The organism is Vibrio sp. B181a, assembly GCF_030248375.1.
Lineage (GTDB): Bacteria > Pseudomonadota > Gammaproteobacteria > Enterobacterales > Vibrionaceae > Vibrio > Vibrio campbellii.
This window is the reverse complement of record NZ_JAHGAD010000093.1, coordinates 1-57,671: the sequence shown is the minus strand read 5'-3', so window position 1 is coordinate 57,671 and position 57,671 is coordinate 1. Positions and strand designations below refer to the sequence as shown.

The following is a 57,671-nucleotide window of genomic DNA, read 5'->3' as shown; positions in this document are numbered from 1 at the left end:
TGATTGCGTGTTTACGCTTTTATACCGGTATACATTTATATAGAGGCGTTATTGGTATATGCATGCAGTGGCTATTTTACGGTCTAATCTAAGGTTACGTTCTGATCGTGAAAGAAAAAATATTTTGTGATGTGAGACAAAATTTATTGAATTCGACTAGCGAGAGGAATCTTTGCCTGCTTAGTATATGCCGCTCAAGACCTTTTTCAGAACCCTGCCTCGTCAAAGTGCAAAGGCGATGAATTGTCAACCAATCGGATCTGAATTTCAAAAAAGCAGTTGATCTTCTTTTCATCTCGCACAATAGTAAAAAAAGAAGCAATGAAATAGAACATTATGCGGGTAGCTTCCTTAGGGGGCAGTTACCCGCATTATTATGAAGGACGTTAGAGTCAGTTATGGGTAAATCGCTCGTTATAGTGGAGTCACCAGCCAAGGCTAAGACGATAAATAAATATCTTGGTAAAGACTTTATTGTTAAGTCTAGTGTTGGTCACGTGCGTGATCTGCCTACGGCCGGTCAAAGCACTGGTGAGAAAAAAGCCGCTGCCATTTCTACAAAAGGAATGAGCCCGGAAGAGAAAGCGCGTGTCAAAAAAGAAAAAGACCGCAAAGCGCTAATCAAAAAAATGGGGATTAACCCATATCATGACTGGGATGCGAATTACCAAATCCTTCCAGGCAAAGAAAAAGTCGTAAGCGAACTGCAAAAATTAGCCAAAGACGCTGATTACGTTTACCTCGCAACCGATTTGGACCGCGAGGGGGAAGCAATCGCATGGCACCTTCGTGAGATCATCGGTGGCGATGAAGAGCGATACAAGCGCGTAGTGTTTAACGAGATCACTAAGAATGCTATCCAACAAGCTTTCCAGACACCTGGCGAGCTAAACATGGACGGTGTTAACGCACAGCAAGCACGTCGATTCATGGACCGAGTAGTAGGTTTCATGGTTTCTCCATTGCTATGGAAGAAAGTTGCGCGTGGTCTTTCAGCAGGTCGCGTACAATCAGTAGCGGTGAAGCTATTGGTTGAGCGTGAGCGTGAAATCAACGCTTTCATTCCAGAAGAGTTCTGGGATATCAACGCGAATACGTACACCAAAGACAAGACCGCATTCAAACTGCTTGTTGCACAAAAAGATGGCGTTGCGTTTAAGCCAGTCAACGAGGCAGAGACCAAAGCAGCGCTTTCGGTACTGGAAAAAGCGAGCTACGAAGTTTGTAAGCGTGAAGACCGCCCAACAAAGAGTAAGCCGTCTGCTCCTTACATCACTTCAACACTGCAACAAGCGGCAAGTACTCGTCTTGGCTACGGCGTTAAGAAGACAATGATGCTCGCTCAACGTTTGTATGAAGCGGGTTACATCACCTATATGCGTACCGACTCAACTAACTTGAGTGCGGAAGCTGTAGATGCGGTTCGTGGATTCATCGGCTCTGAGTATGGTGACAAGTACCTTCCTGCTAAACCGCTAACATACGGTAGCAAAGAGGGCGCACAAGAAGCGCACGAAGCGATTCGTCCTTCCGATGTTTCTGTGAAATCAGAAGATCTACAAGGTGTTGATGCGGACGCACACAAACTTTACTCATTGATCTGGAATCAGTTCGTTGCTTGTCAAATGACGCCAGCAGAATACGATTCAACAACAATCAGTGTGAAAGCGGCAGAATACACGCTAAAAGCGAAAGGCCGTATCCTTAAGTTTGACGGTTGGACTCGCGTACAACGCCCAATGGGTAAAAACGAAGATACGATTCTTCCAGCTGTTCAGCTAGGCGAAAAGCTAGACTTAGAGTCATTAGAGCCTAAACAGCACTTTACTAAGCCACCTGCACGTTTTACAGAAGCGGCATTGGTTAAAGAGCTTGAGAAGCGCGGCATTGGTCGTCCTTCAACTTACGCTTCAATCATCTCTACGATCCAAGATCGCGGTTACGTGAAAGTTGAACAGCGTCGTTTCTATGCAGAGAAGATGGGCGAGATCGTTACGGACCGCCTAGATGACAGCTTTAACGACCTAATGAACTACGACTTCACGGCTCGTATGGAACAGAAGCTTGACCAAATCGCCGAAGGTGATGTGATGTGGAAAGATGTCCTAGACAACTTCTTCACTGATTTTACTGGCGATCTTGAGAAAGCGGAACAGGACGAAAACGAAGGTGGCATGAAGCTGAATCACATTGTGATGACAGATATTGAGTGTCCAACCTGTAGCCGTCCAATGGGTATTCGTACTGCATCTACGGGTGTGTTCCTTGGCTGTTCTGGTTACGCATTGCCACCTAAAGAGCGTTGTAAGACAACGATTAACTTAGGTGACGAAGATGGCATTATCAATGTTCTAGAAGAAGATGTGGAAACTGCAGCACTGCGTGCGAAGAAGCGTTGTCCTATCTGTGAAACAGCGATGGATGCATACCTGATCGACGATAAGCGTAAGATGCACGTTTGTGGTAACAACCCGAACTGTGAAGGCTACATCGTTGAACACGGCGAGTTCAAAGTGAAAGGCTACGATGGCCCAGTTGTTGAGTGTGACAAGTGTGGTTCTGACATGGTGCTTAAAAACGGTCGCTTCGGTAAATACATGGACTGTACGAGTGAGACGTGTAAGAACACTCGTAAGATTCTGAAGAATGGCGAAGTTGCGCCACCGAAGGAAGACCCAGTCCATTTCCCTGAACTGCCATGTGAAAACTCGGACGCTTACTTTGTTCTGCGTGATGGTGCTTCTGGCCTATTTATGGCAGCAAGCAACTTCCCTAAATCACGTGAAACTCGTGCTCCGTTGGTGTCTGAACTTGCTCGCTTCGAAGAACGTCTTCCAGAGAAGTTTAAGTACCTAACGACAGCGCCAGCAGCGGATCCAGATGGTCGCCCTGCAGTGGTTCGCTTTAGCCGTAAGAGCAAAGAAAACTACGTGCGTACTGAAGACAATGGCAAACCAAGTGGTTGGACTGCTTTGTTTGTTGACGGTAAGTGGGAAATCACAGATAAGCGCAAAAAAGCAAAAGCTTAAACATCAAGTTTAAATGGATAAGGCAGCGAATTCGCTGCCTTATTTTTTATCTGCTACTTTATAAATCATTCATTTCACCAATGCTTTTCCCTTCAAGTTTTCTCCATTTTGTTTTCATCGAACGGTCATAGTTTCATCGTATCCTGTCGCAAAACTGCACTTGTGTAGTTAATCGGTTTGTAAATTGTTTTCACAATGTAATCGTTTGCGCTCTGATGTGTGATCAAGATACCGTATTGAGTAAGCAACATCTGTATATGACACGGAATGGCATATTTTAAATTGTAATTTAGTTCCAGTCCGATAACTTATTACACAAATAATGCAACTGTATGCTGTTATTTAGCGCCAAAAATAAAGAATAACTAAGGTGCTGGCGTACGAGGATGTGCAATAGCTTTTTTAGTTCGTGCTGTGAGGGTTCAAAGAAACTTGTCAGTGCGAATGTATTAACGTATTCGCTTGACTCCCCGAGTTCTGCTCATATCAAGCGAGTACCAGTTCCAAGCTATAACTATATATGGAGAACAACGAATGGCTGGTGTTTTGGGAATGATTCTTGCTGGCGGTGAAGGCTCTCGCTTGAGACCTTTAACGGAATCCCGCAGTAAACCTTCGGTCCCTTTTGGCGGGAGCTACCGACTTATTGATTTCGCTCTGAATAACTTTGTGAATGCGGATCTCATGCGCATTTACGTTCTTACTCAATTCAAATCTCAATCTCTATTCCACCACTTGAAAAAGGGTTGGAACATCAACGGCATTACCGACCGTTTTATCGACCCAATTCCTGCGCAAATGCGCACGGGTAAGCGTTGGTATGAAGGTACAGCGGATGCTATTTACCAAAACCTACGTTTTATGGAATTGGCGGAACCGGATCAAGTTTGTATCTTTGGTTCAGACCATATTTATAAAATGGACATCAAGCAGATGTTGGCTTTCCACCAAGAGAAAGAGGCATCACTAACGGTTTCAGCACTTAGAATGCCGTTATCTGAAGCTTCTCAATTTGGTGTTATTGAAGTCGATAACGAAGGCCGAATGATCGGCTTTGAAGAGAAACCAGCAAACCCGAAATCTATTCCTGGCGACCCAGATCATGCGTTGGTTTCGATGGGGAACTACGTATTTGAAGCTCAGACGCTATTTGCTGAGCTGATTGAAGATGCGGACAATGAAGCTTCTTCTCATGACTTCGGTAAAGACATCATTCCAAAGATGTTCCCACGTGGTGATGTGTTTGTTTACGACTTCAGTACTAACCGCATTACTGGCGAGAAAGAAGAAGTTTACTGGCGCGATGTAGGTACGATTGACGCGTACTGGCAAGCTCATATGGACCTGCTTGAGAAAGACGCAGCGTTCTCTCTATACAACCGCAAATGGCCACTGCACACTTACTACCCACCATTGCCACCTGCGACATTTACGGACTCTGACAATGGTCGAGTTCAGATCATCGACAGCTTAGTATGTAACGGCAGCTACGTGCGTGGCTCTCGTATCGAAAAATCGGTACTTGGCTTCCGCAGCAACATCGCTTCTGCGTGTGACATTAGCCAATGTATTTTGCTTGGTGACGTGAAAGTTGGAGAAGGTTGTGTACTTCGTCGCGTGATTGTAGATAAAGATGCGGATATTGCACCGGGTACGCAAATTGGTGTAAATCTACAAGAAGATAAGAAACACTACCATGTGTCAGATGATGGCATTGTTGTAATTCCAAAAGGAGCACGTGTTGGCTACTAACAATTTGTCTGTTCTGTTTGTAGCGTCTGAAGTCGAAGGACTGATCAAGAGTGGTGGCTTGGCTGATGTAGCCAAGGCACTGCCGGAAGCCCTTCAAAATCTTCAGCAAGATGTACGAATTTCTATACCAGCCTATACCGGCATTGAGCAGTTATCAGAGGCGGAAACCGTTCTTGAGACAGAGCTAACGAGTTGGCCTCATACCGCTTACCGTGTCCTAAAGCTAACGCTCGGCGACAATCCAGTTTACTTGATTGATTGCCCTCCGTATTTCAATCGTCCTTCCATGTATGCGGAAAATAACCAGGCTTATACCGACAACGGCGAGCGCTTTGCTTTTTTCAGCGCTGCTTGCCTTGATATGTTACCTAAGCTTGGTTTTCAACCAGATATTGTACATGCCAATGATTGGCATACTGGGTTAGTCCCATTCTTGCTAAAACATCGTTACGGTCACGACGCTTTCTTTGCGAATACTCGCAGCGTTATCTCTATCCATAATGCAGTATTCAAAGGGGTATTTAGCTATGACGATGTTCAGTGTCTTCCTGAGTTTCATTCCCAAAATGTACCAGACGCAGCGGTAAGCGCTACGCACATCACCATGCTTAAAGCGGGAGTGATGAACGCAGATAAAATCAATGCGGTCAGTCCAACTTATGCAGAAGAGCTTAAAACTGAGCTGGGAAGCCATGGTATGGCTTGGGAATTTCAGCGACGTGCTGGAGATTTGGTTGGTATTCTTAATGGCTGCGATTACGGCACTTGGAACCCAGAAACCGATTCGAGTTTACCGCTAAACTACAAAGCGAATCGACAAAGTATGGTTCGTGGTAAAAACGCATGTAAGAAGGCGCTGCAAGAACAACTGGGTCTTGAAGCGTCCGATTGTGCCATGTTTGGTATGGTGTGCCGTCTGACACAGCAAAAAGGGGTTCATTATCTCTTGCCGGCATTGGCTGATTTTCTAAAACACGATGTTCAGCTTGTTGTGGTTGGTACTGGCGATCCTATTCTGGCTGCGCAGTTACGAGATGTTGCCGCACAGTTTTCGAATAAGTTTGTTTTTGTTGAAGCTTATAACAACGAGCTCGCGCACTTGGTTGAGGCCGGTTCAGATTTCTTCTTAATGCCTTCTGAGTTTGAACCTTGTGGTTTGAACCAAATCTACAGCATGGCTTATGGCACTTTGCCTATCGTTCGTGGGGTAGGGGGCTTAAAAGATAGCGTGAATGACTACGACGTGGACCCAACAGACGCAACGGGTTTTGTTTTTTATGAGCCGACGCCACAAGGATTGTTGCTTACCATGCTACGAGCATTATTGCTGTATGCACAAAATGTGAACGAAGTAAGGCGAGTACAACTGCATGCTATGCAAAAAGACTTTTGTTGGCGCAAAGCGGCTGAAGAGTATTTGCAACTGTATAGAGCTGCGTTAAATTGACGCAAAATTTTTAGAAAGTGTAACGAAAGGCACCGAATTAGGTGCCTTTATTACTCTTGTCCTAATAGAGTGTGTTAGGATTTATTTATTCCTGTTCACAAAGAATGTTTTTCATACTGATACATGACTCAGCCACTTTTATTCCACAAAACCTATTTACACCCTACTAGTAAAGAGTGGGTCGTTTTCGTTCATGGTGCTGGTGGCAGTTCTTCGATATGGTTTAAACAGATCAAGGCTTATAAGCAGCATTTCAACTTATTGCTGATTGATCTTCGAGGACACGGAAAATCCAATCAACTGCTTAAAGAGTTGATGACAAGCCGTTATACCTTTACGGCAGTCACCCAAGATATTTTAAAAGTCCTAGATCACCTTAAGATTCAGTCCGCGCACTTTGTTGGTATGTCTCTGGGGACCATCATTGTTCGTAACCTTGCCGAGCTGGCTTCAGAACGCGTACGCTCTATGGTTCTTGGCGGGGCGGTGACACGTTTGAATACACGCTCTCAAATCCTAGTGAGACTTGGTAACCTCGGTAAGCACATCCTGCCATACATGTGGCTATATAAGTTATTTGCTTACATTGTGATGCCACAGAAGAACCAACGTGAATCGCGACATTTATTTATTCGCGAAGCAAAGAAGCTGTGCCAGAAAGAATTCAAACGTTGGTTTATTTTGGCTGCGGATGTGAACCCGTTGATGCGATATTTTAAAGATCGTGAGCTTCCAATCCCAACCCTATACTTGATGGGGGACAGAGATTATATGTTCATTAAACCTGTCAAAGAGATGGTTGCGGTACATAAGCTCAGCGTCTTGCGCGAAATTCCTGATTGTGGACACGTGTGTAATGTGGAAAGACCAGACGACTTTAACCAGCATTCTATCGAGTTCATTAAGCAGCAAAGTCTAGCGGCTTAATAGATTTCTCAGTCAGACCCAAAGAGTAGGGGAGCCACTATGGCTCCCCTATTTGATATCCACATTGCCAGCATGCCCCAAACTGACCTTCATTTTGTTCTGAACATTGTGGGCATTGCCAATCTTGATAAGTTCGGTCCGCTTGTTGTCGATAATCTTCAACAATGGCTGACGCTTTCAACTCTTGCTCCGGATGTAAAAGCCAAACATACGGGTCTGTATCATCGCCAAATGGCAGTTCGCCTTTCAAGCCAAACATTCCCTCACCTCTTACTTCACAAGCTATCTGTTCGGTCTTGAGAAGCTCGCAAACGATATGAGCTTCAGCAGGATTCTTGGCGACGTATATTTTCATTAAGCGTTTCCATTTTGTACTTGAGCAGGGCGAACTTTATTCATAACCCATTTTGCGATGATTGGGAACAAACCAAGTAACGCAAATGACGCTAATACGGTCGGCGACACAATACCTGATAGGCTATCAATGGTGGCGAGCTGAGTACCAGCGTTTAAATACACGGCAGTGCCAGGTAGCATACCGATTTGGCTGGTTAAGTAAAAACGCGCAATGGTCATCGGTGTTAACCCCATCAATAAGTTGATAAGGAAAAACGGAAAAACAGGAATCAAGCGCAGAGAAAACAGGTAAAAGGCACCATCTTTTTCAACGCCTTGGTTAATCGCACTCAGTTTACTCCCAAACTTGCTTTGTACCCATTCTCTCAATAGGTAACGGCTACTCAAGAAAGCAATCGTAGCGCCGATGGTGCTGGCAAAAGAAACCAACAATAAGCTAGTCCAAAAACCAAACAAGGCAGCACCGAGCAGGGTAACGACAGCTGCGCCTGGAATCGAAAACGCAGTGATGGCGATATAAGCAAAGAAATAGGTCGCGGCGGCGTATATGAAGTTTTGGTCAATAAAGCTATTTAACGCCTCTTGCTGTGCTTTTGCATTTTCTAGGGTTAGGTATTGGCCAAAGTTTACACCTAAAAAGAGGATGGTCGCGACTAGGATCAGTCCTAAAATCAGTTTCTTATTCATATCAATTGCTCCGTTTGGCTTCTTAAATAATAAGACAGAATGGAATAAGAAAAAATTTCAAAAAAAACCGCAGCGTGAAAACTGCGGCTTTTACTCAATGTCATACTGATATGAACGCGCTACGGGAGAGCACTCATCAATTCTTCTCGGCGAGACTGAGGTACGACGCTCCAATGTGTACCGTTGATTGCGCCCTCTAGTGCCCACAACAACTCAAGGCTTACCTTTGAGGCATGCGTATCTTGGATTGCTTTGTAAGCGTTTAAGGCACCTTCTTCTTCTAGTTGCTCGACAGAGTCAATGCCTGCTTTCTTCAACATACGTTCAGTTGCTAGGCGAAGGTTCGGAAGGTCTTTCAATCGGTTAGGTTTGGTGCTCGCTTGTTGCTTTTTCTCTTGCTTAGCGGTCTCTAGAGATTGCTTTGCAACTTCAATCAAGCGATCGGTTGAATCCCATAGATCATCAGAAATCGCATAGTATTTCGTAACAACTGGGAAACCACGTTTCTTGTAGACGTACGGTTTTAGTCCTTGAGTCTCGAAGTCAGAAGATGTTTGTCGGTCAGCTCGAATGTGAAGTTGGTTGTTTACTACTAGCGCAAACATCGTTTCATCGGCGAAGAGCCCGAAGCCGCCAAACATTGAGCGCGACTTGATATTACCAAGTGCCTCAAACAGCTTCATTGAGTCTTTGAGTATCGGTTTATCCATGGTGTGTTATCTCGGTGTAATTAATATTACGCCACCAAAAATCAGGTCCGAGAGATTAGCAAATGCATGCAGACACAATGTCATTAAAGGGTAAACTCACTTAATGCATATTTGCCATCGGTAACCCCGCTACCTTCCATCTAATTCGATGGTTCAGGCCGGAGGCTTTGCGTCCCACCCTTTCGAATGGTTTGCCCTGTGCGTGACCATTTGAGAATACTTCGTATATTGAATTAACATCACGTTTCAAATACCAAAGTGTGATCTTGGTTCAGTTAATAGTGCCATTTTGATGTGTTTAGTTTCATATTTTAGGCTGTCTACTTGTCACACTAAAGCTTGATGTAGGAAATGGGCTACAAGTGAGTTAAAACAGCAACTTATCTTAGCTTTTGATTGTATAAGCGATGTCGAATGTTTCAAAAAAGTTATTTTACGCAATAAAAAAGCGCCCCTAAGAGCGCTTTATAAAAAACTGAGGTGGAATTAGTTCAATTTCTTAACTGTATTACGAACTACGATCTCTGGCTGCATCTCAAACACGCGCTTTTCGTGCTCTTTATCTTTGATGCGCTCTAGTAGAATTTCAAACGCGTTTTTACCCACACGACGTTTCGGTTGGTGGATCGTTGTTAGCGGCGGTGAGAAGTACTCAGCAAGCTCAATGTTGTCGTAGCCGATAACGGAGATGTCATCTGGTACTTTGATGCCGTTTTGTTGTAGACGGCTCATCAAACCTAACGCCATTGTGTCGTTAAAGCAGAATACAGCAGTTGGGCGTTTTTCCATTGCAGTGATGTTGTCTGCAGCAAGTACTGCTGTATCACACTCGAAGTTACCTTCAAGAACCCAATCTTCGTTTACTGCAAGATTTGCTTCAGCCATTGCACGACGGTAGCCTGAGATACGCTCTTGGCACGCTGCCTTTTCAAAGTGGCCACTCAAACATGCGATGTCAGTATGACCGTTGTCGATCAGGTATTTCGTCGCGATGTAACCGCCTTCTTCTGAGTTATCAATGATCTTATCTGCCTGTGAGCTTTCTGGGCCCCAGTCCATTACCACTTTAGGAATGTCTGAATGGCGATCAAGCATCTCTTTTAGCTCTTCCGTAAGGTCAGAACACATTACTAGGATGCCGTCTACGCGTTTCTCAGCAAGCATGCGGATGTAGTCACGTTGTTTCTCGTAGATACCACCAGTGTTACATAAGATCAGTGTGTAACCTTGACGGTAACAGTAGCTTTCAACACCATCGATCACTTCAGAGAAGAATAGGTTGGTTGATTGAGTAACTAACATACCGATAGTACGAGTAGAGTTGCATTTCAAACTACGAGCAACAGCACTTGGCGCGTAATTGAGCTCATCCACTGCTTTCATTACTTTTTCTTGAGTGGTCTCTGCAACAAAGCGAGTTTTGTTAATTACGTGCGAAACTGTTGTGGTAGAAACGCCGGCTAAGCGAGCAACGTCTTTAATAGTGGCCATAAATGATGTCCTGTATCGAGCTACTGAATACCGTAGTGAAGACAACCATACGCTTAGGGTCTTGCGCAAACCGAGCAACTGCAGAAAGGGCATTGCTGAGATATTTGGCAGCGGTTGTTCCGAAATCGGTATAAAAAGGTTTGTAGCAACATTTGTTGCTGAAACGCCTATTCCTGTCTTACATAAATGAGAAATAGGTCAGCAATCATGTTAAGAAAACACAAAAACCGCTATATTTCAGCGGTTTACATATAAATCATATTTAATCGTTTGCGCTCACATTTTAGACTGATGTGGGCAGGCTGGCAATATTTTCAGCGGTTGTTTTGTGCCTTTGAGGTCACATTTTAACGGCTAAATTTGTTGGGTTTCTCTGAGCCAGATTAAAAATAAACGAATAAAATAGGGAGCCTAAATAGCAGGCTCCCTAAAATAGGCGGCAATTATTCACCAAGAAGGTAGGTGCTGTCCAGTTTACAGAATGCAATTAATAGTTGCGCAACGCTAACATAGAAGCCAAATTCATCGAATTGCTTACATTTAGCAGCAAACTGAGGCAACCAAGTCATAAGGTGCTGCTGGATGAATTCGTTCTGTTTCTCGAACGCTTCTTCCATATGCTTTTCTTGCTCTAGTTCGTTTGAGCGAATGATCATGTTGCCTAAGAAATCCAGCTCTACCGCTAAGTGGTCGGCTGGTTCTTTAAGGTTTTCGTCTACCTGCACGCCAAAATCAGCCATCAGCTTTTCCATCTCTTCTGCTGGTTTATCATTTAGCAGGCCAGATTTACCGATGTACATAGAGGCGTAAGGCAGTGCGCCGTGTTTTTCTGTTTTAAGGAAAAGTTCGCAGAAGTCTGCAGCTAATTCTAGCTGAGCGTCTTCACGATCTTGTAGGCGGTTGAGTGCATCAACAAGGGTATCAACGGCTGGTTTCAGTGATTCATTTTCACCAAGGCCGGCTAAAAAGCTTCGAATTTCAACACTGTGGTAGGTTTCCAATTCGTTTTCTGTCAGCTCTTTTGCGAACAGGCTAGAAAACCACCAATAGATCTCGGCGCGTTTTTCGTTAAAAGCTTTCACTTCTTGCATTTTTTTGCTCCTGAATGATTCTCCCTTAAGTGTAAACAATTAAGATGAATAGCAGTAACTATAATTGTTATGCTTTGTGGGAAAATATTCGTAGTTATGTATGGCCGTAAATAAGCTTGCTTTGAATCAATAAAATCGCAAAATCTTGCATTTTAATGGTTCTACGACTAGAAATGTTACTAGTTATGAATAGAATACGTCTTGGATAATAAAAAAGACAGAAAGTGGTGTAAATGAGCTATCACGTATTAGTCGTAGAAGATGATGTTGTAACTCGTAGTAAGCTTGCGGGCTATTTCCAAAACGAAGGCTACAAAGTCAGTGAAGCAGAAAGTGGCGCAGAGATGCGTGAAGTGCTGCAAGGTGGCGATGTAGATTTAATTATGCTGGATATTAACTTGCCCGGCGAAGACGGCCTGATGCTTACGCGTGAATTACGCAGCCAATCAGATATCGGCATCATATTAGTGACAGGACGCACGGATAGCATTGACAAAATCGTTGGCCTAGAAATGGGCGCAGACGATTATGTGACAAAGCCTTTTGAACTAAGGGAATTACTGGTTCGCGTTAAGAACTTGCTGTGGCGCATCTCTGCGGCTCGCAACGGTTCTCAAAAAGCAGCCAGCGACACTAATGAAGAACACATTGTGCGCTTCGGTGAGTGGACGTTTGATATTCAACGTCGTGCTCTAAGCCGTAATGGTGAGCCAGTGAAACTAACGAAAGCAGAATATGAGCTGTTAGTTGCATTGTCTTCTTACCCAAATCAGGTACTTAGCCGTGAGCGTATTTTGAATATGATTAGCCACCGAGTGGATGCGCCAAACGATCGTACTATCGACGTTTTGATTCGCCGCATGCGAGCTAAGATGGAGTTTGATCCTAAGAACCCACAAATCTTTGTGACGGTTCACGGTGAAGGCTACATGTTCGCTGGTGACTAAATCATTGCAGTAAAGAAAAAGGAGAGCACTGGCTCTCCTTTTTTGTGTCTGTCATTTTTGTAGCGCAATCTAGCGTAAGAAGCTTGCTAGCGATTAAACGCTGTTTCTATGGCTGCAATATTTCAGGATCTTCCATTTCAACCATTGGTGTTTGACCGACGTTGTCGCGCAGCTTTTGCCACAACCCACCAAGGTATTCATGCCAGTAGAGTTCGGTTTGCTCTAGGTAGCGTGCTTTTGGTGCGTACTTCTGCCATGGCTGCTCGATGTCATCAATCGCCATAAAGTTCGTTGGTGCTGGGATTGGTTTAATACCCGCAGCGTTGAACTCATACAAAGCACGTTTCATGTGGCTAGCAGAAGTCACTAACACAATATCTTTTTGTTTTACGAAGGCTGCCGCTTGGCGTGCTTCTTCCCAGGTGTCTTTCGCGTCTTCCAACAAAATGATATCGGATTTGGCTACACCAAGAGAAAGCGCAACGTTCGCCATCATACGAGCATGGCTTATTTCAGAGCCGCCAGCGTAGCCAGACAGAATGAGTTTTGCACCTGGGTACATACGCAAAATACGAATGCCTTCGGTGAGTCGCATCAGTGCTGTGCGACTTAATTGAGAAGTGGGTGGGATCTCATTGTCCACCACATGTCCGTTACCGAGCACCATGACATAGTCAACAGTACCAGAAACAGGTAAAAACGCTTTGTACTCGCGCTCAAGAGGCATTAACAGCTTGGTTGAAACAGGTTGGAAGGCAACAAGAAAAATGCCGACGAAAGAGAATAGAACAACAAAGCAGCCAGTTTTACGTTTTGTGGTAAAACTAATGAGAGCAAGACCTAACAAGCCTATGATTAACAATGCCGGAAGTGGCATAAGCAAGGCAGACATTACTTTTTTCAGCTCAAACATACGAAAATAGTCCGAAAAAACATCAATTGATTATAAAAATGAGGTTGACCCTCTTTATTCCTGCTTTCCTTGTGACAGAATAGCGGCACAATCCGATATGATAACCCAGCAGAAGTGACAGAAGACCGCAATTTCGACGATATCGCCCACAAATTTGCAAAAAATATTTACGGCTCCGATAAAGGGGAGATCCGTCAAATCATTGTGTGGGAAGATTTTCTACAGATTCTAAGTGAATTAGGCGCCGACCATCAAGCTCTACAAGTCCTTGATGCTGGTGGTGGTTTAGCACAAATGTCGCAAAAGCTTGCTAAGCTCGGACATCATGTCGCTTTATGTGATCTATCTTCGGAAATGCTGCAACTAGCGAAACAGGATATTGAAAAAAACGGTTTGCTTGAGCAGTATCGCCTGATTCATTCGCCTGTCCAATCCATTGGTGATCACATGGAAGCGCAGGTGGACCTTGTCATGTTCCATGCTGTCATGGAGTGGTTGGTAGACCCGAAAACCGCACTCGAAACCGTTTTGGAACAGGTCAAGCCGGGGGGCATCGCTTCGGTTATGTTCTATAACCACCACGGCTTAGTCTATAAAAATGTGGTTTGTGGCAACATTCCTCATGTTTTAGACGGCATGCCTCACCGAAAAAGATTTAAACTACAGCCACAAAAAGGCCTAAAACCCGAAGAGGTCTATCAATGGATAGAAGATTCTGGTTTTAGTATTTGTGGAAAATCTGGTATTCGTTCATTCAGTGATTACATAGGCAATATGGAATACATGGGCGATTACGAGTTTGAAGATGTGTTGGCGCTAGAAAAACAACTTTGTCGACAAGAGCCATACCTCTCATTAGGCCGCTATATTCATGTGTGGGCTAAGAAGAACGATAAACAGGAATAACGATGAGTGAGATGACTCTCAATGCTGCAGAGCAACCAATCGATGAGTTGGTTGGCTGGGTAAAGCAGCACGATTTCTCGTTGAACCTGACCACTGAGCGACTGGCGTTTTTGATTGCCATCGCTGTACTAAGTAATGAAAGGTTCGATGAAGAATTGGGTGAAGGTGAATTGCACGACGCATTTGCCATCGTCACTCGACTTTTTGATGAGACGGGTGAAGCTTCGGCTTTCCGTGCGAACAATGCCATCAACGAGATGGTTAAGCAGCGCCTCATTAGCCGTTTTGTCAGTGAAATTACTGACGGAGCGAGCATTTACCGCTTGTCGCCATTAGCGATAGGGATAACCGACTACTACGTGCGCCATCGTGAGTTCTCGAAACTGCGTCTTTCTATCCAGCTATCCATGGTAGCGGATGAAATGGCGAAAGCGATTGAAGCGGCAAAGAAGGGTGGCACTCCAAGCCACTGGAAGAAAAACGTTTACGGGATCTTGAAATATTCTGTAGGCGAAATCTTCGATCAAATTGACCTCAACCAACGTGTGATGGATGAGCAGCAACAGTCTGTTAAACAACAGATTGCAGACCTGCTTAACAAAGACTGGCGTGAAGCGATCAACAACTGTGAAGCGCTTCTGTCAGAAACATCCAGCACGTTGCGTGAACTTCAAGATACGCTGCAAGCTGCCAGTGATGAACTGCAAACTCAGATCCTAGACATCCAAGAAATTGTTTATGGTGACCCTGAGCTTGAGTTTATCGAAGAAGCTTTGTTTGGTCTGCAGATGAAACTGGACCGAATCACAAGCTGGGGCCAGCAAGCGATCGATCTTTGGATTGGCTACGACCGACACGTACACAAGTTCATCCGTACTGCCATTGATATGGATAAGAACCGTGCGTTTAGCTCGCGTCTGCGTCAATCCGTCAAAGATTACTTCGATGCGCCTTGGTATCTGACTTATGCAGATGCGGAAAGGCTTTCTGACCTCCGCGATGAAGCCCTAGTACTGCGTGATGACGAGGTAACGGGTCAAGTTCCGATGGAAGTAGAATACGAAGAGTTTCAACAAGTCAATGATGAGTTGGCAGAGCGAATTGGTGACATGCTGAAAGCGCATAAAGACCAAGGCGCACCAATCGACTTGAGCGTGGTTCTGCGAGATTACCTTGCACAGCATCCTCACACTCATCACTTTGATTTAGCTCGAATTGTCGTTGATCAGGCGGTACGTCTGGGTTATTCAGAATCCGACTACCAAGCTGTTCAGCCAGACTGGAAAGCAATCAACGAATTTGGGGCAAAGGTACAAGCGAATGTCATCGACCGATACTAATGAATACATGTCAGAGAATCTGGCAAAAGCAATTTCTAACCCTCTGTTCCCAGCGCTAGACAGCATGCTTCGAGCAGGGCGTCATATCTCAAGTGAAGATCTAGACAACCACGCGTTGTTGTCGGATTTCGAACTTGAGCTTTCTTCTTTCTACCAGCGCTACAACACCGAACTGGTGAAAGCGCCAGAAGGTTTCTTCTACCTTCGTCCACGTTCAACATCTCTGATTGGCCGCAGTGTGCTTTCTGAACTGGATATGCTGGTGGGTAAGGTACTGTGTTTCCTTTACCTAAGCCCAGAGCGTCTTGCGCACGAAGGCATCTTCACTAACCAAGAGCTCTACGACGAACTACTTGCACTAGCAGATGAAAATAAGCTGATGAAGCTAGTAACGAACCGTGCGACTGGTTCAGACCTTGATAAAGAAAAGCTGTTTGAAAAAGTGCGTACGTCACTTCGTCGTCTACGCCGTCTAGGCATGATCATCAACATCGGTGAAACCGGTAAATTCAGCATCAGTGAAGCAGTATTCCGCTTTGGTGCCGATGTACGTGTTGGCGATGATATGCGTGAAGCGCAGCTGCGTCTGATCCGTGATGGTGAAGCGGTAGTGCACACCAAAGAACCAAGCCAAGGCAGCCTATTGTCTGAAGAAGATCAAGACGACCAAGCCCAAGAAGAAACAACAGAAGAGGGTGAAGCATGAGCATGATTGAACGCGGTAAATATCAATCGCTGACCATGGTCAACTGGAACGGCTTCTTTGCCCGTACGTTTGACATCGATGGTCTGGTCACCACGCTATCAGGTGGTAACGGTGCCGGTAAATCAACCACAATGGCGGCGTTCATCACCGCATTGATTCCTGACCAAACGCTACTGCACTTCCGTAACACGACAGAAGCGGGCAGCAGCCAATCGTCTCGCGACAAAGGTTTGTACGGTAAGCTACAGCCGGGCGCATGTTATGCGGCGCTAGACGTGGTGAACTCACGTAACCAACGCCTATTGTTCGCAGTAAAACTGCAGCAAGTTGCGGGTCGTGATAAGAAAGTAGACATCAAACCGTTTGTTATCCAAGGCCTTCCAAGCCATGTGAAACCAACGGATATCTTGATTGAAAGCGTATCAGCGACTCAAGCTCGTGTACGTCAAATCAACGAAGTAAAAGAATCGATCACAGAATTTGAAGGTGTTCAATTCAAAGCCTTCTCTTCTATCGTGGATTACCACTCACAGATGTTCGAATTCGGTGTGATTCCGAAGAAACTGCGTAACTCTGGTGACCGCTCTAAGTTCTACCGCCTGATCGAAGCATCGCTTTACGGTGGTATCTCAAGTGCGATTACACGCTCGCTACGTGACTACCTTCTGCCACAAAACGGCGGCGTGAAGAAAGCGTTCCAAGATATGGAATCGGCGCTGCGTGAAAACCGCATGACGCTAGAAGCGATCAAAACCACGCAAGCAGACCGTGACTTGTTCAAACACTTGATCACAGAGTCGACCAACTACGTGGCGGCGGACTACATGCGTCACGCGAACGACCGTCGCAATAAGCTAGATAAAACACTGTCATTGCGTTCAGAGCTGTTCGGTTCTCGTGAAACTCTCGTTGAGCAAAACAACCTGCTTAACCGCGTTCAAGAAGAGCTAGAACTGTTGATCGAGTCGGAATCTGCGCTAGAGCAAGATTACCAAGCGGCTTCGGATCACTTGCAACTGGTGCAAAATGCACTGCGCCAGCAAGAGAAGATCGAACGCTACCAAGAAGATCTTGAAGAGCTGAGTGAGCGTCTTGAAGAACAAATGATGGTAGTGGAAGAAGCGCAAGAACGCGTGATGATGGTGGAAGAGCAAGCGACCGTTGCGGAAGAAGAGGTGGATAGCCTTAAGACGCAACTGGCGGACTACCAACAAGCGCTCGACGTTCAGCAAACTCGCGCGCTTCAATACCAACAAGCGGTTCAAGCGCTGGAAAAAGCGAAACAATTACTTGACGATGACAGCCTAACGGCAGAATCGGCACAAGCGCTTGTCTCTGAACTCAAAAGCAAAGAATCAGAAAGCACCAACGCGTTGCTATCGGTTAAGCACAAGTTGGACATGTCTTCTGCAGCAGCAGAGCAATTCGAAACTGCACTTAAACTGGTACAAAGCATCGTTGGTCAAGTTGAGCGCAGAGACGCGTCTGAACATGCGAAAACCGCAATTGCGAAAGCGCGTGAATCTCAGCAAGTCGCGCAAAACGAACAACAATGGCGTGCACAGCACCGTGACCTTGAGCGTAGCCTTAACCAGCAACGTCAAGCGCGCGAGCTAGTCAACGAATACCAAAAACAGTTCCATGTTGAACTGACTGACGAAATCACGTTTGAACAAGAACGTGAGCGTCATGCGATGCAAATCGACTCGCTAGAAATGACTCAGGAAGACGTGCGTGAGCAACGCAGCGAACAGCGTCGTCTAGAGCAAGATGCAGCAGCGGAAATCAACAAGCTAGAAGCCATTGCTCCAACATGGATTGCGGCGAACGATGCGCTAGAAAAACTGCGTGAGCAAAGTGGCGCTGAGCTAGAAGATAGCCAGTCAGTCATGAGCCAAATGCAAGTGGTGCTTGAGCAAGAGAAGACCCTTTCTCTGGCAAAAGACAAACTAGCAGAGCGTCGCAGCCAACTTGACACTGAGATTGAGCGTCTTGCTTCACCTGGTGGTTCAAACGACCCTCGCCTGAAAGGTTTGGCAGATACTCTAGGCGGCGTATTGCTGTCTGAGATCTACGATGACATCACAATTGATGACGCGCCTTACTTCAGTGCGATGTACGGCCCGGCTCGTCACGCTATCGTTGTATCTGACCTATCTGGTATCGAAGAGAAACTGGTAGAGCTAGACGACTGTCCAGAAGACTTGTACATCATTGAAGGTGACATCGATGCCTTTGATGACAGCTCATTCGACGCTGAAGAGCTAGAAGGCGCGGTTTGCGTTCGTATGAACGATCGCCAAATGCGTTACTCTCGCTTGCCTGAAATCCCATTGTTTGGCCGTGCGGCACGTGAGCAGCGTTTAGAGTTACTTCGTAACGAACGTGAAGAAGTGGTTGAGAAGCATGCGAAAGCAGCATTCGATTCGCAAAAAATGCAGCGTCTTTACCAAGCGTTCAACCAGTTTGTGGCAAGCCACATTCAAGTAGCATTTGAAGCTGACCCAGAGCAAGCATTGGCAACCATTCGTGACAAGCGTAACCAAATCGCTCGCGTACTGGCTGATCTGGATGCGAAAGAGCAACAACAACGTTCTCAGCTTCAAACCAGCAAGCAAGCGTTGTCTTCTCTAGACAAGCTAGCACCAAACATGGCGCTGATTGAGGATGAGTCGCTGCAAGCACGCTTTGATGAGTTGGAAGAGAAAATCGCTCAGCTTTCAGAAGCAAAAGCTTTCCTAACCAACCACGCGAAAGCGGTGGCGGAATTGGAAAAAGTGGCGGTTGCCCTAGATGCCGATCCAGAGCAATTCGATGCGCTAGAAGCAGAATACAAAGCGGCAGACGAACAGCTACAAGATCTTAAGAAGCAAATCTTTGCACTCTCAGATCTTGTTGAACGTCGCCACTACTTCGCTTATTCAGATTCAGTAGACCTACTGAACAAGAGCAGCGAACTGAGCGAGCAGCTAAAAGCGAAATTGGTTCAAGCTGAACAAATGCGTACCCGCTCTCGTGAAGAGCTAAAACAGTCGCAAGGTCAAATGAACCAATACAACCAAGTATTGGCATCATTGAAGAGTTCGCACCAAGCGAAACTGGAAACGGTTCAAGAGTTCAAACAAGAACTTCAAGAGTTTGGCGTGAACGCTGACGAAGGTGCAGAAGAACGTGCAATGCGTCGTCGTGATGAGTTGCATGAGCGTCTACACACTTCTCGTAGCCGTAAGAGCGAATACGAGCGTACGATCACCTCTACTGAGCTAGAGATGAAAGGTTTGGCGAAACGTCTGAAGAAAGTTCAGAAAGAATACGTTGAGCTGCGTACCTTCGTGGTTGCAGCGAAAGCCGGCTGGTGCTCGGTACTTCGTCTGGCGCGCGAGAACGATGTTGAGCGTCGCCTACACAAGCGTGAACTGGCTTACATGTCAGCGGATGAACTGCGTTCAATGTCTGATAAATCATTGGGTGCGCTGCGTCTAGCGGTTGCGAACAATGACGACCTGCGTGATGCGCTGCGTCTATCAGAAGACAACGCACGTCCAGAGCGTAAAGTCCTGTTCTACATTGCTGTATACCAGCATCTTCGTGAGCGTATTCGTCAGGATATCATCCGTACTGATGATCCAGTGGAAGCGATCGAAGAAATGGAAGTAGAGCTAGCGCGTCTAACAGAAGAGCTAACGCAACGTGAAAACCGTCTAGCGATCAGCTCTGAGTCAGTAGCGAGCATCATCAAGAAGACGATTCAGCGTGAGCAAAACCGTATTCGTATGCTGAACCAAGGTTTGTCGAACATCTCGTTCGGTCAGGTGAAGGGCGTACGTCTGAACGTGAAGATCCGCGAAAGTCACGAAGTGCTACTGAACGGTCTAGCGACACAGCAAGAGCAGCATAAAGATCTGTTTGAATCGACTCGCTTTACCTTCTCTGAAGCAATGGCGAAACTGTTCCAACGTGTGAACCCACATATCGATATGGGTCAACGTTCTCCTCAGGTACTGGGTGAAGAGCTACTGGATTACCGTAACTACCTAGAGCTAAGTGTAGAAGTGAACCGTGGTACAGATGGTTGGCTACAAGCTGAGTCTGGCGCGCTATCAACAGGTGAAGCGATCGGTACCGGTCAGTCAATCCTATTGATGGTTGTTCAAAGCTGGGAAGAAGAGTCTCGTCGTCTACGAAGCAAAGACATTGTGCCTTGTCGTCTGCTCTTCTTGGATGAAGCAGCACGTCTGGATGCCAAGTCTATCGCGACATTGTTCGAATTGTGTGACCGTCTGGATATGCAGCTTCTTATCGCGGCACCAGAGAACATCAGCCCAGAGAAAGGTACGACCTACAAACTGGTGCGTAAGGTGTTTAAAGACCACGAGCATGTACACGTAGTTGGTCTGCGTGGTTTTGGTCAAACGGATAAGCCTAAGACCGAAGCGCAAGAGATGATTGAAGAGTTTGAATCGTAAACTCCGAATCTAATAAAACCAAACGCCCGCAATGATTGCGGGCGTTTTTGTTTATGCTACTTTTAAATCTTGGCCTAGATTTATTAAATTTATACTCAGGCTCATACCAAATCACAGATAATCTTAATCGTTCAGGTTCTTTCTAGTAAATTCCGATGTGTTGAAGCTAACGATTAATTATAGCTACTGGTATTACTTGAAACGTTTGTACCTTGATTCAATTCAAAATAATCAATAGTCTAGTCATTTCTATCAAGAGAGTTGAAGGATAAATGAGACGTAATCTTTTCTTGTCTAGTGGTGACTTTTTAGCTAGTTAAATAACCATTTTATCTTACAGTGTTTTCTTAATAAGAAGGGGAAATATTTAACAAACTCATGCTATTATCTATTTTTCTATATAAATGTTGAAAATTTTCTAGCTATTAGTTAATCAATATAGAAGAAGGAGAGGCTAAAAAATCATTCGCCCCCCTCCTCAGGGTGAACTTTTAAAATTAATTAAATAATATATTTTAGAGTGTAGTTTATGGCTAGGAAAATAATAATAACTTTCTTAATTAATCTCTTTTTAATGAGCTATTCTAGAGCAGATAGCAATATCTATGTTTTAAATAATACTGATGAGATAATTAATGTTTTCTCTTCAGGAGATTCTAATATAATAAGTGGTGATGGAATTGATGTTATAGAACCATATCAATATTTTAAGGTTTCTAAGCTAAGTCGGTATAGTAATATAGAATCAGGAAAAAGTTATTATTTCTTTATATTTTTAGGGTATGAACATCTGACATTGGCGTTGAAGTTAGATGGTAATTTACTTGGTTCAAATATGTCTTTTACTCTTACTGATCCTGAGACTACTCATGTAAGTGGTTTTAAATCTGATAGGAATATTTATTCCTCATCTAAGGGTGAATTTCAATACTACTATAAAGCTAGCTATACTGGAGGCTACGATGATGTGACTTTTGTTGTAGATAGAAAAAAAGTTATTGAGCCTTACAGTAAAAATAATATAAGAGTACTAACTTATAATGTTTGGATGTTGCCTTATATCGGATCTAATATGAATCTTAGAGATGATAAGATTGTAAATGAGACTAAGGAATATGATGTAGTATTTATGCAAGAAGTGTTTCGTCGAGAAAATGAGAACGAAATTTACGCTACTATGCGTGAACACTTTGAATATAGGAGTGAAAAGCTTGATGGTGGGGGAAGCAATACCTATGATGGTGGCGTAGTTACATTTAGCAAATTTCCAATAATAGCTCAATCTCAGCATGTTTTTGATAACTGTATCGGTACCGACTGTGCTGCTGATAAAGGTGTTTTATACACTAAAATATTAAAAGATGGACGCAACTTTCATTTTCTTAATCTTCATTTAGGATCTTGGAACTCGCAAAAACATAGAGATGTTAGAATATTGCAGATATATGAAATAAAAGCCTTTCTAGAGCAGTTAAATATACCTGACGATGAGCCAATCATTCTAGGGGGGGATTTCAATATTGCCAAACATAAGTTCCCACTGGACTTCTCTATGCTGCTTGATTCCTTAAATTTATTAGAGCCGACGCTGAGTGGCCCCCTAGAGTACAGCTATGATCCATTAGTAAATATAAATTTGGCTGGTGGTGATGTATCTGAGCGTGAGCGGTTAGATTATCTTCTGTATGTTGATAATGGAGCCGTTGCTTCAAGCAAAGCTTCAATAGAGGTCTTACGTACTTTTGATACTGATATGTGGGGAATATGGGATCTCTCCGATCACCTAGCGGTTAGTGGCACTTTTTATGTTCACTGATTGCTCAATTTAAACCTCTAACGCTTACACGGGGTGGGAGAGATTGTTACTGGAGAGGTATTTAACCATATCAAATGGTCAATTCTTACATCAAAATACAACCAAGACTAGGCTAGCAACCATGATCATGGTTGCTAGCGAGGACATCAGAACTGAGATTTCACACCGAATTGTTCGGCTGCGTACGCAACGCGCTCTTTCGGTTTTGGATACTCGGCTGGCATGCCAAGGCTTTCAATGTGTTTCAAGCGAGGTAGAAGGCCAGCACCGTTAGCAATTTGGATTGCTAAACCAGGACGTGCATTCAGCTCAAGCACCATTGGACCTTCTTCTTTGTCCAATACCATGTCGGTACCCATATAACCAAGGCCTGTCATTTCCCAAGCACTAGACGCAAGCTCTAGCAAACGCTCCCAGTGAGGCACTTGCAGTGTCGACAAGTCTTTCCCAGTATCTGGGTGGTGAGTGACTGGTTGGTCAAATTGTACAGCACGAATGGCTTTGCCTGTTGCGATGTCGATACCAACGCCAACCGCACCTTGGTGAAGGTTCGCCTTACCATCTGATGCTGCCGTAGAACAGCGCATCATCGCCATCACAGGGTAGCCCTTGAATACAATGATACGTACGTCTGGCACACCTTCGTAACTGAAGCCGTCGAAGCAGTCATCAAACTTAATTAAGTTCTCAACCACAGCCACATCATTCTTACCACCAAGCGAGAAAAGACCCGCTAGTGCGTTACTGATATGACGCTCAACTTCTTCTTTGTTACAGGTAGCACCTGATGGCTTAGTGTAGACGCCATCTTTGTGCGAAGTGATAACCAAGATACCTTTACCACCACTGCCTTGTGCTGGTTTGATTACAAAACCAGGCCAGTCTTCGACCATTTTGTGGATCTTTTTCACTTCAGCTTGGCTGGCAATCACACCGATAAGAGCAGGCACAGTCGCGCCTGCTGCTTCAGCGATGATCTTGGTTTTTAGCTTGTCATCCACCAATGGGTATTTGGAACGATCATTGTAGCGACCAATGTAGCTGTGGTTACGCTTGTTCATTCCCATAATGCCTTTATGGCGAAGCTTTGATGGCGAAGTAAAACGTTCAAACATCGTTTAGTCCTCCGCTAGTGGTTTAAAGCGGCGCAGTTCAGTTAGACGGTAACCCGTGTATGTACCTAGTAGTAGAATACCTGCCAGTACAATAAGCTGTAGGCCGATAAAGTTAAACGTTAGGTGCTGGATGTACGTGTTAGTCATTGCTAAGTAAACAAGTACCGCTGTTAGCAGTGAACCGCCACCTTGAAGCGCTACTTCTTTCGCACCTTCTTCTTCCCATAGAATCGACATACGTTCGATAGTCCATGACAAGATGATCATTGGGAAGAAGGTAATGGTTAGACCTTCAGTTAGACCAATCTTGAATGCCACAACCGTGAACACAGAGATGATCATGATTACCGTGATGATAACCGCGGATATCCTTGCTACCAGAAGTAAGTTTAGCCTCGATAAGTAACTTCGGATGATCAGACCCGTACCAACAATCAATAGGAAGCCAACGATACCAGTCACAAGTTGCGTTTGTACAAAGGCAACCGCAATCAGAACAGGCATGAAGGTACCGGATGTCTTAAGACCGATGATAACGCGCAGGAACACGACGATCAGAGCGCCGATTGGAATCAGCATGATGGTCTTGAACATTGCTTGTTCTTCAAGAGGCAAACTGTGGATCGATAGGTTCAATAGACCGTCAGCTTCCACTTTATTATCTGTTGCTTCTTGCGGCGTGAGTTCTTGCTTGATCATTGAGAAGTGAACTTGGCTGTTTTTACCGCCCACTAGGTCAAGTAGAGAAACGTTTGATTCATCCCAAACCAGAAGGTTAGGTTGTGCTGCCGCTTGTTCTGAATTCGGTGAGAACAGAACCCACTTGTCACCAGACCAAACTTGAACCATAGGTTGGATGGTTTGACGACGACGGCCATCTTCTAGCTCGATAACACCAACGGTTTTGCTTTGTACACCTGCAGTAAGCAAGATTTTATGCAGTGCATCAGTGCGATCAAAGTCGTTTAGAATCAGTGCCGCGTTTTGGCTGTCTGGATCATTGAGTGTTTTGATCAGCTCACGAGCGAAAGTTTCGTTGTCTGCCGAACGGCTCATCGCGCGCTCAATCAACGCGTTTGCAGCCGCTTGTTGTGGAGCTGAAAGGGTAGGTTTGGTGATTTCACCCGATGGTGGTAGTTCGTCTACCTTCGCTTGAGGATCAACCAAGAATTGTGCTTTGTAGTAAATGGTTTGTGCGCCAGTTGCCTGACGAATTGACCATTCAGCACGGCGGCCTGAATCCGAGTTTACGTAAGAAACACCGTAACCTGGAGACGACGCAGACTCACCGATTAAAGTGTAGCCTTTTTGTGTATGAGGGGCAGCAAGAGAAGCTTTTACTTCACCGCCGTTTGCATTGAATTCAATGCGGGCTTCAACATCCCAAACTTGACGTGTTTCACCTGGAGTCCAAGGAACGCCGTAATTCTGATGTCTGAAAACACTCAAGGCGATGCCTGCCACCACCAAAAGGATGATTGACAGGTAAAATGGTATTCTGGACGTCATAATCTACCTTATTATTTTTTCTCTTCTTCCGTTTGAATATATTTACGGCTTACATCAACCAATGCGATGTCGCGCATAAATTCTCTTCCTAGTAACACAGGATGGTTCATTTGAGAGCGATCTGCCAACGTAAATTGCGCTTTTTCATGAATTTTTCCAACGCGTACCCAAAGTTCAACAACAGCTCGACGCTCTAGTTCTTCATTGGTTGCTTGACGGATTTTCACGTAGCGAATAATTGGCGCTTCAATCCAAATATCTTTCTCTTCTTCTGACTTGGTATTGTCAGCAAGGTGGAAACGCACCCAGTTTTTGCCATTTCGTTCGAATTCTTCAATATCGACTGCATTCAGTGAAGAAGTCGCTGCGCCAGTATCTACGCGAGCATCGAAAGTTTGTTTGATTGAATCGATCGTCACTCGCTCAATTGAGCCAAGGACAATGTCATGGGTAGGAGTGGCTTGAACAGGAGCAGGCGCTTGAACAATGATAGGTTCTTTTGGCTTCCTGACTTCGTCCATCGCTTCTTTGCGGAAGGTGCTAAGTTCGCCATTTAACTTATCCACTTGGTCTTCCAGATTCTCGATGTAATCCGACTGGTTACTAAGTTGAAGCTCTAAGTTGGTAACGCGAGTATTGAAATTCGTTTCAGAAGCCTGAATAGCAGCTAACGTTTCTTGGTGGTACTGTTCGCCTTTGGTTAAAGTACATCCAGATAGTAAGGCGATGGCAACAACCGGAGTCAATCGTATAAACATTGAAAACCTTGGGATTGGAGTAAGTTGTTTGTTTTTTAGGAGTTTAGCGTTATCGACAATCGCTCACAAGCAAGAATCTGCGACAGTCTCTTACAGAGTGAGGAATAGTGACGAAAAGCCAAAAAATTAAGGACGCAATATGCATCCTTAATTAGATTTGAAGAGAGGTTAATGTCTTAACGGAGGGAGTGAGTTAAGACAATGTCAGAAATCTCAGTTAATTATGGCTTGGTTGCCACAAGTACCGCTCGACGAGGCGCAGGGTAGCCTTCTACCGTTTTGCTCGGGTCGTTTGGATCAAGGTAATCCGGCAGTGAGTTATGTGTCATCCAATCGGTCGTGCGCTGCTCACCAACCGTCGTTACGTTTTCATCTACGATGCGCACATCTTTAAAGCCAACCAGTACTAGCCACACTTTCAGCGCTTTCGCTGAAGGGAAGAAGTACACGTTACGCATTTGCGCGTAGCGAGACGTTGGAACTAATACCGCGTTTTCATCGCCTTCGATGACGAGTGTCTCCAGAACAAGCTCACCGCCTGATACCAACTGGTCTTTTAGCTGCACCAAGTGATCCAGTGGAGAGCGACGGTGGTAAAGCACGCCCATGCTGAATACGGTGTCGAACGCTTCTAACTTAGGTAGCTGTTCAATCCCTAATGGAAGAAGGTGAGCGCGTTGGTCATCGCCCATCAACTTGCGAATCGCTTCGAACTGAATTAGGAACAGATGAGAAGGGTCGATACCAACCGTTAGGCGTGCACCTTCACCTAGCATGCGCCACATGTGGTAGCCGTTGCCACAACCCACATCTAATACGCTGCGATTTTTCAGTGGCGAGATGTGAGGAAGCACGCGATCCCATTTCCAGTCACTGCGCCATTCAGTATCGATATGAATACCGTGCACTGTGTATGGACCTTTACGCCATGGGTGGAATGTACGCAGTAGGCTTTCTAGCTTTTTCAACTCGCCTTCATGGAAAGGCGTATCGTTGCTGATAGTCACTGAGTTTTTGATATCCACTTGGTTTGGTGCGCCTTGTGGGATCTTGTTCAGCGCTTTCAGCCAGCGACCAAAGTCACCGTGCTCAGCGTTTTGCCAATCTGTTAATTGTTGAGGTAATACGTTTAGCCACGGCTGAAGACGAGTGTCTTGAGCGATTAACTGATAAAAATTAGCAAAATTAAACATAGTTTTTCACTGAGTTTATGGAGTCAGCAGACCCTGGGTAAAAGTTAAATGTGTCATTCCCTACAGTGAGGGGCGAACGTGATAGGGAATCTCGGTTTTTATCGTTTTTGATAAGAGATCCCCAACTCGCTCGTTCCTCGCTCTTGAGGATGACGTCCTAATGAGAGCGAACTGTGTCGCGAAGCTTATTTAATCGCAAACATCGAACCGAAGTTAAAGCACTGGAACCAAACGTCGTAGCTTGAGAAACCAATTTCTGCGAAACGCTCTTTATGATCTTTCTTCGAATCTGGGCGCATCACGTTTTCAATCGCGCTGCGTTTTTGGCTGATTTCTAGTTCGCTGTAGCCATTTGCACGTTTAAAGTCGTGGTGAAGGTCAATCAACAGCTCGTTGGAAACTTCATCTTCAAACACGAACTTTTCAGACAGAATCAAAATGCCGCCCGGGCGCAGACCTGCGTAGATTTTCTCTAGTAGCGTATAGCGATCTTCTGGAGAAAGGAATTGAAGCGTAAAGTTCAGCACCACAACGGATGCGTTTTCGATTTCGATATTACGAATGTCCGCTTCTACTACATCAACTGGCGTATCACTGCGGTACGCGTTGACGTGAAGCTTACAGCGCTCAACCATCGCAGGAGAGTTATCCACTGCAATGATTTGGCAACCTTCTTGTTTGATATGACGACGCATCGAAAGCGTAGCAGCACCTAAAGAACAACCTAGGTCGTAGATGTTTGAGTGAGGCTTAACAAAACGCTCTGCCAACATACCAATTGCAGAAATGATGTTGCTGTAACCCGGCACCGATCGTTGAATCATGTCAGGGAAAACTTCCGCTACGCGTTCATCGAACGTGAAATCCCCAATTTTATCGATTGGAGCCGAAAAAATAGTATCTGGATTGCTCTTAGGGTTCATAACCAAATCTCTGCATACAAGCCGCCTGAAATGTCAGGCATCAAAAAAGGCGCGTATTTTATGGGAAATTCGCGCCTCTGTCATTTGCTTAATTATAAGCTTGTCTAAAACATTTGTATTTGCGAGTTGCCATCGTTGGCAGGAAATACAGACAAGTTCGGCAGTGAAAGCCTAAGTTGTAGCTGTTTATAAAGCTTTTCAGCCAGTTCTGGTGCTAAGACGTTATCTGGCGTGTGAATCATCAAGTACGGCTGAATGCCTTGTTCAATCCACATCGGCAATTTCTTTAACCAAGGTTCGAAAAAGCGCAGGTTATCGTCCATATCTGGATGGCCAATAAAACGAATCATTGGGTGCTTGGCCGTTGCTATAGCATGCACCGGGACGCGCGGCTTTTTCTGATGGGCGTCAATCACCGCTTCGGTCGTCGGCTGCGCGGCGAATACAGGGCGGCTGTCCATAATAATGCGGTCAATGCCGCTCTCTAATAGCCACTGATTCAGCGCACGTTCTTCTTCACCTTTGGAGAAAAACGCCATGTGACGAACTTCTACCCCAAGCGGGAAATTCGGCGGAAAGCTGGCACAGAACTTCTTCAATCTATCGAGGTGTTCTGGACCAAATGCAGCAGGGAGCTGAATCGTCCATTGCCCAACACGTTCATGAAGTGGTTCCATTACCGTCATAAAGTCACGTAGCTGCTCGTCGCAACCTCTGAGCATTTGTTCGTGAGTAATGGCTTTTGGCAACTTAAAGGTGAATTTGAAATCGTCGTGAGTCGCGGCTTTCCAGTTTTGCACCGTGTTGAGAGTCGGTGTGGCATAAAAGGTGGTGTTGCCTTCTACGGTATGGAACACCTGCGCGTACTTTTCGAGTCGCTCTACAGGCTTGGTGCCACTGCCATAAAAGCTTTGTTGCCACTGGTTGTGCGACCACATGGTCAATCCAAGTCGAAGGGGTAAATTATCCATATCTCTGCTTTACGTTTTTTCCTGAGCCCACTTTACGAGAGTTTTGCTGAAATGGGTAATTTCACGCTATAATCCCCACCAATTTTTTCGCTTTGGTGCGCTTTTGAACATTTGTTGTACTAAAAACCACCAATGAATGATAAAACACACTTAATTGTATGTTGAGTAGTCGATTTTCATAGGCTTTCAGCGTATAAATGGATCTTTACTCTGCTCGGCAATGAGGCTGACAGAGCGTAGTTAACAATATTTGAGAGATTGGGAATTTCATTATGCGTACCCATTACTGTGGTCACCTGAACAAGTCCCTTGCAGGACAAACTGTAGAACTTTGCGGCTGGGTTAACCGTCGTCGTGATTTAGGCGGTCTTATTTTTATCGATATGCGAGATCGCGAAGGTATCGTTCAGGTAGTTGTTGATCCAGATATGGCAGATGCGTATGAAGTGGCTAACACACTTCGTAATGAATTCTGTATCAAGCTAACTGGTGAAGTTCGCGTTCGTCCAGAAAGCCAAGTAAACAAAGACATGGCAACTGGTGAAGTTGAGATCCTTGCGAAAGGTCTTGAAATCATCAACCGTTCTGATGTTCTGCCTCTAGACTTCAACCAAAAGAACTCTGAAGAGCAACGTCTGAAGTACCGTTACCTAGATCTACGTCGTCCAGAAATGAGCGACCGCATCAAGCTACGTGCTAAAGCGTCTAGCTTTGTTCGTCGTTTCCTAGATGACAACGGCTTCCTAGACATCGAAACACCAGTACTAACAAAAGCGACACCAGAAGGCGCTCGTGACTACCTAGTACCTAGCCGTGTTCACAAAGGCAGCTTCTACGCGCTTCCTCAGTCTCCACAGCTATTCAAACAGCTTCTAATGATGTCTGGTTTTGACCGTTACTACCAAATCGTTAAGTGTTTCCGTGATGAAGACTTGCGTGCTGACCGTCAACCAGAATTCACTCAGATCGATATCGAAACGTCATTCATGACGGCTGACCAAGTTCGTGCAACGACTGAGAAAATGGTTCGTGAAATGTGGCAAGAGCTACTGAACGTTGACCTAGGTGAATTCCCAGTAATGCCGTTCAGCGAAGCGATTCGTCGTTTCGGTTCTGATAAGCCAGACCTACGTAACCCACTAGAACTAGTAGACGTTGCTGACCTAGTGAAAGACGTTGAGTTCAAAGTATTCTCTGGTCCAGCAAACGACGAGAAAGGTCGCGTAGCAGTTATCCGCGTACCAGGTGGTGCTGAGCTTACTCGTAAGCAAATCGACGGTTACGCAGAATTCGTAGGTATCTACGGTGCGAAAGGTCTAGCATGGATGAAGGTTAACGACCGTGCAGCAGGCATGGAAGGTATCCAATCTCCAGTAGCTAAATTCCTAAACGAAGACGTGATCAACGGCATCCTAGATCGCACTCAAGCGGAATCTGGCGACATCATCCTGTTTGGCGCAGACAAAGCTAACATCGTTGCTGAAGCACTAGGTGCACTTCGCCTTAAACTTGGTAAAGACCTAGATCTAACTAAAGAAGGCACATGGGCTCCTCTATGGGTTGTTGACTTCCCAATGTTCGAAGAAGACGACGAAGGCAACCTACACGCAATGCACCACCCATTCACATCACCTCTAGGTGTGACTGCGGAAGAGCTAAAAGCGAACCCAGCAGCGGCGAACTCAAACGCATACGACATGGTTCTAAACGGCTACGAAGTAGGCGGTGGTTCTGTACGTATCCACAACGCAGAAATGCAAGCAGCAGTATTCGATATCCTAGGTATCAATGCAGAAGAGCAACAACTGAAATTCGGCTTCCTACTGGACGCTCTGAAATTCGGTACGCCTCCACACGCTGGTCTTGCATTCGGTCTAGACCGTCTAGTGATGCTACTATGTGGTACAGAGAACATCCGTGATGTTATCGCGTTCCCTAAAACAACTGCGGCGGCGTGTCTACTAACAGACGCACCAAGCCTTGCAAACCCAGCGGCTCTAGAAGAGCTAGCGATTGCAGTAACAGTTGCGAAAGAAAAAGACGCAGAATAAGCGCACAATAATTAAAGAAAAAACTCCCGCATCTGCGGGAGTTTTTGTTTTAATGGCAACTATTCTCATACTTACAGTGAGTTATTGATTAGGACTCTTCATGTCAATTATTTTGGGCATTGACCCAGGCTCTCGTATTACCGGTTATGGCGTGATTCGCCAGCAAGGTCGTCACTTGCAATATCTAGGCAGCGGATGTATTCGCACTTCTGAAAAAGAGTTGCCAGGTCGTCTCAAGCAAATCTACGCAGGCGTAACAGAAATCATCACCCAGTTTCAACCAGATGTATTTGCCATCGAACAAGTCTTTATGGCGAAGAATGCCGATTCTGCACTAAAGCTAGGGCAGGCGCGTGGTAGCGCAATTGTGGCGGCAGTGAATGCGGATCTTCCGGTGCATGAGTACGCGGCTCGCCTCATTAAACAAGCGGTAACAGGTACAGGTGGCGCAGACAAAGTACAGGTTCAACATATGGTTCAACACATGCTTAAATTGCCAGCCAAGCCTCAAGCCGATGCTGCCGATGCGTTAGGTGTTGCCATTTGTCACGCTAACACGAATAAGACACTTGTGGCGCTCGCAGGCAAAGCAACCAGTGCAAGAAAAGGTCGTTACCGTTAGGCGTGTTCTCGTATTAAAAATGAGACATCTCAGACAGATTTAGGGATTAAATTTGTTGAGAAAATGTTACAAAACTATAGTGGTCAGAGGTCTAATAAGAAATCAATCAAGGAAGATTGAACATGAATCCAGCCACGCTGTGGCGCAGTGCATTTATGCCGCGCCAAACTCAATGGACGAGAACACAACAACGTCAAGCCGACATCCTCTCTCTATTTACCCTCATCGCTTTCCTCGTCGGGATCTACAGCCTGATCAAATGGTCCAAACATGGACATGAAAGCTTAATTTTCACCTCAATACTCTTAATCGCACTCGAGCTGATATCCGCCTTCAGCCTGAAATGGTTCAAGCAACCAGCATTGTCGCTCAATTTGGGTTTTGTTGGCATGTCAGTGCATGCGCTTAACATCATCTATCAAAGTGGTGGTGTGGTCGATTCAACCCAAACTTACTGGGTACCTTTGTTAGTCGTCGCTTTCTTTTTATCTGGCACTCGTATCATGGCGATCTCTTGGAGCGCGTTAGTGATAGTGCTTTCTGCGGTAATGACGTATCAGCATGTGTCTGGTTTTGGTTTTCCTCAACTTGTGTTGTCTGAATCTGCCCAGCGTGTGGAAATATGGTCAGGCACCGTGTTACCGCTGGTGGTGATTTGTATTGCACAAGCCTTTACCGCCAAGCAGCGAGACATCGCGATTGAAAGTGCAGAGAAAGCCAAAGCAGAAAGTGAGTTGGTGGCCCAGAAGGCAACAGAAGGAGAGCTGCGTTTAGCAGAGGTGCTAGAACAGGCGAATCAAAACTCAAGTGAGTTGAAACAAGTCTCCCAAGTGTTGGACGAACAATCATCACAATTAGATGCTCAAGTGAATGCGCTCAATGTAAACAGTGAATCCCAAGCGAGTGCAGCCGAGCAAATGAGTCAGCAAGTGCATCACATGGCGACGGGGATTGAAGAGTCCAGTAAGTTTGTCGAAGAGCTACGAGAGAAGAGTGAAGACGTTCATCAACAAGCTGAGAAAAGCTCGGAATTGCTGGAGGATTCAACCCAAGCGATCAGCCAGATCATTACCAGCCATGAAGACATCATGAAAGTGGCAGACTTGATTACCTCGGTCGCAGAGCAAACCAACTTGTTGGCACTCAATGCCGCTATTGAAGCGGCGCGAGCGGGTGAGCAGGGTAGAGGCTTTGCGGTCGTTGCGGACCAAGTACGAGAGCTTTCGGCTAAGAGCAGTCAGTCGGCCGTGGAAATTCGCAACTTGCTTGATCGCAGTGAACAAGAAGTGAAGCATGGTCAAAGCGTTGTGACGTCAAGCACAGAGCGAATGAACACCATTATTCAGCAAGTTACCACCATTTCTCATGATGTGCAGAGTCTGTCTGGCATCATGGCAACGCAAATGACGGCTTTAAAAGAGTTAGATGAAGCCAGCAGTGAAGTGGCTAACGGTGTAGTGAACACCAAAACTATTGCCGAAACTGTCGCGCAATACGGAACCGAGTTGAATGGGCAAGTGGTCGCGGTACGCAACCTTACACAGCAACTTGATCAAGTTGTCTCAAAAATCTAACCCCACCGCATAAAGGACTGGATGTCTATCCAGTTCTTTATTATCCTGTCGCAAATTCATTTCCAAAGAGTATTTATAGTGATTGGACGTCTTCGCGGCACTCTGCTTGAAAAGCAACCACCTGAAGTTTTAATTGAAGTTAATGGCATTGGTTATGAAGTTCAGATGCCAATGAGCTGTTTCTACGAACTGCCAAATGTCGGTGAAGAAGCCATTATTTATACTCACTTTGTTGTGCGTGAAGACGCGCAATTGCTTTACGGTTTCAACACAGTAAAAGAACGTGCGCTTTTCCGTGAAGTGATCAAAGCGAACGGTGTTGGTCCTAAGCTAGGTCTGGGTATCCTTTCAGGTATGACGGCGAGCCAATTCGTTTCTTGTGTAGAGCGTGAAGACATTTCAACGCTTGTAAAACTACCGGGTGTTGGTAAGAAGACGGCTGAACGCCTCGTCGTTGAAATGAAAGACCGCCTGAAAGGGTGGGGCGCTGGCGATCTGTTTACTCCGTTTACTGATGCAGCACCTGCGGACGCTGGCTCTGCGGCTTCTAACAACGCTGAAGAAGAGGCAATCAGTGCGCTTCTTGCTCTAGGTTACAAGCCGACTCAAGCGTCGAAAGTGGTTTCTCAGATCGCTAAACCGGATATGACCAGTGAGCAACTGATCCGTGAAGCACTAAAATCAATGGTGTAACGGAAAGCCCAAGGGAACAATATGATTGAAGCCGATCGTTTAATCGCGCCAGAGAATCCTTCGTTTCGTGATGAAGATGTCATCGACCGTGCGATTCGTCCTAAGAAACTGGCGGATTACCAAGGTCAGGATCACGTGCGTGATCAGATGGAAATTTTCATTAAAGCCGCTCAATTGCGAAATGAAGCGCTCGACCACCTTTTGATTTTTGGTCCTCCAGGTTTGGGTAAAACCACGCTTGCGAATATCGTTGCCAATGAGATGGAAGTGAACATTCGTACCACTTCAGGCCCTGTACTTGAGAAAGCAGGGGACTTAGCGGCGCTGTTGACCAACTTAGAAGAAAACGATGTGTTGTTCATTGATGAGATCCACCGCTTAAGCCCGATGGTTGAAGAGGTGTTGTATCCAGCAATGGAAGACTACCAGTTAGACATCATGATTGGTGAAGGTCCGGCGGCGCGCTCTATCAAAATTGATTTACCACCTTTCACTTTGATCGGTGCAACGACGCGTGCAGGCTCTTTGACATCACCATTGCGTGACCGTTTTGGTATTACTCAGCGTCTTGAATACTACAAAGTGAAAGACCTGCAAGATATCGTTCAGCGCAGTGCTGACTGTTTGGGGTTGTCTATGGAGTCGGAAGGGGCGTTAGAAGTTGCTCGCCGTGCTCGTGGCACGCCACGTATTGCTAACCGATTGCTACGCCGAGTTCGTGACTATGCGGAAGTAAAAGGCAACGGTCATATTTGTGCTGATACCGCAGACAAAGCATTGAACATGCTTGATGTCGATGCCGAAGGTTTCGATTATATGGACCGTAAGCTGCTGTTAGCTATCATGGAGAAGTTTGGTGGTGGACCTGTTGGTTTGGACAACATGGCAGCGGCGATCGGTGAAGAGAAAGACACCATCGAAGACGTTCTTGAACCATATCTAATCCAACAAGGCTATTTGCAACGCACTCCGCGTGGTAGAATTGCCACCGATCGTGCTTATTTGCATTTCGGAATTGAAAAGTAAGATTTCAACGCTGAGCACGTAGTGCTCAGCTTTTCACCAATGTTGACCAACCTCTCATTTATTAAATCTCTTCTAATACTAAATAGGTAATAAAAACTTATTGGTTGTTAACTCTATGTTCTTAGCCAACTGATAAATCTCTCTCCTGATTACGCTCCTTTAACATCCCTTTTAAATATCGTTTGATCTAGATCAAATTGATGGATTTTTGTTCAAATTCGACGCCTAAAGATTGATATATATCAAAGCGCTTTCCTGCTATAAACCTTTTGAAACAAACTGTTTTTAGAAGTAATATTAGGCCCAGCTATATTAGCTGATGCTTAACAATTAACTAACCAACGAAGCACATTTTTGCAACAAAGCGTTGTGATAATTCAACATTTTTCAAGTGTAAATAACACTTGTGTATGGATTGCAATATGTAGAGAGTGTCATTCAGCCGACACATAGGAGTTACCATGATTGACGTAGTTGATCTGTCGCGGTTGCAGTTTGCACTGACAGCGATGTATCACTTCCTATTCGTACCATTGACCCTTGGTATGGCCTTCCTTTTGGCCATTATGGAATCGATGTACGTAATGACGAACAAGCAAATCTACAAGGACATGACCAAGTTCTGGGGTAAGCTGTTCGGTATTAACTTTGCACTTGGTGTGGCTACCGGCCTTACCATGGAGTTCCAGTTTGGTACGAACTGGTCTTACTATTCCCACTATGTAGGTGACATCTTCGGTGCGCCACTTGCGATCGAAGCACTGGTTGCTTTCTTCCTGGAGTCAACTTTTGTTGGTCTATTCTTCTTCGGGTGGGATCGTCTATCGAAACGTCAACACTTGGCGGTAACCTGGTTGGTTGCTCTAGGTTCTAACTTCTCTGCACTTTGGATTCTTATCGCGAACGGCTGGATGCAAAACCCAGTAGGCGCAGAATTCAACTTCGAAACCATGCGTATGGAAATGGTGAGCTTTGCAGACGTTGTTCTAAACCCAGTAGCGCAAGTTAAATTTGTACACACAGTAGCGTCAGGTTACACGTGTGGTGCAATGTTCGTTCTAGGCATCAGTTCATACTACCTACTGAAAGGCCGTGACGTGGCGTTTGCTCGTCGCTCATTTGCTATCGCAGCATCTTTCGGTATGGCAGCAATCCTATCGACAATCGTTCTAGGTGACGAATCTGGTTACGAGTTGGGTGAAGTTCAAAAAGTGAAACTAGCGGCAGTTGAAGCAGAATGGCACACAGAGCCTGCGCCTGCAGCATTCACGCTATTTGGTATTCCAAACCAAGAAACAATGAACACCGATTACGCAATCAAGATCCCTTACGTAATGGGTATCATCGCAACGCGTTCATTTGACGAGCAAGTAACAGGTCTACACGATCTACGTGAAGAGCACGTTGACCGTATCCGTACAGGTATGTACGCGTACGAGCTACTTGAAAAACTGCGCGCAGGCGACAAGTCTGAAGCAAACATGACAGCGTTTGACGAAGTGAAAGGTGACCTAGGTTACGGTCTACTTCTAAAACGTTACACAGAAAACGTTGTTGATGCGACAGAAGATCAAATCCAAGCGGCTGCGGATGATTCTATCCCAACAGTTTGGCCACTATTCTGGTCATTCCGTATCATGGTTGCGTGTGGTTTCATCATGCTATTCGTATTCGGTGCGTCATTCATCCAAACATGTCGTCAGAAGATCGAACAGAAACCTTGGGTTCTTAAAGCAGCATTGTTCAGCATTCCACTTCCATGGATTGCGATCGAAGCAGGTTGGTTCGTCGCAGAATACGGTCGTCAGCCTTGGGCAGTAGGTGAGATTCTACCAGTTCACGTAGCGGCATCTGCACTGACTGCAGGTCAGATTTGGACTTCACTATTCGCAATCCTAGCGCTATACACTGTGTTCCTAATCGCAGAAGTATACCTAATGGTGAAATTCGCTCGTAAAGGTCCAAGCAGCCTGAAAACAGGTCGCTACCACTTCGAGCAAAACGCTGACTCTGTTGAAGACAAAGTTAGTCGCCAAGTAGAAGCGTAAGGCAAGGAGATAACAAGATGTTTGATTACGAAATCTTGCGATTCATCTGGTGGGTACTGATCGGTGTTCTACTAGTTGGTTTCGCGATTACTGACGGTTTCGATATGGGTGTAGGCGCGCTTGTACCTGTAATCGGTAAAAACGACACGCAACGTCGTGTGATGATTAACTCAATCGCTCCGCACTGGGATGGTAACCAAGTATGGCTTATCACTGCAGGTGGTGCATTGTTCGCTGCATGGCCTCTAGTTTACGCAACATCGTTCTCTGGTTTCTACCTAGCGATGATCCTAACTCTAGCGGCACTTTGGCTACGTCCAATTGGTCTTGATTACCGTTCGAAAATCGAAGACCCAAAATGGCGTAACACTTGGGATATCTGTATCTCAATCAGTGGCTTCGTTCCACCAATCATCTTTGGTGTTGCGTTTGGTAACCTTCTACAAGGTGTTCCATTCCAGTTGAACGAGTTCCTAATGCCAACGTACCACGGTTCATTCTTCGGTCTACTAAACCCATTTGCTCTACTATGTGGTCTAGTAAGCTTGTTCATGATCCTGATGCAAGGCGCAACTTGGCTACAAATGAAAACAACTGGCGAAGTACATACTCGTGCTCGTAACGTAGCTCAGCTTACTGGCCTACTAACAGTGGTTGCTTTCGTAGCAGCAGGCTTCTGGATCCAAAACATTGAAGGCTACGTAATCGTAGGTGGCATCGATACTGCAGCAGCGTCTAACCCTCTAAACAAAGAGGTTATCCGTGAAGCAGGCGCGTGGATGACGAACTTCGAAACTTACCCACTACTATGGGCTGCACCTGTATTGGGTGTTGCTATGCCGCTTCTAGCTGTATTGGCATCTCGTCTAGAGAAGTGTGGTATTGCGTTCCTAACATCAAGCCTAGGTAACGCTGGCGTTATCTTTACTGCTGGTATTGCGATGTTCCCATTCATCATGCCATCAGACCTAGTGCCAAGCCACAGCCTAACAATGTGGGATGCAACGTCATCTGAACTGACTCTGAACCTAATGACAGGCGTAGCGTTTGTTATGGTTCCAATCATCTTGGCTTACACGTCTTGGACTTACTACAAGATGTTCGGTCGCTTGGATGATCAGTTCATCGAAGACAACAAAAACTCACTTTACTAAGGAGCTATTACTATGTGGTATTTCGCATGGATTCTAGGTGTACTACTTGCTTGTGCATTCGGTATCATCAACGCTCTTTGGTTAGAGCACTCAGAAATGATGGATAAAGACAGTGAGTAATCTCGCTAACAAGGTAGCGAAACTTCACGCACCAATGGACAAGACTCTGCTGAGAGTCTTGGCCTTAATCCTCGGCTTTATGCACGTTGGATTGGTGATGTGGGACCCAAACGCATACCATCGAGAAATTGGTGGCTTTAATGCGTTTATCGCGCCTGCATTGATCTGGGCTTGTTGCTCAAGCATGGTGTATGGCGTGGGTTTTAAACCGAGAAACTGGTACTGGCAAGTATTGTTCAGCCCTTACTTCTCACTCGCTATCCTAATTTATCTAACTGCACTGTATTTCATGTAAGCGTTACACTCTGAAATAAAGTCGGTTACTAAATCATCGAATAAAAGCCAGGCAGTTTGTCTGGCTTTTATTTTTTCTACAAAATTCAAAAATATTCCCTTCGCTCAGTACCAATTACTGCCGCTTCAGTTATAGTAATTGCTTTAAAGAATTGAAATTACTGGTACTCCCTTGCAAGGCACATCAAATCCCTTCCGCTGGCCGATCACCGTGTATTACGAAGACACGGATGCGGGCGGCGTTGTATATCATTCAAATTATTTGAAATTCTTTGAACGTGCACGCACTGAGATGTTGCGTGCAAAAGGCGTTTCCCAACATGTGTTATTGGAACAAAACATAGGCTTTGTTGTCCGACACATGGATATCGATTTCAACCAAGGCGCTAGGCTGGACGAGCATTTGACCGTTCTAACCCGAGTGTCAGAAATAAAACGTGCTTCCCTGCAATTCTGTCAAGAGTTAGTCAATGATGAAGGCAGAACATTGTGCAAGGCAATGGTTAAGGTAGCATGTATCGATAATAAGAAAATGAAGCCAATTGCGATTCCATCATTTATCAATTCGGAGCTAACAAATAGTGACTGCTGATATTTCCATTTTAGATCTCTTTCTTCAGGCCAGTCTGTTGGTAAAGCTTGTGATGTTGACACTGCTAGGCATGTCAATCGCATCATGGGCTATGATCATTAAGCGCAGCAAAGTCTTATCTCAAGCATCAAAAGATGCAGAGTCATTTGAAGACAAATTTTGGTCGGGCACGGATCTTTCACAGCTTTATCAAAAAGTGAAAGGCCGCAAAGACGACATCACGGGCACAGAAGAAATCTTCTACGCAGGTTTTACCGAGTTCGCACGCCTACGTAAGAGCAACGCAAACTCACCAGCTTACATCATGGAAGGTACTGGCCGTGCAATGCGCGTCGCCGTTGCTCGTGAAGTTGATGAACTTGAAACCAGCCTACCATTCCTTGCAACGGTTGGTTCTATCAGTCCATACATTGGTCTGTTTGGTACCGTTTGGGGCATCATGCACGCGTTCATCGCTTTAGGTGAAGTGAAGCAAGCAACGCTTTCAATGGTAGCGCCAGGTATCGCAGAAGCACTGATTGCGACAGCGATGGGTCTATTCGCGGCAATCCCTGCGGTAATGGCCTACAACCGTCTAAGCAATAAAGTAAGTAAGCTAGAACACACATACGCAACTTTCTCTGAAGAATTCCATAGCATTCTGCACCGTCAAGCGATGGCGGGTCGAGACAGCGCAAGTAAGGAATAAGTCATGGCGGGTTACCAACCTAAAAAGCGTAAAATGACTGCAGAGATCAACGTCGTACCTTACATCGATGTGATGCTTGTTCTGTTGATCATTTTCATGGCGACCGCTCCATTTGTGACTCAAGGCGTGGATGTGGATCTACCACAAACGTCGACGGCTGAATCCATGCAAGATCTCGCTGGTGATACTGACAGCAGCTTCATCATTATCGAAATCGATCGTGACGGCAATTTAGGCCTGAGCGTGAATGATGAAGAGGTTCAACGCGGTCTATCACTACAAGACGTGATTGTGCGCGTGAAAGCCGAGCGTGAGATTAAGCCTGATTCACCTGTTGCAGTCGGTGGTGATGCGGCAACGCCATACGCTGACGTTGTACTTTTGCTTGACGAGTTAAGTCGTGCAGGCATCCCAAAAGTGGGTCTGATGACCGATATCAAGGAATAGACATCGTACATCTATGAAAGACAACAAGAAGAAACGCAAAGAATACACCAAGCCGATAGCGATATCGGTTGGTTTGCATGCGCTGTTAGTCGTTGCTTTGCTTTGGGGTACGGATTTCACAATGTCGAAACCAGAGCCGACAGGGCAGATGGTTCAGGCTGTGGTGATTGATCCAAAACTTGTTCAGAAACAAGCGAACGAGATTCGTCAGCAACGCGAAAAAGCCGCGAAGAAAGAGCAAGACCGTCTGGATAAACTGAGACGTGAAGCTGAGCAGCTTGAGAAAAACCGCAAAGCTGAAGAAGAACAGATTCGTAAGCTAAAAGAGCAGCAGGCAAAAGACGCCAAAGCCGCTCGTGAAGCCGAAGCTGCTCGCAAGAAGAAAGAACAAGAGCGTAAGGCCGAAGAAGAACGCACTCGCAAAGCGAAAGAGCAAGCAGCAAAAGCCGAGAAAGAGCGTAAAGCCAAAGAAGAGGCAGTACGTAAGGCAGAGCAGGAACGTGTAGCGCGTGAGAAAGCCGCGAAAGAAGCGGAAGAAAAAGCGAAACGTGAACGCGAAGCTGCAGCAAAAGCCGAACAAGAACGTATCGCGAAAGAAAAGGCAGCCAAAGAGGCCGCAGAGAAAGCGCGTAAAGAAAAAGAGCGTCTTGAACAAATCGAGCGTGAGCGTAAAGAACAAGAAGCGGCACTGGATGACATCTTTGCCGGTCTAGAAAGTGAGTCGAGTGCAAACCAACAGGCACAAGGGCAATTTGTCGCTGACGAAGTTTCTCGTTACAGCTCAATCTATACTCAGCTTATTCAAAGCAAATTGCTAAAGGACGACTACTTATTGGGAAAGGAGTGTAGAGTTAACATTAAGCTGATTCCGACAGGGGCAGACATGATAGTCTCATCGGTGAGTGTGCTTTCTGGAGACTCTAGAGTATGTGCGGCTGCAAAGAGTGCAATCGCACAAGTGCCAAGTTTTCCAATGTCTACCGATTCAACAGTTAACCAAAGGCTGAAGGATATTAACCTTACGGTCGCACTACAACAATAAGGGATAAGCCGTGATTAAACGTCTTTTACTAGGAATGTTTGTACTGCTTGGCAGTCTGACGAGTGTAGCTCACGCTGCATTAGAGCTGGTGATTACCGATGGTATTGATTCAGCACGACCAATTGCTGTTGTTCCATTCAAATGGGAAGGCAGTGAACCGCTTCCTACCGATATTTCTGCTGTGATTGCTTCTGACTTGCAACGCAGTGGTAAATTCAGCCCGGTACCAACCAGCAAAATGCCCCAAACGCCATTCAACGAATCAGAGGTGAACTTTGATGCGTGGACCGGCTTAGGTGTGGACGCATTGCTTACTGGCTCAATCAAAAAGAACGAGCAGGGTAACTACGTAGTTAACTACCAATTGGTTGACGTAGTGCGCGGCCAGCTAACTGGTGGTAAGAGCAAAGCATTGGGTGGTGACGGTGAACTGGTCCTTTCTAAAGATCATGTTCTGTTCAACAAGGTTGCAACAGTTGAAGGCCCACGTATGCGTGAATACGCACACCGAATCTCTGACTTGGTTTACGAGCAGCTGACGGGTGAACGTGGTGCGTTTATGACGCGTATTGCTTACGTGGTAGTGAACGATAAAGATAACTTCCCTTACCAACTTCGTGTTGCGGATTACGACGGTTACAACGAGCGTTTAGTTCTACGTTCTAAGCAGCCACTGATGTCTCCTGCATGGTCTCCAGATGGTCAAAAGCTGGCTTATGTTAGCTTCCAAAATGGCCAAGCTGAAATCTTCATCATGAACATCTATACCGGCGAGCGCGAGAAGATTACTTCATACCCTCGTCACAATGGTGCGCCAAGATTCTCTCCAGATGGCAGTCAGTTAGCACTGGTACTTTCTAAGACTGGCTCGCTTCAGGTATACACTTTGGATCTGAAAACTCGCAAGCTGACACAAATTACGCGTGGCAGATCAAATAATACAGAACCGTTCTGGCACCCTGATGGTAAATCACTGATTTTCACATCTGACAGGGGTGGTAAACCTCAGATTTATCAAGTAGATTTGGGCAGCGGTTCTACTAACCGCTTGACTTGGCAAGGCAGCCAAAACTTAGGTGGTCAAATCACCCCTGATGGTCGATTCCTAGTCATGGTGAATCGCAGTGATTCGGGTTTCAACTTGGCTAAACAAGATTTGGAAACAGGCGCTCTTCAGGTTCTAACAAAAACATTGCTTGATGAGTCTCCGAGCATTGCCCCAAATGGTGGCATGGTTATCTATAGCTCGATTTACAACAAGAAAAACGTACTATCGATGGTGTCAATTGATGGTCGATTTAAAGCTAGATTACCGGCAACAAATGGGCGTGTAAGAGCTCCCGCATGGTCACCGTTTTTGTAGTAAGAAAAATTGATTAATAAAGGAAAATAAGATGCAACTGAACAAGGTTCTAAAAGGGCTACTAATCGCGATTCCTGTGATGGCTATGACAGCATGTAGTTCAAGCGATGACGCTGCTTCTAACACTGGTGCAGAAACAAACACTGGTGCTTCAGAAACAACAGTCGTAACGCCGATCGATCCAAATGGTCAGCTAACGGAGCAAGAGCTAAAAGAGCAAGCGCTACGTGAAACTCAAACTATCTACTTCGCATTTGATAACTCAACAATTGCGGGCGATTACGAAGAAATGCTAGCGGCTCACGCTTCTTACCTAAGCAAGAACCCTGCTCTTAAAGTAACGATTGAAGGTCACGCGGATGAGCGTGGTACGCCTGAGTACAACATCGCACTTGGCGAGCGTCGTGCTGAAGCAGTATCAAACTACCTACAAGCACTAGGTGTTCAAGCTGACCAAATCTCTATCGTTAGCTACGGTGAAGAGAAGCCACTTCTTCTAGGTCAATCTGAAGAAGTTTACGCTAAGAACCGTCGTGCGGTTCTAGTATACTAATTCGAGGTAAACCTCATGTTCAGTAACACTAAGCGCGCTGTTACGCTTACGTTACTGGCAAGTGCAGCGAACTTCGCGTTCGCTGCACCAGCTCCAGTATCAGATCTCAACAGCACATCATCAGTATCTACTCGATCTTCTTCCGAAAGCGACATCGAGCGTTTAGAGCGCTTGCTGCAAAATCGCAACCGCGTTCAGCTTCAAATGCAAGAGCAAATTGACCAAATGTCACAAGAGATCAGTGATCTACGTGGTCAGTTAGAGCGCAACAGCTACGAGATGCAGCAAATGCTGAAACGTCAGCGAGAGTTGTTCGTTGAGTTAGATCGAGTGCGTGGCGAAATGAAAGCAGCGCCAGTAAAAGAAGCCAAACCAGCGGAAACGGGTGGTAAGTACTCATCGAATGCCGATGAGCAAACGGCTTACCAAGATGCGGTGGACTTGATCCTCAAGAAACGCGACTACACTGGCGCGATCGCTGCATTCCAACAGTTCCAAAAGGACTATCCTGATTCAACTTACTCAGCGAACTCGCATTACTGGCTAGGTCAGTTGTACTTCGCTAAGAAACAGGACAAAGAGGCCGTGAAAAGCTTTGCTGCTGTGGTTTCTTACAAAGATTCCAACAAGCGTGCGGACGCATTGGTTAAGCTAGGCGATATCGCAGAGCGTAACAAAAATGACGCACAGGCGAAGAAATACTATCAGCAAGTTGTTGATGAGTACCCGGGCAGTGCATCGGCGAAAGTTGCAGGCTCTAAGCTGAAGTAATCACGCCTAATCGGTAGCAAGACAATATCAAAGGGAGCAGAGGCTCCCTTTTTGTTTTTTGTATTCCTATATATCTACTCCTTATCTCCCTATACCTCAATCCCCATCAATCCTTCTCGATAGTCGTCTCTGCGTTGCTGAGCTGAGATGTAACAAGCGTTCATTCTCTACAGTTAGAATTGTTACTTACAACAAAGATATACGGCTAGACTGCTATAAATTCGGTTACGGGTTGGTTTTTGAAAATCAACAAGGTTACAATACTCGGATTAAAGGAAGTTGCGTAGAGCAAGAGCAATGAGCCACATACTAGATAAAATCGAGACAGTTTACCCATTCCCTCCAAAACCAATCCCATTAAGCCAAGAAGAAAAAGCCGATTACATCGAGCGAATCAAAAAGCTGCTTAAAGAGAAAGACGCGGTACTTATCGCGCACTACTACACCGATCCTGAGATCCAAGCTTTGGCTGAAGAGACCGGCGGTTTTGTTGGTGATTCGCTAGAAATGGCGAAATTTGGTAACCGTCACCCAGCAAGCACACTGATCATTGGTGGTGTGCGCTTTATGGGCGAATCTGCAAAGATCCTTACGCCTGAAAAACGCATTCTGATGCCAACGCTAGAGGCTGAATGCTCTCTTGATCTTGGCTGTCCAGCAGACAAGTTCAGCGAATTCTGTGATGCACACCCTGACCATACGGTCGTGGTATACGCAAATACGTCGGCAGCGGTAAAAGCGCGCGCTGATTGGGTAGTTACATCAAGCATCGCTCTAGAGATTGTTGAACACCTAGACGCAGAAGATAAGCCAATCATCTGGGGCCCTGACCGTCACCTAGGTTCTTACATCGCGAACAAGACAGGCGCAGACATGTTGCTATGGCAAGGTGAATGTGTGGTTCACGATGAGTTCTCTGCAGATGCACTACGCAAGATGAAGAGCGTATACCCAGATGCCGCTATCCTAGTACACCCAGAATCTCCTGCGAGTGTGGTGGAACTTGCCGATGCAGTGGGTTCTACAAGTCAGCTAATCAAAGCGGCGAAAGAGCTTCCTCAGCAACAAATGATCGTGGCTACTGACAAAGGCATCTTCTTCAAGATGCAGCAGCTAGTGCCAGAAAAAGAGCTGATTGAAGCTCCAACGGCAGGTGCGGGTGCAACGTGTCGCAGCTGTGCACACTGTCCTTGGATGGCAATGAACGGCCTTAAAGCGATTGAAAAAGCATTGAGCGAAGGTGGTGCAGAGCACGAAATCTTTGTTGATGAAGCGCTACGTGTGAAATCTCTGATCCCACTGAACCGCATGCTAGATTTCGCAGAGCAGCTGAATATGCAGGTGAAAGGCAACGCTTAGTCAGTTTTTTTAGACCAAAGTTTGCTACGATAAATCTCAAAAACCAGCCGAATATGGCTGGTTTTTTTGTTTCTTACAATCAATGAGTTAGTATTTAGTTATAGCAATCAGAAAGGAATCGGAAACTTATGGCTGTATGGCTAGTACTGAAAAAGTGGCTAAGTACCCATCTTTTCAAATTGAGCAACCGAAACCTTCTTGTCATTAGTGGCGCATATATTGCCATTTCATGGTTGTTGCTGGCCCTCGCGGGAGAGCACGCACTAACCGATAACTTCTCGAACTTCATTTACTACCTTATGGTCACTGCCTCTACAGTGGGCTATGGCGATCATTCACCCGTCACCGATATGGGCAAATGGGTAGTCGTGTTGTTTATCATCCCTGGTGGTCTGAGCTTATTTGCCGCCATTTTGGGACGAGTGGCAGGAGGCGCGATCGACTATTGGCGAGCGGGAATATTGGGCAAACGGAGAGTAAGAGTGGAAAACCATATCGTATTACTGGGTTGGAATGGCGCACGTACCATGCATCTGATCCGTATGTTGCAACATGAAGAACATGGCAAGCGTCCAATCGTTTTGTGCAGTCGTTCAGACATTGAAAACCCACTGCCGGGTGAGATTGGTTTTATCAAGGTTAACAGCTACACCGATGCGCAGGAGATGAAGAATGCTAACATCACCGAAGCGAACTGTATCATTGTTGATAATCTCACCGATGACATCACCCTCTCAGCCGCCTTGTATTGTGCCTCTGTGAATCCTGATGCACACTTGCTCGCTTACTTCAAAGACGATGCGTTGGGCCGATTGTTGAGCCAGCACTGCCCGAGAGCGGAATGTATCCCAGCTGTAGGGGCTGAGATGCTTGCCAAAGCGGCGGTGGATCCGGGCTCAAGTGCACTCCATCAAGAGCTGTTGGCTTCAACACGTGGTATGACTCAGTACTCTGTGATTTACCCTGAAGATCAACCAACGACGACGGTCGAGACGATCTTTGGGTTCATTAAGAAGCACCATCAAGCGACCTTGATCGCTTTCGATCTTGGTAGTGGCATTGAGCTTAACCCAGAGCTCAGTGCTCAAGTGCCACCGAGCACTAAACTGTTTTATATTGCCGATGAGCGAATTGATGATTTCGCTTGGACAGACATGAACAAGGACAAATAATGCACATGATTGCCGACCTGTTGGCAGGTTTTCCTAACTTTCTTATCTATTTTTCTGTTTCGATTATCTTCGTACTGGCGTTCAAGTTCATCTACGTCAAACTGACGCCATACGATGAATGGCACCTGATCAAAGAAGAGAAAAACACCGCGGCTGCGGTAGCGTTAAGTGGTGCGTTCCTTGGTTATTGCTTAGCGATTGCAGGTGCGGCGACTAACTCAGTAAACATCGTCGATTTCATGGTGTGGGGTGTTGTGGCCATGCTCGCGCAAATCATTGCGTTTGGTATCGTACGTTTCATTCTTTTGCCAAAAGTCTCAGAGCGTATTGAGAATGATGAAGTGCCAGCGGGCATCGTGCTAGCGGCCGTCTCTGTCTCTGTCGGCGTGCTGAACGCGGCTTGCATGACGTACTAGGAGGAGCGATGAAACGCAGTTCTAACGTCAAACGTTCTTCAATGGACAAAAGCTTTAAAGTTGGACGAATCATTCCATTCGTTGCTTTTGGTGGCATCTTCTTTCTGGCAACACACGAATCGAAAACGGAGGGTTACATCTACACCGACGCGGATGAGTGTAAATCGGATGCGCCAGAGTTCAGCGAACAGTGTGAAATCGCGTATCAAGAAGCGATGGCGAGAGCAGAAGAAAACGCACCGCGCTATAACAATGAGTACGAGTGTGAAGACGATTTCTACGAAGACGATTGTTATTACAGCTCGCGCCACCGTTCTTACGTACCGTTTGTGGGAGGATACTTCTTCAGCCGTGCAGTCAGCGGTTTAAGTGGTTACAACAAAAGCTACTATTCAGAGCCGATGTATCGCTACAAATCCAAGTATTACAACGGCGCAGGGCAGTTCTACGGTTCTTACCGTAATCAACCGACTAAGGTGGCGACGAGTAACTTAAACAAGCGAGGTGGCGGTACGATTGGCCGTGCCATGTCGCGAGGCGGATTTGGTAAAGCAGTATCAGTGAGTCGTGGCGGTTAACAGCAATGTTTCGACGAGAAATACAAGAAAGAGAAAACTGGCGTGATTTAGCACGCCAGTTTGGTTTTGGTTTCCATTCCATGTACGACCAACCCTACTGGGATGAGAGTGCTTACTATCAGTTCTCCCTTTCCCAAATCGAACAAGACATTGAGGACCCAACCGAGGAGCTTCATCAAATGTGCCTTGAAATCGTGGATGAGGTCGTACGAAGTGAGCGATTACTGACGCAATGTGCCATTCCTGAAGCCATGTGGTCCCAAGTGGCTTCCTCTTGGCAACGCAGAGAGCCATCCCTCTATTCAAGAATGGATTTTGCTTACAACGGTTCATCACCAGCAAAACTGCTAGAGAACAATGCAGATACTCCTACCTCTCTGTTTGAAACAGGCTTTTGGCAGTGGGTATGGTTAGAAGATGTGGTTAACAAAGGCCGCATCCACCAAAGTGCGGATCAGTTTAATATTCTGCAAGATTTCCTCATTGAGCGGTTCGCCGAGATCGCCAAATTGCAACCGGGGCAGACGTTGCATTTCAGTTGCTGCAAATACACCGAAGAAGACAAAGGCACGGTGCAATATCTGGAAGATTGCGCTCGTGAAGCTGGCTTAGCTACGGCGTTTGTTTTTGTCGAAGATATTGGCGTAACAGAAAAAGGGCAGTTTGTTGATGCCGATGACCGAGCGATTCGCTGGATGTTTAAACTCTACCCGTGGGAATTCATGTTCGAAGAGCAATACAGCCAGTATCTCGCAACATCGAGTGTGAACTGGTTAGAGCCGATGTGGAAGTCGATTCTGTCTAACAAAGCGCTATTGCCGTTGCTTTGGGAGCGTTTTCCAAATCATCCTAATCTCTTGCCTGCGTATTTTGCTAACGATCCAAAAGCGAGCAGTTTGAAAGACTATGTCATCAAGCCTCTTTTTTCTCGCGAAGGCGCAAACATAGAGATCGTCAAAAATGGACAGCGTTTGGTGAAAACTCCTGGGCCGTACGAATCGAGCCAAAACATCGTCCAGCAATATCATCCGCTACCGAAATTTGGTCAGAGCCATACTTTGATTGGCAGCTGGTTAGTCAATGACAAAGCCGCCGGCATCTCCATTCGAGAAGACAGCAGTCTAGTTACGCAAGATATGGCGCGCTATATTCCCCACGTTATTCTCGATTGATCAAAAAAGCTCTCCAACGTGGAGAGCTTTTTCATCAAATGCAGTCTGCTTTAAGTGAGCAAAGCGTCTTACTCTTCTTCTGCTAGCATGACACCACGCTGAGTCAGGCCGCCAAGCATCATTGGCATTGCATTGAAGATCTCTTCAAACTGCTCTAAACCTTCCATGCCTTGCTCTGCAAGTGTCGCGATCGTTGTTTCTGGATCGTAAAGCATAGTAAGAGAAAGCAGAACACCACCCAGAAGAGCGCTGTCTTCGCTATCTGCAGGCATTAAGTTTTCCCAGTCATCACGAGTGATTTGCCAGCCTTGAAGTACGCCTTCACAAAAATCACGCGTGTTCGCTGAAACGATATCTTGATCATCCAGTTCACAACCTTCTGGCCATTGCCATGAACCTTCTAGAAGAGCAGGACGAGTTTGGTTCCACATTTGAACAATCTCATCAATGTACTGCTCTAGTTGTTCGCCATCAGAGAAAGGTGCGGTTTCTTCACCACCCCATAAGAACGGCAGCCACTCTTGAGGGTTTAGAACGTTTGGCGTACACGCCATCGACGTTACAAAGCCTTGAGTTTTCGCTAGGTTTAGTAGTTTTCCATCAAGTTCTGGAAGAGAAAGGATGTCTTGTAGTTTCAAAATCGAATACCATTTGTTAATGGGCTGGTTGGTTGCGCTCATATTACCAATCAATCAGCGATAAATCGATATTAGGGAATGATTCGTCTACATCTATGGAAATTCGTTCGTCACTCAGAAAAAAAAGCATTCTCGCCCTAACGCTTTATTTGTGTTTCTTTATCGCGACCATTGGCTCCGTCGTGTACCTCGTTGTTGACCCGCCAGTTCGAGAAAAGCTCGAACGTAATTTGAATTTACGCACCCAATTACTCGCATCTCAAATCGAGGGGCCATTGACCAGCTCCGTTGGATTGCTGAACAGCTTGGTCGGGTTAGGGCAAACACCAACAGCCGATATTTCGCTGCAAGGTACCATTCCTCAGTTGCTTGCCGTGAGTGATGACATCATCGTCAGTGGCGGTTTATGGCCAAAGCCGACACTCGAAGATGAGCGCTGGCAATACACCAGTTTATTCTTCAATAAGAATGAGCACGGCAGCTTAGATCAAATCCATTCTTACAATAACCCCGAGTCCGGTGGTTACGACAACGAGCCATGGTATCAATCTGTGGCGAATAAGCCCGCTGGTTATGTCAGTTGGTCTGGCGTTTATATTGACACCTTTACCCAAGTTCAGATGATCACGGCTTCAGCGCCTTATTACAAACAGGGCGTTTTTGCTGGTGTCGCCACGGTCGATTTATCCCTCGAAGCGCTATTCCAATTCATTCGCGAGCACACCAATCAATACTCTCTAGGTGTGGTGATCCGTGACGCGGATGGACAAGTCGTGATTGAGCATAACTTTCACCTCACCAAAGACATTTACATCAGTCAGCTTGAATTCGGGGCTTTCCAATGGCAAATGGACGTTGTGAATGCCAAAGTTCAAGTTGCAGAACAAGTGTTTGATCAAGTGATGAGTGTAGAGCGGGGCATCATCCCTTTCTTATTGATCTGTGTGCTGGTGGGTTACTACCTACTGAATCGCTACATTGTGGAACCCATCGTCCGCATCGCGCAAAAAGTTGATGACTCCAAAACTGGTGGCATCATCGACATTACCTACGATAGTGAAGATGAAATCGGGCACTTGATCACTAAGTTCAATGAGAAAACCGTCTACCTAGAGCAAGAGCGCATCAAAGCGCAGGCATCCACCAATGCAAAAACGGCATTTTTGGCAACGTTATCTCATGAAATTCGAACGCCGATGAATGGTGTGTTGGGAACGGCACAAATTCTGCTGAAAACCCAGTTAACCGACGAGCAGAGAAAACACCTCAACACCCTGTATGACTCAGGCGATCATATGATGACGTTGCTAAACGAAATCTTGGATTACTCGAAGATTGAGCAGGGGCACATCGAGATTGATAACACGCCATTCCCAATTGATTCGATTCTGGGCAGTACCAACAGTGTCTATCACACCTTGTGTGCTGAGAAGGGCCTGCAATTCCGCGTCATTTCCAATGTGCCTGAGGGGCGTTGGTACAACAACGATAAAGCACGACTTCGCCAAGTTTTGTTCAATCTGCTCAATAATGCAGTCAAGTTCACCGACCGAGGCTATGTAGAGGTAGAACTGACAGAGTATGTCGAGGGGCAGCAAACGCGCTTGCGCATTAGCGTAAAAGACACTGGCATCGGCATTAGTCCTGACGCTCAGGAACGCATCTTTAGGCCGTTTGAGCAGGCGGAGTCTTCGACCACGCGCCGATATGGCGGCACAGGCCTTGGACTCGCGATTGTTAAGCAGATTTCCGAGCACATGGGCGGCAGCATTACCGTGCAGAGCCAAGAATGCATCGGCACTAAGTTTGTGGTCGAACTTGAACTAACCCCCTGTGAGGCGGGGGTATTGGAGCCTACCAGCACACACAAACTTGATTGCCAAGGCTTACGTGCGTTGATCGTTGAAGATAACCGCACCAACACCATCATCATGGAGACTTTCTTACGCTCGAAGGGCTTCGCTTGTGTTTGTGTCGAGAATGGCAAACAAGCCGTAGAGCAGGTGTCCAGTCAGAAGTTTGATTTGGTATTAATGGACAACCACATGCCGGTGCTCGATGGGGTAGGCGCAATCGCGGTGATTCGCTCTATGGATACACCCGCAAAATCTGTGTTGATCTTCGGGTGTACGGCCGATGTATTCAAAGAGACACAAGAGCGGATGCTGGATGTTGGTGCCAACCACATTATTGCAAAACCTATTGTTGAATCAGAATTGGATGACGCTTTGTATCGCCACGCTTCTATCCTCTATCAATACCAAGATAAGCAGGGGAATAAACCAGTAACACCGCACGATGTAGATGCGTTACTTTTGAACTTCTATCTAGCGTTAGATGATGGCAACCTCACTCAAGCGCTAACGACGCTGTCTTATATTCTCGATAGTGTGCAACCGAGCATGACAGAAGAGCTAAGCAGCGTTATCGAACGTATTGAAAGCCACTTACTCAAAGCCTTATCTCCTGAGCAAGAAGACATCGATCAGCTCACCATATTATTGGCAGATCAATAACCTCACACATAAAAAGGAAGTCGCTTGAACCGAGGTTCGAGCAACTTCCTTTGTTCAAGCCCATTTCTCTAACCCCACAAACTTCGCATTTACTCTGAAAATCGACCTCCAAGTAGCATAAGCCGATCTTTTTGAAATTCACTTACCAGATATTTCTCTGGTTTTCTGCGTGTTTTCGTGTGCTAAGTCGTTTATTAGTAAATAAATTACGTTTTTAAACCTCATTTTAGGTCGTTTTAAGGTGGTTTTTACTGGTTTTGGTGAAAGCTGCTACTTTTGGGCTTAAAGTTGGTTATTAATTTACAACCAAGAATTTAAAACAGAATCATAAACTGAAAATATTGTGTTTTAATGGCGTCATTAACTGCTATGTGGTTTTAAATGTAGTAAATCATTTTATAGATGTCGTTTTTAGTAGTGTTTGATTTTAGAGGTTGTAAATGAAGTCTCGTGGACCATTTTGTATTCGTAACGCCGCAGCGGATACTTTTGCTATGGTGGTTTTTTGTTTTATCACAGGGATGATCATTGAGATTTTGATCTCGGGTATGACGTTCGAGCAGTCTCTGGCATCACGCACGCTGTCTATTCCAGTCAATATCGCAATTGCATGGCCTTATGGCATGTTCCGTGACTGGGTATTACGCCAAGGTAACAAACTGTCACCTTCTTCGTTTATGAAGAACGTGTCTGACTTGGTGGCGTACGTGCTATTCCAATCTCCTGTTTACGCAGGTATTTTGTTTGCGGTAGGCGCATCGACTGACCAAATCATTACAGCAGTGGCGAGTAACGCGGTTGTATCTTGCGGTATGGGTGTACTTTACGGTTATTTCCTTGACCAATGCCGCCGTTGGTTCCGAGTACCTGGCTACTATCAAGAAGCATAATTGCCCCTGTTTTATGCAATTTAGCTAGATAGTGAGCAAACAAACGCAAAAGGGCGCTTTTTTTCGTGTTTAGCCTTGACCATCAGGCACATAATCATTAAATTAGCGCCTCGTTAGCCAATGATGCTAACCACAATTTGATTCGGTGAGTTGTCCGAGTGGCTGAAGGAGCACGCCTGGAAAGTGTGTATACGGCAACGTATCGAGAGTTCGAATCTCTCACTCACCGCCACATTCATAAAAAAAGACGTCCTAGGACGTCTTTTTTTATATCAAAATCAAAATCTTACCTCTCAATAAGGTCCACATCTCTCAATAAAATCCAGCGCCTAGACGTATAAGGGAATGTATAGTTAACTTATCCCTGCCGGCACTGTTATACATTTTCGTTAAAAAGTCACAGTACGCTTGAGTAGATCGAAAGATATCCTCTTCTCGGTAACTGTATGGATGAAAAAGCTTTTTCATGAAAAATGTATATCAACTCTAAAGCCAGATTTGGCTTCCAAAAATCTATACATTTTTGATTAGAAGTGAGGGTGTTATGCGCACAAAATTGACTGCGAAAGGCGTCGAAAAAGCAAAGGTTGCAAATGGAAAAACGATGCAACGTTTTCATGATGGCCAAGGTTTATATTTGTCGGTTCGTAAGTCCGGAACAAAAGCATGGGAATTGAGATTTACCAAACCAGATGGTCGAGGGTCGAATCTAGGGTTAGGTAAATATCCAGAGGTAAGTCTACTCGAAGCAAGAAAGCTAGCAGCAGAATTTCGCAAATTGAGAGCGCAGGGAAAAGATCTCGCAGTCGAACACAAAAAAAAGAAGTTAGAAGTAAAACGCCAAGCCTGTAACACGGTAAGAAAAATCGGAGAGTTGTGGTTAGAAACTGCGGCTAGTCGAGTGGCCAAGAAAACGGCTGAGGGTTATCGACAAAAACTAAACTTACATATCTATCCTAAGCTAGGTGACGTTCCAGTTAAAGAGATTAGAGCTTCAATGTGGATTGATGCAATGCGACCTCTTGAGAGAAAAGGTAAGTTAGAAACCGTTGTTCGGACTACCGCTTTATTTCGTCGTATCATGAACTTTGCTGTAAATAATGATTATATCCACAACAATCCTATTGGCTCTATGAGAGATGTGTTTAAAGAGCCTAAGAGAGGCAACTTCGCTTGTATTGATATTAAAGAGCTTCCTACTCTGCTGACGATGGTAGTTCAATCTACCATGCGACCTGCAAACAAGTTATTGTTTGAGTTTCAGCTACATACATTGACCCGTTCCAATGAATCAACAGGAGCTAGGTGGGAAGAGTTTTCTTTCGAGGAAAAAGCTTGGTATCTGCCAGCTGAGAGGGCGAAGAATAGGCTGATGCACAAAATACCAATGACACCAGAGGTGATCTCGATACTAAAAGCCGCTAAGAGCCTTAGTCGCGGTAGTGAATATGTTTTTCCTTCCAGAACTTCATTAAAAAAGCCGGTTCATAGCGAAACGATCAATGCAGCGTTTAAGCGCTTGGGCTTGTCGGGGAAGATGACATCTCATGGTACTCGATCTCTGGGAAGTACGATTCTATATGAAAGGACGGATTTCGAATCTGTCGTGATTGAGGCTTTGCTATCACATACGGATCGAGATGGGGTTCGTGATGCCTATAATCGGAATAAGTTCTTTGAGAAGAGAAGAGCGGCGTTAGAGTGGTGGAGTAAGCATATTGTTGGATTAACACATGGCTTATCGAGTTACGCGACAATAGAGTTATGAAGGGAGGGGAGGAGATTCCTCTCCCCGATTCGTCATGTGAAAGTGTGCTCCAATTCTAGTACGATGGTTTACCAAGAGGCTTTTTAGAGCTCTATTGGATGAAGCCCACACTCTAAGAGCTTTGTGTTTATTTCGCTCAGTAGAAAACCAGAAGCCCGGTTACCTATTGTGACAAGTGGGGGCAAAGTGCCTTTGTTTACTTGTTCGTAAATGTGGGATTTAGACCGTTTTAGATGAAGGGCTAGCTCACTCAACCGCACGACACGTTCCTTTTCAATATCTCCAGAATATTGATAGCCACGTTGATTAATCATACCAAGAAACCAAGCGTTCACTTCTTGCGTGTGATACACGGCTAACTTACCCATAAAGTCACTTTCAATTTTGTTTGGAAAGTTCGGCAGGTTTGAAACGGTGCCTTTGCTCACTGAGAGCTTTTTTGCAATTTGAAGTTTTGTGAACACGAATACTCCTATTTATCAGAAAAGTAAGGTGTGGTATAAAAATCAAGGGTAATTAGGTGTGGCTATGCCTTGTGCTCGTAGCTCTTTTTCTACGGATTCAACACAGCTGTGTTTCTCGGTTACCTCGGAGTATTTTTCTCCCCATATGCACATAATTTTCTTCCGTTTGTTAATAAACCTAGTTCGATTGTATGCAGCACGAACTTTATTGTTATCGGTATGAGATAGGATCATCTCAATGACCATTGAATCTTCCAATTCAAGTTCTTCATGCAATTCTGTGCTAAAGATGGAGCGTATCCCGTGAGCTGTCATTTGGCCCTTTAACCCAAGTTTTCGGAATAAGTTACCCAGTGGGGAGGTACTGATAGGCTTATCTTTAGCTTTTTGTGGTGAAGGGAAAATATACTCACTGTCGCCTGATATGAGTTTAGCTAGTTTGAGTACACGAATTGCTTGTGGTGACAAAGGCAAAACATGTTCTAAGCCATTTTTAGAAAGTTCTTTCGGAATTGTTAATGTAGATTCTTCAAGATCCACATTACTCCATGTGTTTTGGGTCGCCTCTTTAGCGCGAAGAGCGGTCAAAAACATGAAGTCGAATAGGAGTTTAACCTGAGCTGAACTTTTGGATGACACTACCTTTCGAGATAGCTGAAGGACTTCATTTAGTTCAATACACGCATGCGGTGTTGAACGATGTTTAATAAGGAAGTGCTTGATATTGCTGAAATCCGGCGTCTTGAGGCAATATTTTATATGGCCTAGGTTGTAAGCTCTTCGTAGTATATCAATGACTCTTATGTGTTGAGATACATAGCCCTTTTTATCCATACTAATTGCAAAATCATAGATGTGCATCGGCGTCAGTGCATGAGCAGAAATTGACCCCAAGGACGATTTTGTAATGTACTTTTTTGCTCGTTGACATTCTTTATCATAATTACTTTGCTTCCATGTGCGTTTTTTTGTTTTTAGATACTCAAAAACTAAATCATTGACGGTAAGTTTACTTTTGCCACAGATTCTTTCTAATACGTGTCTCGGTTCTTCGCCTTTACCCCTTGCTCTATGTAATTCGTCGCGTATGTTTCTGGCTTCTTTTAGTTTTAGAGAGGTTGTTTTTCCAAGCGTTAACAAGCTCTCTCTTCCATTCAAACCTTTTATCCTTAAACGATATACCGACCTACCTGAACGATAGAAAACAACGACCAGACCACTCCCATCGTTTAGTGTCAGGCTCTCTTTATCGGCAGGGCATTTCGTGTGTTCTATTTGTTTGACGCTTAGTTTGTTCTGTACGGGCATTGGAGTTCCTTCATTTTGGCTCTTTGGTGATAGATATACTGGTAGAAGGATAAGTGAGGTCTATTTAGGGATTTTCTTGCGTGATTGCTCGCGAAAATAGCAGTCTTACAGGGTTGCTAACTGTGGGGGAATATTGACTGGTTCGTCTGGAGTCCTACACAACTTTGATTTGTATAGATAGAAGGTCGCTGTATGAGAGTTGCTGGGCTGATTTGTATATTTCTAATTCAGCTTGCTGGGGATTAAGGCAGGAGCAACACAAAGAACATAAACGCGATTACAAGAGCAATCATCCCCAAGAGATCTGAATTAGGCTTGATATTCTCTGGGGTGAATTCTTCAATGCCTAGCTGTATTTTGAGTTTATTTCTCATGTTTGTTTCCTTAATTGTTGGCGTTTGTATTCTTATTTTTAGACTGGTTGAGTCTCTTTTCGTGTAAGGGACTGAAGAAAAAAGTCTGCATCTACTCTTTTTATCAGTTTCTTGTGTTTTTCATTAGGTGAAGGTCAAAGGCTCAATAAGCACTGTGACATTCCTCTTCTGTCTATGGTTTCAAGCATAAACATAACATGTAGGCAACGGCTCACAAGTCACCAAAAGACATAAAAAAAGCGCAAGTTAGTTTGCAAATTTATCCAATAGCGTAAATATGAATGCCCCCTAAAGGGGGGAATGTTAAAAGGTCGACGCCCGGTAAGGAGATCACACGAGAAGTAGGGGCTGACTACATACCTAGGTGATGTTTAGGAAGCATGCCAAGGTAGGAGCTCTGGTGAGGGAGAGAATGTGGCGTTCTAAACATGGATGCGGTTAGACGCAACAACTCTCCCTCCATAATCCCGATTCGTTCAGGAGATTAGGCTGCTGTAGTCACTCTTCAATCCCCGCTAGTCTAGGATCATTAAACAACACCTTCTTTGGGAGCAAACCATTTAGTTTATCTCTATTTAAGAAGTTATTGAATAATTATATATGTGCACCAACTATATAATGCTATGATCGAGATTGATATGTATAAAATTTTCTATGTCAGTAAATCACACTCTAAACAGGGTAGCTTGTCCTTAAATATTAATTACGCTTCAAGGCCTGTTAAGTGTTATAAAACCTCATGGTAATCATATTTTTTCGTTAGCTAAGTATTTTAAATCTAGAAGTAACTATTAGTATTCTCATTTATTATGATTACTAATATATTTATTGATGCACAAGCGGAAAAATAGAGCTCTTACCCTAATTAACGAGGTTTTTTTTATATTTATGAGTGGCTATTTCAAGGTGTAGTGGTCAAGTAAA

The 57,671-nt window shown here is 45.2% G+C and carries 50 protein-coding genes, 1 tRNA gene and 1 riboswitch; of the genes, 35 read left to right on the top strand and 16 right to left on the bottom strand.

Annotation, left to right across the window (positions count from 1 at the left end; genetic code table 11):
- The first annotated feature begins 398 nt into the window (after positions 1-398).
- From topA to KIO97_RS24770, 4 genes are all read left to right on the top strand, one after another.
- Positions 399-3,029 carry a type I DNA topoisomerase gene (gene topA, locus KIO97_RS24785; protein WP_285384236.1) on the top strand — a complete coding sequence of 877 codons (2,631 nt, stop codon included), beginning with the start codon at positions 399-401 and terminating at the stop codon, positions 3,027-3,029.
- Between the two features lie 534 nt (positions 3,030-3,563).
- Positions 3,564-4,781 (top strand): glucose-1-phosphate adenylyltransferase, encoded by a 1,218-nt coding sequence (gene glgC, locus KIO97_RS24780; RefSeq protein WP_045377884.1) that lies wholly within the window; start codon positions 3,564-3,566, stop codon positions 4,779-4,781.
- On the top strand, positions 4,771-6,228 hold the full coding sequence (glgA, locus tag KIO97_RS24775; RefSeq protein WP_285384235.1) for a glycogen synthase GlgA: 1,458 nt from the start codon (positions 4,771-4,773) through the stop codon (positions 6,226-6,228). Before glgC ends, glgA begins: the two co-directional genes overlap by 11 nt.
- A 123-nt stretch (positions 6,229-6,351) precedes the next feature.
- Positions 6,352-7,155: an alpha/beta fold hydrolase gene (locus KIO97_RS24770; RefSeq protein ID WP_038889183.1), complete on the top strand. Its 804-nt coding sequence runs from the start codon at positions 6,352-6,354 to the stop codon at positions 7,153-7,155.
- Positions 7,156-7,192: 37 nt separating this feature from the next.
- On the opposite strand, the gene KIO97_RS24765 is transcribed toward KIO97_RS24770, so the two are convergent.
- From KIO97_RS24765 to torD, 5 genes are all read right to left on the bottom strand, one after another.
- Complete coding sequence (locus tag KIO97_RS24765; protein ID WP_010645812.1) at positions 7,193-7,510, bottom strand: putative signal transducing protein; 318 nt, start codon at positions 7,508-7,510, stop codon at positions 7,193-7,195.
- On the bottom strand, positions 7,510-8,199 hold the full coding sequence (locus tag KIO97_RS24760; protein WP_005426239.1) for a TVP38/TMEM64 family protein: 690 nt from the start codon (positions 8,197-8,199) through the stop codon (positions 7,510-7,512). Before KIO97_RS24760 ends, KIO97_RS24765 begins: the two co-directional genes overlap by 1 nt.
- A gap of 119 nt (positions 8,200-8,318) precedes the next feature.
- On the bottom strand, positions 8,319-8,909 hold the full coding sequence (locus KIO97_RS24755) for a TfoX/Sxy family DNA transformation protein (protein ID WP_285384234.1): 591 nt from the start codon (positions 8,907-8,909) through the stop codon (positions 8,319-8,321).
- Between the two features lie 116 nt (positions 8,910-9,025).
- Positions 9,026-9,115, bottom strand: a riboswitch (cyclic di-GMP riboswitch).
- Positions 9,116-9,395: 280 nt separating this feature from the next.
- Positions 9,396-10,400, bottom strand: a complete 1,005-nt coding sequence (gene purR / locus KIO97_RS24750) for an HTH-type transcriptional repressor PurR (protein ID WP_240304562.1) — start codon at positions 10,398-10,400, stop codon at positions 9,396-9,398.
- 443 nt (positions 10,401-10,843) lie between these two features.
- On the bottom strand, positions 10,844-11,491 hold the full coding sequence (torD, locus tag KIO97_RS24745; RefSeq protein WP_005426309.1) for a molecular chaperone TorD: 648 nt from the start codon (positions 11,489-11,491) through the stop codon (positions 10,844-10,846).
- 233 nt (positions 11,492-11,724) lie between these two features.
- Here torD and torR point away from each other — a divergent pair, with 233 nt between their 5' ends.
- Positions 11,725-12,438, top strand: a complete 714-nt coding sequence (gene torR / locus KIO97_RS24740; RefSeq protein ID WP_005426192.1) for a two-component system response regulator TorR — start codon at positions 11,725-11,727, stop codon at positions 12,436-12,438.
- 106 nt (positions 12,439-12,544) lie between these two features.
- On the opposite strand, the gene elyC is transcribed toward torR, so the two are convergent.
- Positions 12,545-13,351, bottom strand: coding sequence for an envelope biogenesis factor ElyC (gene elyC / locus KIO97_RS24735; protein ID WP_005426158.1), 807 nt, complete (start codon positions 13,349-13,351; stop codon positions 12,545-12,547).
- 114 nt (positions 13,352-13,465) lie between these two features.
- Here elyC and cmoM point away from each other — a divergent pair, with 114 nt between their 5' ends.
- The 5 genes from cmoM to KIO97_RS24710 all read left to right on the top strand — a co-directional run bounded on the left by cmoM (position 13,466) and on the right by KIO97_RS24710 (position 22,585).
- A complete protein-coding gene (gene cmoM / locus KIO97_RS24730) occupies positions 13,466-14,257 on the top strand; it encodes a tRNA uridine 5-oxyacetic acid(34) methyltransferase CmoM (RefSeq protein ID WP_005532800.1) in 792 nt (263 codons plus the stop codon).
- Between the two features lie 2 nt (positions 14,258-14,259).
- Entirely contained in the window at positions 14,260-15,597 is a 1,338-nt protein-coding gene (mukF, locus tag KIO97_RS24725; RefSeq protein WP_285384233.1) for a chromosome partition protein MukF, read from the top strand.
- Positions 15,578-16,303, top strand: coding sequence for a chromosome partition protein MukE (mukE, locus tag KIO97_RS24720; protein WP_005532796.1), 726 nt, complete (start codon positions 15,578-15,580; stop codon positions 16,301-16,303). Before mukF ends, mukE begins: the two co-directional genes overlap by 20 nt.
- A gap of 2 nt (positions 16,304-16,305) precedes the next feature.
- Entirely contained in the window at positions 16,306-20,769 is a 4,464-nt protein-coding gene (mukB, locus tag KIO97_RS24715) for a chromosome partition protein MukB (protein WP_285384237.1), read from the top strand.
- A gap of 529 nt (positions 20,770-21,298) precedes the next feature.
- On the top strand, positions 21,299-22,585 hold the full coding sequence (locus tag KIO97_RS24710; protein ID WP_285384232.1) for a sphingomyelin phosphodiesterase: 1,287 nt from the start codon (positions 21,299-21,301) through the stop codon (positions 22,583-22,585).
- A gap of 146 nt (positions 22,586-22,731) precedes the next feature.
- Here the strand turns inward: KIO97_RS24710 and KIO97_RS24705 are convergent, their stop codons facing one another.
- From KIO97_RS24705 to KIO97_RS24680, 6 genes are all read right to left on the bottom strand, one after another.
- Positions 22,732-23,700: an alpha-L-glutamate ligase-like protein gene (locus KIO97_RS24705; protein WP_012127439.1), complete on the bottom strand. Its 969-nt coding sequence runs from the start codon at positions 23,698-23,700 to the stop codon at positions 22,732-22,734.
- Positions 23,701-23,703: 3 nt separating this feature from the next.
- Complete coding sequence (locus tag KIO97_RS24700) at positions 23,704-25,209, bottom strand: inactive transglutaminase family protein (protein ID WP_005426303.1); 1,506 nt, start codon at positions 25,207-25,209, stop codon at positions 23,704-23,706.
- An 11-nt stretch (positions 25,210-25,220) separates the two neighbouring features.
- Entirely contained in the window at positions 25,221-25,967 is a 747-nt protein-coding gene (locus tag KIO97_RS24695; RefSeq protein ID WP_005426107.1) for an ATP-dependent zinc protease, read from the bottom strand.
- A gap of 221 nt (positions 25,968-26,188) precedes the next feature.
- Positions 26,189-27,160, bottom strand: a complete 972-nt coding sequence (gene cmoB / locus KIO97_RS24690; RefSeq protein ID WP_285384231.1) for a tRNA 5-methoxyuridine(34)/uridine 5-oxyacetic acid(34) synthase CmoB — start codon at positions 27,158-27,160, stop codon at positions 26,189-26,191.
- A gap of 185 nt (positions 27,161-27,345) precedes the next feature.
- Positions 27,346-28,083: a carboxy-S-adenosyl-L-methionine synthase CmoA gene (cmoA, locus tag KIO97_RS24685; protein ID WP_285384230.1), complete on the bottom strand. Its 738-nt coding sequence runs from the start codon at positions 28,081-28,083 to the stop codon at positions 27,346-27,348.
- A gap of 104 nt (positions 28,084-28,187) precedes the next feature.
- The gene (locus tag KIO97_RS24680; RefSeq protein ID WP_285384229.1) at positions 28,188-29,054 is read right to left on the bottom strand and encodes a DUF72 domain-containing protein; all 867 of its coding nucleotides are present in this window, start codon (positions 29,052-29,054) and stop codon (positions 28,188-28,190) included.
- A gap of 272 nt (positions 29,055-29,326) precedes the next feature.
- Between KIO97_RS24680 and aspS the strand changes: the two genes are divergently transcribed.
- The 21 genes from aspS (at position 29,327) to KIO97_RS24575 (ending at position 48,789) form a co-directional block, all read left to right on the top strand.
- Positions 29,327-31,105, top strand: a complete 1,779-nt coding sequence (gene aspS / locus KIO97_RS24675) for an aspartate--tRNA ligase (protein ID WP_103410076.1) — start codon at positions 29,327-29,329, stop codon at positions 31,103-31,105.
- A 100-nt stretch (positions 31,106-31,205) separates the two neighbouring features.
- Positions 31,206-31,727, top strand: coding sequence for a crossover junction endodeoxyribonuclease RuvC (gene ruvC / locus KIO97_RS24670; protein WP_005426231.1), 522 nt, complete (start codon positions 31,206-31,208; stop codon positions 31,725-31,727).
- A 122-nt stretch (positions 31,728-31,849) separates the two neighbouring features.
- Positions 31,850-33,301, top strand: coding sequence for a methyl-accepting chemotaxis protein (locus KIO97_RS24665; protein WP_079401137.1), 1,452 nt, complete (start codon positions 31,850-31,852; stop codon positions 33,299-33,301).
- A gap of 78 nt (positions 33,302-33,379) precedes the next feature.
- Positions 33,380-33,994 (top strand): Holliday junction branch migration protein RuvA, encoded by a 615-nt coding sequence (gene ruvA / locus KIO97_RS24660; RefSeq protein WP_010447275.1) that lies wholly within the window; start codon positions 33,380-33,382, stop codon positions 33,992-33,994.
- Between the two features lie 21 nt (positions 33,995-34,015).
- Positions 34,016-35,020 (top strand): Holliday junction branch migration DNA helicase RuvB, encoded by a 1,005-nt coding sequence (ruvB, locus tag KIO97_RS24655; RefSeq protein ID WP_009698277.1) that lies wholly within the window; start codon positions 34,016-34,018, stop codon positions 35,018-35,020.
- Positions 35,021-35,481: 461 nt separating this feature from the next.
- Entirely contained in the window at positions 35,482-37,068 is a 1,587-nt protein-coding gene (gene cydA / locus KIO97_RS24650; RefSeq protein WP_038889167.1) for a cytochrome ubiquinol oxidase subunit I, read from the top strand.
- A gap of 17 nt (positions 37,069-37,085) precedes the next feature.
- The gene (gene cydB / locus KIO97_RS24645; protein ID WP_038889166.1) at positions 37,086-38,222 is read left to right on the top strand and encodes a cytochrome d ubiquinol oxidase subunit II; all 1,137 of its coding nucleotides are present in this window, start codon (positions 37,086-37,088) and stop codon (positions 38,220-38,222) included.
- 12 nt (positions 38,223-38,234) lie between these two features.
- Positions 38,235-38,342, top strand: coding sequence for a cytochrome bd-I oxidase subunit CydX (cydX, locus tag KIO97_RS24640; protein WP_000270284.1), 108 nt, complete (start codon positions 38,235-38,237; stop codon positions 38,340-38,342).
- Positions 38,335-38,637: a cyd operon protein YbgE gene (gene ybgE, locus KIO97_RS24635; protein ID WP_285384228.1), complete on the top strand. Its 303-nt coding sequence runs from the start codon at positions 38,335-38,337 to the stop codon at positions 38,635-38,637. The genes cydX and ybgE overlap by 8 nt, the downstream gene beginning before the upstream one ends.
- A 171-nt stretch (positions 38,638-38,808) precedes the next feature.
- Positions 38,809-39,228 carry a tol-pal system-associated acyl-CoA thioesterase gene (gene ybgC / locus KIO97_RS24630; RefSeq protein WP_005426200.1) on the top strand — a complete coding sequence of 140 codons (420 nt, stop codon included), beginning with the start codon at positions 38,809-38,811 and terminating at the stop codon, positions 39,226-39,228.
- Positions 39,218-39,916, top strand: coding sequence for a protein TolQ (tolQ, locus tag KIO97_RS24625; RefSeq protein ID WP_005426224.1), 699 nt, complete (start codon positions 39,218-39,220; stop codon positions 39,914-39,916). The genes ybgC and tolQ overlap by 11 nt, the downstream gene beginning before the upstream one ends.
- Before the next feature lie 3 nt (positions 39,917-39,919).
- Entirely contained in the window at positions 39,920-40,363 is a 444-nt protein-coding gene (gene tolR, locus KIO97_RS24620; protein WP_009842719.1) for a protein TolR, read from the top strand.
- A 13-nt stretch (positions 40,364-40,376) separates the two neighbouring features.
- Positions 40,377-41,405: a cell envelope integrity protein TolA gene (gene tolA, locus KIO97_RS24615; protein ID WP_212581681.1), complete on the top strand. Its 1,029-nt coding sequence runs from the start codon at positions 40,377-40,379 to the stop codon at positions 41,403-41,405.
- 10 nt (positions 41,406-41,415) lie between these two features.
- Positions 41,416-42,768, top strand: a complete 1,353-nt coding sequence (gene tolB / locus KIO97_RS24610) for a Tol-Pal system beta propeller repeat protein TolB (RefSeq protein WP_005426162.1) — start codon at positions 41,416-41,418, stop codon at positions 42,766-42,768.
- Between the two features lie 31 nt (positions 42,769-42,799).
- The gene (gene pal / locus KIO97_RS24605; protein WP_005426291.1) at positions 42,800-43,321 is read left to right on the top strand and encodes a peptidoglycan-associated lipoprotein Pal; all 522 of its coding nucleotides are present in this window, start codon (positions 42,800-42,802) and stop codon (positions 43,319-43,321) included.
- A gap of 15 nt (positions 43,322-43,336) precedes the next feature.
- Positions 43,337-44,092, top strand: a complete 756-nt coding sequence (gene ybgF, locus KIO97_RS24600; RefSeq protein ID WP_285384227.1) for a tol-pal system protein YbgF — start codon at positions 43,337-43,339, stop codon at positions 44,090-44,092.
- Between the two features lie 297 nt (positions 44,093-44,389).
- Entirely contained in the window at positions 44,390-45,451 is a 1,062-nt protein-coding gene (nadA, locus tag KIO97_RS24595; protein WP_045377918.1) for a quinolinate synthase NadA, read from the top strand.
- A 128-nt stretch (positions 45,452-45,579) separates the two neighbouring features.
- Positions 45,580-46,623, top strand: a complete 1,044-nt coding sequence (locus tag KIO97_RS24590; RefSeq protein ID WP_038889161.1) for a potassium channel family protein — start codon at positions 45,580-45,582, stop codon at positions 46,621-46,623.
- A complete protein-coding gene (locus tag KIO97_RS24585) occupies positions 46,623-47,039 on the top strand; it encodes a DUF350 domain-containing protein (RefSeq protein ID WP_005426232.1) in 417 nt (138 codons plus the stop codon). The genes KIO97_RS24590 and KIO97_RS24585 overlap by 1 nt, the downstream gene beginning before the upstream one ends.
- 8 nt (positions 47,040-47,047) lie before the next feature.
- Positions 47,048-47,617 (top strand): DUF1190 domain-containing protein, encoded by a 570-nt coding sequence (locus tag KIO97_RS24580; protein ID WP_005426101.1) that lies wholly within the window; start codon positions 47,048-47,050, stop codon positions 47,615-47,617.
- Between the two features lie 5 nt (positions 47,618-47,622).
- Positions 47,623-48,789, top strand: coding sequence for a glutathionylspermidine synthase family protein (locus KIO97_RS24575; protein ID WP_285384226.1), 1,167 nt, complete (start codon positions 47,623-47,625; stop codon positions 48,787-48,789).
- 68 nt (positions 48,790-48,857) lie between these two features.
- Here the strand turns inward: KIO97_RS24575 and KIO97_RS24570 are convergent, their stop codons facing one another.
- Positions 48,858-49,469, bottom strand: coding sequence for a YecA family protein (locus tag KIO97_RS24570; protein WP_285384225.1), 612 nt, complete (start codon positions 49,467-49,469; stop codon positions 48,858-48,860).
- A gap of 53 nt (positions 49,470-49,522) precedes the next feature.
- Here KIO97_RS24570 and KIO97_RS24565 point away from each other — a divergent pair, with 53 nt between their 5' ends.
- From KIO97_RS24565 to KIO97_RS24550, 4 genes are all read left to right on the top strand, one after another.
- Positions 49,523-51,943: a hybrid sensor histidine kinase/response regulator gene (locus tag KIO97_RS24565; RefSeq protein ID WP_285384224.1), complete on the top strand. Its 2,421-nt coding sequence runs from the start codon at positions 49,523-49,525 to the stop codon at positions 51,941-51,943.
- A 440-nt stretch (positions 51,944-52,383) separates the two neighbouring features.
- Positions 52,384-52,833 (top strand): L-alanine exporter AlaE, encoded by a 450-nt coding sequence (locus tag KIO97_RS24560; RefSeq protein WP_010646956.1) that lies wholly within the window; start codon positions 52,384-52,386, stop codon positions 52,831-52,833.
- Between the two features lie 144 nt (positions 52,834-52,977).
- Positions 52,978-53,065 (top strand) — tRNA-Ser (locus KIO97_RS24555).
- A 312-nt stretch (positions 53,066-53,377) separates the two neighbouring features.
- Positions 53,378-54,601 (top strand): integrase arm-type DNA-binding domain-containing protein, encoded by a 1,224-nt coding sequence (locus KIO97_RS24550; protein WP_285384223.1) that lies wholly within the window; start codon positions 53,378-53,380, stop codon positions 54,599-54,601.
- A gap of 83 nt (positions 54,602-54,684) precedes the next feature.
- Here the strand turns inward: KIO97_RS24550 and KIO97_RS27085 are convergent, their stop codons facing one another.
- The 3 genes from KIO97_RS27085 to KIO97_RS24535 form a co-directional block, all read right to left on the bottom strand.
- Entirely contained in the window at positions 54,685-55,065 is a 381-nt protein-coding gene (locus tag KIO97_RS27085) for an AlpA family phage regulatory protein (RefSeq protein WP_167425880.1), read from the bottom strand.
- A gap of 42 nt (positions 55,066-55,107) precedes the next feature.
- Positions 55,108-56,373, bottom strand: a complete 1,266-nt coding sequence (locus KIO97_RS24540; RefSeq protein ID WP_285384222.1) for a site-specific integrase — start codon at positions 56,371-56,373, stop codon at positions 55,108-55,110.
- Between the two features lie 242 nt (positions 56,374-56,615).
- On the bottom strand, positions 56,616-56,747 hold the full coding sequence (locus KIO97_RS24535; RefSeq protein ID WP_265340346.1) for a hypothetical protein: 132 nt from the start codon (positions 56,745-56,747) through the stop codon (positions 56,616-56,618).
- Between the last annotated feature and the right edge of the window lie 924 nt (positions 56,748-57,671).

Coding starts and splice junctions, on each gene's coding strand:
- KIO97_RS24755 (WP_285384234.1), bottom strand. CDS start 8,909: ATGGATAAACCGATACTCAAAGACTCAATGAAGCTGTTTGAGGCACTT.
- mukE (WP_005532796.1), top strand. CDS start 15,578: ATGTCATCGACCGATACTAATGAATACATGTCAGAGAATCTGGCAAAA.
- cydA (WP_038889167.1), top strand. CDS start 35,482: ATGATTGACGTAGTTGATCTGTCGCGGTTGCAGTTTGCACTGACAGCG.
- KIO97_RS24770 (WP_038889183.1), top strand. CDS start 6,352: ATGACTCAGCCACTTTTATTCCACAAAACCTATTTACACCCTACTAGT.
- KIO97_RS24695 (WP_005426107.1), bottom strand. CDS start 25,967: ATGTTTATACGATTGACTCCGGTTGTTGCCATCGCCTTACTATCTGGA.
- KIO97_RS24680 (WP_285384229.1), bottom strand. CDS start 29,054: ATGGATAATTTACCCCTTCGACTTGGATTGACCATGTGGTCGCACAAC.
- KIO97_RS24705 (WP_012127439.1), bottom strand. CDS start 23,700: ATGTTTGAACGTTTTACTTCGCCATCAAAGCTTCGCCATAAAGGCATT.
- nadA (WP_045377918.1), top strand. CDS start 44,390: ATGAGCCACATACTAGATAAAATCGAGACAGTTTACCCATTCCCTCCA.
- KIO97_RS24540 (WP_285384222.1), bottom strand. CDS start 56,373: ATGCCCGTACAGAACAAACTAAGCGTCAAACAAATAGAACACACGAAA.
- cmoB (WP_285384231.1), bottom strand. CDS start 27,160: ATGTTTAATTTTGCTAATTTTTATCAGTTAATCGCTCAAGACACTCGT.
- glgC (WP_045377884.1), top strand. CDS start 3,564: ATGGCTGGTGTTTTGGGAATGATTCTTGCTGGCGGTGAAGGCTCTCGC.
- KIO97_RS24585 (WP_005426232.1), top strand. CDS start 46,623: ATGCACATGATTGCCGACCTGTTGGCAGGTTTTCCTAACTTTCTTATC.
- KIO97_RS24765 (WP_010645812.1), bottom strand. CDS start 7,510: ATGAAAATATACGTCGCCAAGAATCCTGCTGAAGCTCATATCGTTTGC.
- tolA (WP_212581681.1), top strand. CDS start 40,377: ATGAAAGACAACAAGAAGAAACGCAAAGAATACACCAAGCCGATAGCG.
- aspS (WP_103410076.1), top strand. CDS start 29,327: ATGCGTACCCATTACTGTGGTCACCTGAACAAGTCCCTTGCAGGACAA.
- ybgF (WP_285384227.1), top strand. CDS start 43,337: ATGTTCAGTAACACTAAGCGCGCTGTTACGCTTACGTTACTGGCAAGT.
- KIO97_RS24710 (WP_285384232.1), top strand. CDS start 21,299: ATGGCTAGGAAAATAATAATAACTTTCTTAATTAATCTCTTTTTAATG.
- KIO97_RS24760 (WP_005426239.1), bottom strand. CDS start 8,199: ATGAATAAGAAACTGATTTTAGGACTGATCCTAGTCGCGACCATCCTC.
- ruvB (WP_009698277.1), top strand. CDS start 34,016: ATGATTGAAGCCGATCGTTTAATCGCGCCAGAGAATCCTTCGTTTCGT.
- purR (WP_240304562.1), bottom strand. CDS start 10,400: ATGGCCACTATTAAAGACGTTGCTCGCTTAGCCGGCGTTTCTACCACA.
- topA (WP_285384236.1), top strand. CDS start 399: ATGGGTAAATCGCTCGTTATAGTGGAGTCACCAGCCAAGGCTAAGACG.
- mukB (WP_285384237.1), top strand. CDS start 16,306: ATGATTGAACGCGGTAAATATCAATCGCTGACCATGGTCAACTGGAAC.
- tolR (WP_009842719.1), top strand. CDS start 39,920: ATGGCGGGTTACCAACCTAAAAAGCGTAAAATGACTGCAGAGATCAAC.
- KIO97_RS24700 (WP_005426303.1), bottom strand. CDS start 25,209: ATGACGTCCAGAATACCATTTTACCTGTCAATCATCCTTTTGGTGGTG.
- cmoA (WP_285384230.1), bottom strand. CDS start 28,083: ATGAACCCTAAGAGCAATCCAGATACTATTTTTTCGGCTCCAATCGAT.
- KIO97_RS24535 (WP_265340346.1), bottom strand. CDS start 56,747: ATGAGAAATAAACTCAAAATACAGCTAGGCATTGAAGAATTCACCCCA.
- pal (WP_005426291.1), top strand. CDS start 42,800: ATGCAACTGAACAAGGTTCTAAAAGGGCTACTAATCGCGATTCCTGTG.
- torR (WP_005426192.1), top strand. CDS start 11,725: ATGAGCTATCACGTATTAGTCGTAGAAGATGATGTTGTAACTCGTAGT.
- KIO97_RS24590 (WP_038889161.1), top strand. CDS start 45,580: ATGGCTGTATGGCTAGTACTGAAAAAGTGGCTAAGTACCCATCTTTTC.
- cydB (WP_038889166.1), top strand. CDS start 37,086: ATGTTTGATTACGAAATCTTGCGATTCATCTGGTGGGTACTGATCGGT.
- KIO97_RS24565 (WP_285384224.1), top strand. CDS start 49,523: ATGGAAATTCGTTCGTCACTCAGAAAAAAAAGCATTCTCGCCCTAACG.
- KIO97_RS24550 (WP_285384223.1), top strand. CDS start 53,378: ATGCGCACAAAATTGACTGCGAAAGGCGTCGAAAAAGCAAAGGTTGCA.
- KIO97_RS24570 (WP_285384225.1), bottom strand. CDS start 49,469: ATGAGCGCAACCAACCAGCCCATTAACAAATGGTATTCGATTTTGAAA.
- KIO97_RS24665 (WP_079401137.1), top strand. CDS start 31,850: ATGAATCCAGCCACGCTGTGGCGCAGTGCATTTATGCCGCGCCAAACT.
- ruvC (WP_005426231.1), top strand. CDS start 31,206: ATGTCAATTATTTTGGGCATTGACCCAGGCTCTCGTATTACCGGTTAT.
- KIO97_RS24580 (WP_005426101.1), top strand. CDS start 47,048: ATGAAACGCAGTTCTAACGTCAAACGTTCTTCAATGGACAAAAGCTTT.
- mukF (WP_285384233.1), top strand. CDS start 14,260: ATGAGTGAGATGACTCTCAATGCTGCAGAGCAACCAATCGATGAGTTG.
- elyC (WP_005426158.1), bottom strand. CDS start 13,351: ATGTTTGAGCTGAAAAAAGTAATGTCTGCCTTGCTTATGCCACTTCCG.
- KIO97_RS24575 (WP_285384226.1), top strand. CDS start 47,623: ATGTTTCGACGAGAAATACAAGAAAGAGAAAACTGGCGTGATTTAGCA.
- KIO97_RS24560 (WP_010646956.1), top strand. CDS start 52,384: ATGAAGTCTCGTGGACCATTTTGTATTCGTAACGCCGCAGCGGATACT.
- torD (WP_005426309.1), bottom strand. CDS start 11,491: ATGCAAGAAGTGAAAGCTTTTAACGAAAAACGCGCCGAGATCTATTGG.
- cydX (WP_000270284.1), top strand. CDS start 38,235: ATGTGGTATTTCGCATGGATTCTAGGTGTACTACTTGCTTGTGCATTC.